The organism is Delftia sp. RIT313 (assembly GCF_000632165.1).
In the GTDB taxonomy this organism is placed as follows: Bacteria; Pseudomonadota; Gammaproteobacteria; order Burkholderiales; family Burkholderiaceae_C; genus Comamonas; species Comamonas acidovorans.
The window spans coordinates 56,197-102,500 of record NZ_JFYT01000033.1 but is presented as its reverse complement, the minus strand read 5'-3'; the positions used below and the strand labels follow the sequence as shown (position 1 = coordinate 102,500).

The following is a 46,304-nucleotide window of genomic DNA, read 5'->3' as shown; positions in this document are numbered from 1 at the left end:
TGCCTGGGTTCACAGGCCACGATGGAGTGGCCGCGCCGCTGTGCCTCCCTCATCATGGCGAAGGTGGTGTCCTTGTAGGTCTGGAACGATTCGAGCGGATCGGCAACGAAGAGGATTTGCATGGCTTGTGTGCGGAAGGCGGCGGCCCGTGCCTCGCCTATATATAGGAAGCAAAAGGGGGTGCCCGGGCCTGGGCCGCATGTCAGCTGGCCCGTGCACGTCGGTAATGTTGCACAAATAGCGCCAGGCTGCCTGCGACCACGCCCCAAAACGCCGAGCCGACTCCGGCTATCACCACGCCGCTGAGCGTGACCAGGAAGGTGATCAGCGCCGCCTCCCGGTGCTCCTCTCCCTGCAGGGCCGTGGCCAGGCCGCTTCCGATGGAGCCCAGCAGGGCCAACCCCGCAATGCAGACCACCAGTTCCCTGGGGAAGGCGGTGAGCAGCCCGGTGACCACGGCGCCGAAGATGCCGATGACTATATAGAAGAGGCCGCAGACGGCCGCCGCCGTATAGCGGCGTGATTTGTCCTCATGGGCCTCCGGCCCCATGCAGATGGCGGCGGTGATGGCGCTGAGGTTGAGCGCATATCCGCCAAAGGGGGCCAGCACCAGGGTGGCGATGCCGGTCATGCTGATGATGCGGGAGATGGGCAGGTTGTAGCCCGTGGCGCGGATGACGGCCACGCCGGGCAGGTTCTGCGAGGCCATGGTGACGACGAACAGGGGCAAGGCCAGGCTCACCAGGGCGGGCACGGAGAACTCGGGCATGGTGAAGACCGGCCAGGCAAGGCCTGCATGCACGGCAGACCATTGCATCTGGCCGGTGAGCGCCACCCAGGCGATGGAGACCGCCAGCGTGGCGATGACCGCATAGCGCGGCGCCAGGCGGCGCGACAGCAGATAGGTCAGCAGCATGACCAGCACCAGGGGCAGCGCGTGCCTGGCGGCGGCAAAGGCCTGCATGCCGAAGTTGGCCAGTACGCCCGCCAGGAGGGCGGCAGCGATTTCCATGGGGATGCGGTTCATGACGCGCTCGAACCAGCCTGTGGCACCCACCAGGATGATCAGCCCCGCGCTGATGATGAAGGCGCCGACGGCCTCGCCCATGGAAAAGCCTCCGGCAAGCCCTGCGGTGGCCAGCACGGCAGCGCCTGGCGTGGACCAGGCGACCATGACGGGCATGCGCAGTATCAGCGAGGGTAGCAAGGAGCACAGGCCCATGCCCAGCCCCAGCGCCCAGACCCAGGAGGTGATCTGCTCGGGCGTGGCATGGAAGGCCTGGGCGGCCTGGAAGACCAGGGCCACCGAGCTGGTGAAGCCCACGAGCACGGCCACGAAGCCGGCCGCAAAGGCGGAGGGACTCAAGTCACGGAGAAAGCGCATCGCGCGATTCTGTCACCACAGTCGCGGATCGTGCGATGCGCGGGCGACGCCTACAGCTCGATCTTGGAGCCCAGTTCCACCACGGAGTTGCTGGGCAGGTGCAGGAAGTCGGAGACACGGCTGGCGTTGCGGTGCATCTGGGCGAACAGCTTTTCGCGCCAGGGCGCCATGCGGTGGCTGATGCGCGGGATGATGACATCGCGCGACAGGAAGTAGCTGGTCTCCATGGCGTCGAGCTGGCAGCCCCGGGGGCGTAGCAGAGACAGCGCCGCCGGCACGTCGGGTTCGTTCTTGAAGCCGTAGTTGATGATGACCTGCCAGCAGTCGCTGCCCAGGGCCTCGATCTCGGTACGCTTGTCCAGGCCCACCCAGGGAATTTCGTGGTTGCGCACCGTGACGAAGATGTTCTGGCTGTGCAGCACCTTGTTGTGCTTGAGGTTGTGCAGCAGGGCGTTGGGCACGGTGCCAGGCTCGCCGGACAGGAAGACGGCCGTGCCCGGCACCCGCGCCGGGGGATGGCGCCAGACCGATTCGAGGAAGCTCTTGAGGTCGATGGCATCGGCCTGCAGCTTTTGGTGCAGCAGCTCGCGGCCCTTGCGCCAGGTCATCATCAGCGAGAACACCGTGCCGCCGATCAGCAGCGGGAACCAGCCGCCATCGAACAGCTTGAGCAGGTTGGACGAGAAGAAGGCCAGGTCCACCAGGAAGAAAAAGCCGGTGGCGGCAATGCACAGGGCCAGCGGGTAGTTCCAGCGGTAGCGGATCACGAAGAAGGTCAGCGTGGTGGTGATCAGCATGTCCAGCGTGACCGCAATGCCGTAGGCGGCCGCCAGGTTGCCGCTGGAGCGGAACAGCACCACGGCCAGCGCGATGGCCACGAACAGGCTCCAGTTGACCAGGGGCATATAGATCTGGCCGGCCTCGCGCACGCTGGTGTGGCGCACTTCCAGGCGCGGCAGATAGCCCAGCTGTATGACCTGGCGCGTGACGCTGAAGGCGCCCGTGATCAGGGCCTGCGAAGCGATGACCGTGGCCATGGTGGCCATCAGCACCAGGGGCAGCAGGGCCCAGGCCGGGGCCATCATGTAGAAGGGATTCTTCACGGCGGCCGGGTTGGCCAGCAGCAGCGCACCCTGGCCGAAGTAATTGAGCGTGAGGGCAGGCATGGCCACGGAGAACCAGGCCAGGCGAATGGGCTTCTTGCCGAAGTGGCCCAGGTCGGCGTAGAGCGCCTCCGCCCCGGTCACGCACAGCACGACGGCGCCCAGGATGATGAAGCTTGTGCCAGGGTTGTCCCAGATGAAGCGCACCGCGAAGTGCGGGCTGATGGCCGCCAGGATTTCCGGATGGCCGGCGATCTGGTGTATGCCCAGCGCGGCGATGGTGGCGAACCAGACCAGGGTGATGGGGCCGAAAAAGCGCCCTATCCCTGCCGTGCCGTGTTTCTGGAACCAGAACAGCAGGAACAGTATGACCAGGGTCAGCGGGATCACCGCCTTGGTGAAGTGCGGGGACACCACCTCCAGGCCCTCGACGGCCGAAAGCACGGAGATGGCTGGCGTGATCACGCCGTCGCCATAGAACAGCGAGGTGCCGAAGATGCCGATGAGCAGCAGCACGCTGCGCAGGCGCGGCTTGTCCTTGACGGTCTGCGAGGCCAGGGCCAGCATGGCGACCAGGCCGCCTTCGCCGTTGTTGTCGGCGCGCAGCACCAGGACCACGTATTTGAGCGAGACGATGACCGTCAGCGTCCAGAACAGCAGCGACAGGACGCCGTAGATGTTCTCCTGGGTGAACGGCACATGGCCGGAGCCGAACACCTCCTTGACCGAATACAGCACGCTGGTGCCGATATCGCCATAGACCACGCCGATGGCGCCCAGGGTGAGCGCGGCCAACGAAGATTTGGTTTTCTGCACAGGTCTATGCGCCATCCCGTGGGGAGATGGCTTCAGTCAATTGAAATGCCGGCATTGTCCGCTGTCCTGATGACGAGCGCATCGGACAGCACCCCGATCAGTCGTAGATTTCCGCGTTGGGGTTGGTCGCCTCCAGCTCATAGCTGGCCGCCAGCATGGCGACCCGGGCCACCACGCCGTACATGTAGAAGCGATTGGGCATGCTGGCACCCGGGCGGGCGCCGATCTGGGGCAGCTGGGTGCTGTGCTGGAAGGCCAGCGGCACGAAGCCGGCACCGGGCGCGTTGAGGTTTTCGTCCACATCGCGCTCGGGGTGCATGCGGTAGAAGCCGCCGACCACGTAACGGTCCATCATGTAGACCACGGGCTCGGCCACGGCGTTGTTCATGCGCTCCTGGGTGAGCACGCCCTCCTGGATGATCACGTCGTGCACGGTCTGGCCGTCCTTGATCATGCCCATCTTGTTGCGGCTCTTGCGCGGCAGCTCAGCCAGTTCCTTGGCGTCGCGCACGGTCATCACGCCCATGCCATAGGTGCCGTTGTCGGCCTTGACGATGGCAAACGGCTTTTCCTTGATGCCGTATTCCTTGTACTTGCGGCGCACCTTGGCCAGCAGCACATCGACCTGCTCGGCCAGGCCTTCCATGCCCACGCCATTGGCGAAGTCGATGCCTTCGCTGCGCCCGAACAGCGGGTTGATCAGCCAGGGATCGATGCCCAGCAGCTTGCCGAAGCGCTTGGCCACTTCCTCGTAGCTCTGGAAATGACGGCTCTTGCGGCGCACGCTCCAGCCTGCATGCAGGGGCGGCAGCAGGTATTGCTCGTACAGCTCCTCGACGATGCCCGGCACGCCGGAGGACAGGTCGTTGTTGAGCAAGATGGTGCAGGGATCGAAATCCTTGAGGCCGATGCGGCGCTTGCTGCGGATCACCGGCTCCAGCGTCACCGTGTCGCCATGCGGCAGGGTGACGGTGGTGGTCTTCTTCACATCGGGGCTGATGGAGCCGATGCGCACATTCAGACCGGCCATGTTGAAGATGCGCTTGAGCTGCACCACGTTGGCCAGGTAATGGGTGTTGCGCGTGTGGTTCTCGGGAATGATGAGCAGGTTGCGCGCTTCGGGGCAGATCTTCTCGATCGCCGCCATGGCCGCCTGCACGGCCAGCGGCAGCATTTCGTCGGTCAGGTTGTTCCAGCCGCCAGGAAACAGGTTGGTATCCACGGGCGCGAGCTTGAAGCCGGCGTTGCGGATGTCCACCGAGCAATAGAAAGGCGGCGTGTGTTCCATCCATTCGAGCCGGAACCAGCGCTCGATCGCCGGCATGGAGTCGAGGATGCGCTGCTCAAGCTCGTTGATCGGGCCTGTCAGGGCCGTGATGAGATGTGGAACCATAAAGACCCTCTGGGTACGGCGGTGGGGGGCAATTGTAGAGATTGGACCATGGTCTAAGTGTTTTCCCTAGTCTCTTCGGCATCATCGGCGCCAGAAAGCCGGGGAAAGCAGCGCCATGAAACTGAGGATTTCCAGGCGCCCCAGCAGCATGGCCAGGGTGCAGATCCAAGTCTGGAAGTCGGTGAGCACAGCATAGTTGGAGCTCGGCCCCAGCGCGCCCAGGCCCGGCCCCATGCAGTGCACGCTGGCCAGCACGGCGGAAAAGGCGGTCACCGGGTCCAGGTCGGTGAGCAGCAGCACCATGCTGAGCGTGATCACGGTGGCGCCATAGACCAGCATGAAGGCCAGCACCGAGAAGATCATGCGGTCGTCCACCACGCCGTTGCCCAGCCGCACGGGCTGCATGGCGCGCGGGTGCACGAGCCGCGTGAGCTCGCGCCGCGCCTGCTTGAGCAGGATGAGCATGCGCACCATCTTGATGCCGCCACCCGTGGAGCCCGCGCTGGTGGCCACGCCCGACAGCAGCAACATGAGCACGGGCGCGAAGACGGGCCAGCTCAGGTAGTCGACGGTGGTGAAGCCCGTGGTCGTGGCCACCGAGACCACGTGGAAGATGCCGTAGCGCAGCGCCTCGACAGGCCCGTACACGCCCTTGGCCCACAGCAGCAGCGCGACGATGAGCCCGCCGCCCAGCAGCACGGCCAGCGTGGCGCGCATTTCGGGGTCGCGCCAGAAGCCGTCCCAGCGGCCCTTGCGCATGGCCACGAAGTACAGCGCGAAGTTGCAGCTGGCCAGCAGCATGAAGACCAGGGCGATCAGCTCGATCAGCGGCGAGTCGAAGTAGGCGAAGCTGGCGTCATGCGAGGACAGGCCGCCCAGGCTCACCGTGGCGAACATGTGCATCAGCGCATCCAGCGGCTCCATGCCCGCGGCCCAGAAGGCCAGCGCACAGGCCAGCGAGAACACGCCGTAGACGCCCCACAGGCCCTTGGCGGTCTCGGTCATGCGCGGCGTCAGCTTGGTGTCCTTGATGGGGCCGGCGGCCTCGGCGCGGAACAGCTGGGCACCGCCCACGCCCAGCAGCGGCAGGATGGCCACGGCCAGGATCAGGATGCCCATGCCGCCCAGCCATTGCAGGAAGGTGCGCCAGACGTTGATGGACACGGGCAATGCGTCCAGCCCCGTGAGCACGGTGGCGCCCGTCGTCGTCAGGCCCGAGACGGCCTCGAAATAGGCGTGGGTGAAGCTGATGCTCAGGCCCACATGGCCCAGACCCAGCACCAGGGGCAGCATGGCGCACAGCGGCAGCACCACCCAGACCAGGGTGACGAGGATGACGCCGTGGCGCGGCTGCAGCTCGCGCCGGAAATGGTCCAGGCCTACCCACAGCGACAGCCCCGCCGCCGCCGTGATGCCGATGGCCCAGGGGTAGATGCGCCAGATGCCGTCGTCGGCAAACCAGGACACGGCAAAGGGCAGCAGCATGGACAGCGCGAACATGACCATGAGCATGCCAAGCACGCGCAGGACGGGGAACAGGTCGCGCATGGGTATGGGCTCAGAAGAAGGTGGCGCTGACGCGGAACAGGTTTTCCACGTCCCGCACCAGCCGCTTGTGGGGCAGGAAGAAGACCACGTGGTCGCCGCTCTCGATCACGGTGTTGCCGCGCGGGATGATGACCTCGGGCTCGGCGCCGGCCGCGATCTCGTCGGCCGGCACGCCTTCAGGAATGCCGCGCACGATGAGGCCGATGTGCGCATCCTCGGGCACGCGCAGGTCCTCGACCTTGCGGCCGACCACGCGCGAGCTCTTGCGGTCGCCACGCGCCACGATCTCCAGCGCCTCGGCCACGCCCCGGCGCAGGCTGTGCACGGCCTGCACGTCGCCGCGGCGCACATAGGCCAGCAGCTCGCCGAGCATGGCCTGGGCCGGCGACAGCGCAATGTCGATCTGCGTGCCGTGCATCAGGTCGGCATAGGCGCGCCGCGTGATCAGCGAGAGCACGCGCCGCGCGCCCATGCGCTTGCCCAGCAGGCTGGCCATGATGTTGTTCTCGTCGTCGTCGGTGAGGGCCAGGAACAGGTCCACGTCCTCCACGCTTTCATCGGCCAGCAGGTCCTCGTCGGTGGCATCGCCGTGCAGCACCAGCACCTCGGCCGGCAGCAGCGAGGCCAGGTCCTGGCAGCGCTGCTCGTCGGGCTCGATGATCTTGATGTGAAAGCGGCCCGGCACGCGCGACAGCTGCAGCGCCAGGCGCAGGCTGACCTGGTCGCCACCGGCGATCATGATGCGGTAGACGGGGCGCGAAGGCCGGCCCGCGGGCTGGTGGATGGCGCGCAGCACCTCGGCCACATGCTCGCGCGCGGCCAGGATGAAGACTTCGTCGCCGGGCTCGATGCGGGTGTTGCCGTCGCAGCGCACGAAGCGGTCGGGCTCCTCCAGGAAACGCCGGTAGATGGCCACGATGCGCATGGCCAGCTCGGGCATGCAGTCGCGCAGCTCGCCGATGTGCTTGCCGACGGCGGGGGCGCCGTCGCGCGCACGCACCGAGGCCAGCGCGGCGCGTCCGCCCGCGAAGGCGCGCACCTGCATGGCTTCGGGGAACTCGATGAGCTTGCTGATGTAGTTGGTCAGCGATTCCTCGGGGCAGATGATGCGGTCCACGCCGAAGCCTTCCTTGCCCAGCAGCGTCTCGTCATCGCCAAAGCCCGAGGAGCGCACGCGCGCGATGCGGGTGGGAATCTCGAACAGCACCTGGGCCAGCTTGCAGCACACCAGGTTGGTTTCGTCGAGCGCGGCGCAGGCGATCAGCAGGTCCGTGTCCTTGGCTCCGGCCTCGGCCAGCACCTGGGGATCGATACCGTTGCCCACGACGCCGCGCAGGTCGAAGCGCGATTCCAGCTCGCGCAGGCGGCGCGCATCGGTGTCGATCACCGTGATGTCGTTGCGTTCGGACACCAGGCTTTCGGCCACGCTGTAGCCCACACGGCCGGCGCCAAGAATGATGATTTTCATGGTTCATTGCGGTGCTGCGGTGCCGGCGCGGGGCATCCCGGCGCGGGGCGTCCCGGCCGGGTGCCTGCCGGCGCGCAGCACGGTCCGGTCAGGTGCGGACTTCGCCTTCACCCAGCACCACGTATTTGAGCGAGGTGAGACCTTCGATGCCCACAGGACCGCGCGCATGGAACTTGTCGGTGCTGATGCCGATTTCCGCGCCCAGGCCGTACTCGAAGCCATCGGCAAAGCGCGTGCTGGCATTGACCATGACGCTGGCCGAGTCCACCTCGCGCAGAAAGCGCTGGGCATGCATGTGGTCGCGCGTGAGGATGGCATCCGTGTGGTGGCTGGAGTAGCGGTTGATGTGGGCGATGGCTTCGTCCACACCCGCGACGATCTTGACGCTGATGATGGGCGCCAGGTATTCCTCGCTCCAGTCCTGCTCGGTGGCCTCGGCCAGTTGGGCACCGGCCACGGACTTCAGGATGGCCAGCGATTCGGGGCAGCCGCGCATCTCGACCCCCTTGGCGGTGTAGATGGCACCGATCTGCGGCAGGAACTCGGCGGCCACGCCGCGCGCCACCAGCAGGCTCTCGCTGGCGTTGCAGGGGCTGTACTTGTTGGTCTTGGCGTTGTCGGCCACCTTGACGGCCATGGCGATGTCGCAGGGATCATCGACATAGGTGTGGCAATTGCCGTCCAGGTGCTTGATGACGGGCACCTTGGCCTCGCGGCTGATGCGCTCGATCAGGCCCTTGCCGCCGCGCGGGATGATGACGTCCACGTAGTCGGGCATGGCGATGAGCTGGCCCACGGCCTCGCGGTCCGTGGTCTGCACCAGCTGCACGCCGTGCTCGGGCAGGCCGGCCTCGGCCAGCGCCCTGGCCACGAGGGCGGCCAGTGCCTTGTTGGAGTCGATGGCCTCGGAGCCGCCGCGCAGGATGCAGGCGTTGCCGCTCTTGATGCTGAGGCTGGCCGCCTCGATGGTCACGTTGGGGCGGCTCTCGTAGATCATGCCGAACACGCCGATCGGCACACGCATCTGGCCCACGCGGATGCCGCTGGGCATTTGCTTCATGCCGATGATCTCGCCGATCACGTCGGCCATGGATGCCAGCTGTTCGCAGCCCTGGGCACAGGTTTCAAGCACCTTGGGCGTCAGGCGCAGGCGGTCCACCATGGGAGCGGACAGGCCGTTGGCCACGGCGCGGTCGAGGTCACGGGCGTTGTCGGTCTGCAACGGCTCCACGTTCTCCCGCAGCAGGCGCGCCAGCGCCAGCAGGGCGCGGCTTTTGACGGCAGCCGAGGCTCGGGCCATCTGGGCGGAGGCCACTTTGGCCTGAACGCCCAGGTTGTGGGTGTATTCGACGATATTGAGCGCGTTCATTCCGAGATTCTCGCCGAGTTGCGCCCATTTGCGCACCGGGACCGGGCATGCCCCGCGCCGACATGCGGCTGCGATGCGTCTGCGCACGGCCGCCAGAGGGCAAACCCCGCGTTGCGGCGGCCGGCAGGATGTCGCGGCCACCCTACACTGCTGCCCAGTACGCAGAGGTTTCCCGCCATGTCCACCAGCCACGACACTCTTCTCGCCGCCCAGCAGCTCGCCCAGCTGCACGCCGGCTTCGCCCAACTGGCACAGCAGCAGCTGTCGGCCGCCGTGCTCGGACAGCAGGCCAGGGCCTCATCGGAGTTGCTGCAGGCCCTGCCGCCGCGCTACGGCGAAGTGCTGCTCAATCTGCTGGACCGACTGGAGTCCAGCGCGCTGTTCAGCGAGGAAAGCTGCTCCTTCAGCCAGAAGGACCTGCTGGACAACCTTGAGACCTGGGCCACCAAGGCCCAGGCGCAGTTGGAAAAGACGCGCTAGGAACGGTACGTCAGCCCTTGGCGCCGGCCTGGGCCAGGTCCACGGCCAGGCGGCGCAGGGCCTGCCAGCCGTCGCGCGGCCAGCCTTCGAAGGCCAAGCCCTTGACGATGCCGTCCACCGCGTGGGCCGATTGCAGCAGGCGCGCGGCCTGGGCGTCGGTGATGCGCGGCAGCAGGCGCTCGAACAAGCGTTCCTTGACGCCCCAGATGCGCTGGGCGCGCAGCGCCATCGGCAGGGGCTGGCCTGCGGCCATGGCGTCCCTCACGCGGCAGATGGCGCGGATGTCCTCGGCCAGGGTCCAGTGCACCAGCACCTCGGCCGTGCCCTCGGCCTGCAGGCCATCGAGCATGCGCGAGACGCGCGCCAGCTGCCCGCCCAGCACGGCCTCCGACAGCTTGAAAACGTCGTAGCGCGCCACATTGAGCACGGCCTGCTCGACCTGGGCCTGGCTCAGTTCACCCTCGGGATGCAACAGCGCCAGCTTCTGGATTTCCTGGTGCGCGGCCAGCAGGTTGCCTTCGACGCGGTCGGCAAAGAACTGCAGCGTGCGCTGCCCTTCCTCGCCGGGTGCGACGCGCTGGCCCTGGGCCGCCAGCCGCTGGGCAATCCAGGCCGGCAACTGGGCGCGCTCAATGGGATCGATCTGCAGCGTCATGCCCTGGGCCTCCAGCGCGCTGAACCAGGCCCCCGTCTTGGTGGCCTTGTCCAGGCGCGGCAGCAGGACCAGGGTGAGCGTGCTGTCGTTGCCCCGCGCGGACTCGGCGATCTGCTGCAGCGCGGCGCCGCCGTCCTTGCCGGGCTTGCCCGAGGGAATGCGGATCTCGACGATCTGCCGGTCGGCGAACAGCGACAGCGAGCCACCGGCCGCCAGCACGGCGCTCCAGTCGAAATGCGCGCCGGCCACGGTATAGCTGCTGCGCTCGGTATAGCCGGCCGCGCGCGCCGCGGCGCGGATGGCGTCGGCCGCCTCCTGCTGCTGCAGCGGCTCGTCGCCGTGCAGCACATAAAGCGGGCGCAGGCCCTTGGCCAGATGGCCGCCAAGCTGGTTCAGGGCAAGCTGCATGGGGCTCAGGTCAGGCTCTTGACGGCCGCCAGACGGCGCAGCAACTGCTGCACGATGTCGGTGCGCATGTCCTTGTAGAGCATGGCTTCCTCGGCTTCCTTGGACAGCGCGTTGGTTTCGTTGTACGTCACATCGCGCTGCTGCAGGATTTCGGTCTCGGGAATCGGCTCGTCGCCATTGGGCGTGCGCAGCTTGAAGCGCACGCGCAGGCGCAGCTGCAACTCGCGCACCTGGCCCAGCGCGTTCATGCCGACGATGACCCGCTCCTGCCGCTCGCTGACGATCTGGAAGATCGCTTCGGCATCGTCGGGCGATGCCGGATCGCGCAGCACGGTCAGCTTGTCGCTGGCACTGGCCAGATTGCGCGACAGCTCCCGCGCTACCGGAGAGCCCCGGCCCGCCTGGATGTAGAGCGAGCGGAACACGAAGGTCGGCACCCCCCGCAGGCGAAAGCCGCAGGCCCCCAGCAGCGGAGCCAGAGCCAGGGCGGTGAGCAGGGTACGTTTTTGCATATCAGTTCTCCAAGGCGCTTGCGCCACTCACAGCCCTTGCAACGGTCGCGCCCAAAGCGAGGGACACCGAGCAAGGGCCGCCCCGCAGCGAGGGTGTCGTCCCCCCCGCGAAGCGAGAGGGGGAAGGCGCGCAGCGCCTCAGGGGGCATGCCATGGCCTAGACCACGACGTTGACCAGGCGGCCAGGCACCACGATCACCTTCTTGGGCACGGCACCGTTGGTGAACTTCTGGCATTCCTCGTTGGCCAGGGCGATGCGCTCGATCTCGGCCTTGTCGGCCGTCGAGGACACCAGGATGGCCCCGCGCAGCTTGCCGTTGACCTGCAGCACCAGAGAGATCTCGTCCTGCACCAGAGCCTGGGGATCGACCTGGGGCCAGGGCGCATCCAGCACGTCGCCCAGGTGGGCGGCGTAGCCCAGCTCGCTCCACAGCGCATGGGCCAGGTGGGGCGTGGCCGGGTAGAGCACGCGCAGCAGGATGCCGAAGCCTTCGATCAGCGCCACCTGGGCGCCCGCGTCGTCGAAGGACTTGAAGTCCTCCAGCGCGTTGATCATCTTCATGGCGCCCGAGACCACGGTGTTGTACTGCATGCGCTGGTAGTCGTATTCCACCTGCTTGAGCACGGTGTGGATCTCCAGGCGCAGGGACTTGGCGGCCTTGCCGAACTCCACGTCGTCCAGCGACTTGGCGGCGGCCACGCTCTGCACGGCACCGGCCATGTCCATCTGCGACAGTTTGGCGCCGAAGTTGTAGACGCGGCGCAGGAAGCGGTAGCTGCCTTCGACGGCGGCATCGTTCCATTCCAGCGTCAGCTCGGGCGGCGCGGTGAACATGGTGTACAGGCGCGCGGTGTCGGCGCCGTACTTCTCGATCAGCTCCTGCGGATCGATGCCGTTGTTCTTGGACTTGGACATGGTGCCCACGCCCTCGTAGTCGATGTCCGTGCCCACGGGCAGCAGGCCATCGGCGCTGTCCACCTCGGCCTTGAGCTTGGCGCCCACGATCTTGCCGGTCTCGTCGAACACATGCTCGACATCCTTGGGCCAGAAGTACTCCTTGGCACCCTTGGCCGTGCGGCGGCTGTAGATGTGGTTGAGCACCATGCCCTGGGTCAGCAGCTTGGTGAAGGGCTCATCGACCTTGACCAGGCCCAGGTCACGCATGACCTTGGTCCAGAAGCGCGCGTACAGCAGGTGCAGGATGGCGTGCTCGATGCCGCCGATGTACTGGTCCATGCCGCTGCCGCCGGTGGCGGCATTCTGGTCCCGCATCCAGTACTCGGCGCCTTCCGCCACCATCTGCTCGCTGTTCCTGGCGTCGCAATAGCGCATGAAGTACCAGGACGAGTCCACGAAGGTGTCCATGGTGTCGGTCTCGCGGCGCGCGCTCTTGCCGCAGCAGGGGCAGACCACGCCGGCGTGGAAGGCTTCGCTCTTGATCAGGGGGTTGCCCGAGCCATCGGGCACCAGGTCCTGGGGCAGGACCACGGGCAGGTCCTTGGCGGGCACGGGCTGGGCGCCGCAGTCCTCGCAGTGGATGATGGGAATCGGCGTGCCCCAGTAGCGCTGGCGGCTCACGCCCCAGTCGCGCAGGCGCCAGGTGGTTTTCTTCTCGCCAAGGCCCTTGGCCGCCAGCAGTTCGGCCACCTTGTCCACGGCCGCCGCATGGGGCAGGCCGTCGAGTTCGCCGGATTCGATGCAGACAGCGCGCTGCTTGTCGCCGTACGAGTCGGCCCATGCCTCGGTGCTGAAGGTCTCGCCTTCGACCGCGATGACCTGGCGGATGGCGATGCCGTACTTCTTCGCAAAGGCGAAGTCGCGCTCGTCATGCGCGGGCACGCCCATGACGGCGCCGTCGCCGTAGCTCATGAGCACGTAGTTGCCGACCCAGACCTCGACCTGGGCGCCCGTCAGCGGATGCGTGACGAACAGGCCCGTGGGCAGGCCTTCCTTTTCCTTGACCGCGAGTTCGGCCTCGGTGGTGCCGCCCTTCTTGCACTCTTCGATGAAGGCGGCCAGCTTGGGGCTCGTGGCGGCGGCGTGCAGGGCCAGCGGATGCTCGGGCGCCACTGCGCAGAACGTCACGCCCATGATGGTGTCGGCACGCGTGGTGAACACGTACAGGCGGCCGTCCTGGATGGGCTGGCCGTCGGCGCCACGGATGTCGTGGGTGAACGCAAAGCGCACGCCGGAGCTCTTGCCGATCCAGTTTTCCTGCATCAGGCGGACTTTTTCAGGCCAGCCGGTCAGCGTGGCCTTGTCGCCGCCCACCTGGACATGGTCCAGCAGCTCCTGGGCGTAGTCGGTGATCTTCAGGTAGTAGCCGGGGATTTCGCGCTTTTCGACCGGCGCGCCCGTGCGCCAGCCGCGGCCGTCGATGACCTGCTCGTTGGCCAGCACGGTCTGGTCCACCGGGTCCCAGTTCACGACCTGGGTCTTGCGGTAGGCAATTCCCTTTTCCAGCATCTTCAGGAACAGCCACTGGTTCCACTTGTAGTAGTCGGGGTCGCAGGTGGCGATCTCGCGGCTCCAGTCGATGGCCAGCCCCATCGCCTGCATCTGCTTTTTCATGTAGGCGATGTTGTCGTAGGTCCACTGCGCGGGCGGCACCTTGTTCTTGAGCGCAGCGTTCTCGGCCGGCAGGCCGAAGGCGTCCCAGCCCATGGGCATGAGGACGTTGTAGCCCTTCATGCGCAGCTGGCGCGTCAGCATGTCGTTGATGGTGTAGTTGCGCACATGGCCCATGTGCAGCTTGCCGCTGGGGTAGGGCAGCATGGAGCAGGCGTAGAACTTGGGCTTGGCCTGGTCTTCGGTCACGCGGTAAGCGTCGCGGGCGGACCAGTGGTCTTGCGCTGCGCGCTCAACGTCGATGTGGTTGTATTTCTCTTGCATGGTGCTGCGGCCCAGGGGCCTGACAAGGTGGATTGCCGGAATCAACCGGCGATTTTAGGCCCCCGGCCCGGCCGTGCCCGAAGCCGCCCACAAGCCCGCAGGCGGTACTGCGTCATCGGCGGCCGCTTGCCCGCCTGTGGCACGGGGAAAAGCCGCACTGCGTATGCTTGCCAACTCTGCGGCGCAATGCCGCAGGCGTTCCTCCATCGCCAGCCCGGGCTTGCGCAGGAACCGATGCGCATCTCCCGGGCATGCCGCCACCGCGCGCGGCCTCATGGTGCCGGCCGCAGGCAGGCCGGCACTGCAATGCCCTGGAGTTTTTCTTGCTGAACTGGTCTTTGATTTCCGGCTGGGATCCCGTCATGCAGGCCCTGGCCGCGCTGTGCGCGCTGGTGCTGCTGGCCCGCTCGGCGGGGTTTGTCGTGCAATGGCTGCTGCTGCGCGTGCTTCCGCGCATGCGCAGCACGCTGGTGGAGATGGAATGGGCACAGGTGTTGCTGCACGACAGCGTGCTGCAGCGGCTGGCCAAGGCCGTGCCTTCGCTGGTCATGCAGTCGGGCGTGCAGGCCATACCGCAGCTGCAGCCGCAGTGGGCCACGCTGATCCTGAACCTGGCCATCGCCTGCACCATCTACCACGTGGCCCGCGTGATCAGCGCCCTGCTCAACGCCATGAACGAGGCGCACGAGCTCAAGGAAGAGCGCAAGGCCACGCAGGCCCATTCGATCAAGAGCTATGTGCAGCTGGGCAAGCTGCTGGTGTTCCTGATCGCCATCGTGCTCATCGTCGCCACCCTGGTGGACCGCTCTCCGTTGCTGCTGCTGTCGGGCCTGGGCGCGGCCTCGGCCGTGCTGATGCTGATCTTCAAGGACACCATCATGTCCTTCGTGGCCGGCGTGCAGCTGGGCTCCAACGACATGCTGCGCGTGGGCGACTGGATAGAGATGCCCCAGGTCGGCGCCGATGGCTTCGTGATCGACATCGCGCTGCACACGGTGAAGGTGCAGAACTGGGACAAGACCATCACCACCATTCCCACCTGGCGGCTGATGAGCGACAGCTACAAGAACTGGCGCGGCATGTTCGAGTCGGGCGGGCGCCGCATCCGCCGCTCGCTGCACATAGACGCCCACACCATCCGCCTGCTGACGCCCGAGCAGCGGCAGAAACTGGCGCTGCTGGAGCCCCTGAAGGACCATTGGACCCGCAGCGGCGACCTGCGCATGGCCGACGCGCCTGCAGGCAGCGAGATGGCCGCGCAGCAACTCAGCAATCTGGCCGTTTTCAAGGCCTATGCATACGCCTACCTGCTGCGCCATCCGCACATCCACAAGACGCCGAACATGTTTTTGCTGGTGCGCACCATGGAGCCTTCGCCCATGGGCGTGCCGCTGGAGCTGTTTTGCTACACCAGCACCACGGTCTGGGTGGAGTACGAGGCCATACAGGGTGCGATCTTCGACCACCTGATCGGCATGCTGCCCCTGTTCGGGCTCAGCCTGTACCAGCGTTCCTCGGACCATGGCCAGCATCTGCGGCTGGCGGGTAGCGAGCGCTGGCCCGAAGGGCAGGAATAGTTTCGCGGGCGCAGGCCCGGCGGCGCTTCAGCGCCCGGCGCCGGAGGGGCCCAGGACGGCGGCGGACCGGCCCTCCTGGCTTCGCGCAGGCTCCGCCACGAAGCCCATGCGCGTCAGGCCCGCCGCGTGGGCCCAGCCCATGAGCTCGGCCACGCGGCCATAGGGCACGGCCTGGTCGGCACGCAATTGCAGCTCGGCCTGGGGATTGCGGGCGCCAAGCCGGGCCAGGCGCTCGCGCAGTGCCTCGGGCGTGGTGGGCTGGCCCTGCACCCAGAGCGCGCCCTGCGCATCGACCTCCAGCAGCAGCGCATCGTCCTCGCCCGCAGCCGCCATGGGCTGGGTGCCCTGGGCCTGGGGCAATTGCACGCGCAGGGAGGCGGCCAGCATGGGTGCCGCAAGAATGAAGATGACCACCAGCACCAGCATCACGTCCACCAGCGGGGTGACATTGATGGCGTGCATGGGCTGGGGGGCGCTCTCCTTGCCGCTCAGTCGTCCGAAGGCCATGTGCGCTCCTGCCTGGCCGCCCGGTCAGGGTGCGTCCATGGGGCCGGCCGGCAGGCCGGCGACGGGCATGCCGTCATCCTGCTGCGCCTGCCCGGGCTGCTCCAGGCCGAACATGGCCTGCAGGTCATGGGCAAAGCCTTCGAGCAGGGCTTCCATCTGGGCGGCGGCGCGGCCCAGCAGGTTATAGGCCAGCACGGCTGGCAGGGCCACGGCCAGGCCGGCTGCCGTCATCACCAGGGCCTCGCCCACAGGGCCGGCCAGTTGCTCGATGCCGATCTGTCCGCTGCCGGCCAATGTGGCCAGCGCGTGGTGAATGCCCCAGACGGTGCCCAGCAGGCCGACGAAGGGCGCCGTGGCGCCCACGGTGGCCAACAGGGTCTGGCCCCATTGAAGCTGGTGGCTGGCCGACTGCAGCGCCTGGCGCAGGCCGCGCGTGAGGCGCACGGAGCGCGCTGCGCGCCCCGAGAGCGCCATGCCGCTGCTGCCCGTGGGCGCGAGGGCCTGGGACACGGCCCCGGCCATGGGCGCCACCAGTTGCTGGCGATCGCCCTCGGCCATGCGTGCCTGGCCCGTGGCCAGGTCCGGCGCACTCCAGAAGGCCGCAATGGCCTGTGGAACGCGGCGGCGGCTGGCGGCCATGAACCAGATCTTCCAGACGATGACCACCCAGCTGGCCACCGACAGCGCCAGCAGCAGCAGCGCCGTGCCGCGCGCCACGGCGTCGCCTTGCTGCCACCAGAGCCAGAGTGGGCCGGTCATGGTCTTTATCTCGCCCGTATGGCCAAAGAGAGGTACGCGGCGCTACGGCCCAGGGTCTGTGCCATCACAGACCCAGGACATCGTTCATGTCGTACTGGCCCGTTGCCTTGCCTGCCAGGAAGCGCGCCGCCCGCAGGCTGCCCTGCGCATAGCCGGCACGGCTGCTGGACTTGTGCGAGATCTCGATGCGCTCGCCCGTGCCCGCGAACAGCACCGTGTGGTCGCCGATGATGTCGCCGCCGCGCACGGTGGCAAAGCCGATGGTGTTGTCCTCGCGCGCGCCGGTGTGGCCGAAGCGCTCGTAGACGGCGCGGTCGGCCAGCTTCGTGCCCTGGGCTTCGGCGATGACCTCGCCCATCTTGAGGGCCGTGCCCGAGGGGGCATCGACCTTGTGGCGGTGGTGGGCCTCGACGATTTCGATGTCATAGCCGCTGGACAGCGCCTTGGCCGCCATCTCCAGCAGCTTGAAGGTCACGTTCACGCCCACGCTCATGTTGGGCGACAGCACCACGGCCGTGCGCTGGGCGTACTCGGCGATGCGGGCCTTTTGCTCGTCGCTGAAGCCCGTGGTGCCGATGACCAGCTTGACGCCCAGCTCGGCGCAGATGGCCAGGTGGTCCATCGTGCCTTCGGGGCGCGTGAAGTCGATCAGGCAATCGGCCTTGGACAGCGCGGCACGCACATCGCTTTCGATGGCGATGCCGCTGGGCTGGCCCAGGAAGGCCGAGGGGTCGGTGCCCAGCGAAGGGCTGTCGGCGCGGTCCAGCGCGGCGGCCAGCACAAGGTCATCGCTTTGCGCGATGGCCTCGATCAGCATGCGGCCCATGCGGCCGGAGGCGCCGGCCACGGCCACACGCAGGCGCTGGTTGTTGCTGGAGGAAGTGGCAGTCGTGGCGTTCATGTCGGGAAAGGGATGCACAAGCTCAATGCATGGACAGCAGGCAACAGGGGCGCCAGACAGGCGCCGCGGCGGCCGCCATCCACGGAAAAACGCCCGCATGCCTTGCGGCGCGCGGGCGGCGATATCAACGGGCGCCGGATTCCAGTGGCGGGTAGCTGGCCGCTGCGGCCGGCGGCTCGGCCACGGGCTCTTCCACAGGCTTGGCGGCCGGGAACTTGGACAGCTGCTCCTCGCTGGCTTCCAGTTGAGGAATCTTGCCCAGCTTCTTCTTGGAGCCCAGGCTGGCGACGAATTCGGCCTCGGTGGGCATCTCATCGCCTTCGGAGCGGGCAAACAGGTCGCCGTTGAAGAAGACGGTCAGCTTGCGCACCTGAGAATCGACGCCGGGGCGCTTGATGGTGAACACATATTCCCAGCGATCGGCGTGGAATACGCTGGTGACCAGCGGCGTGCCGAGAATGTCGCGCACCTGCTGGCGGCTCATGCCGGGCTGCAGGGCCTCGACCTGTTCACGGGAGACGAAGTTGCCTTGGACGACCTCGACCTTGTAGGGAGTGACGACATTGGCGACTCGGTGCGCGGCGCCATCGAGGCTGCTGCAGCCTGCCAGCGCCACCCCGATCGACAGCATCAGGGCCGCACTCGTGCGGCAACGGGCTTGAACATGCATTGGTATCAGCATAGGGATATGATCGTGGATCATTGTAGCGGCTGGTCCCTAGGGCTTGCGATCATGCGACGCCCCTGGCACCAGGGCCATTTTGTTCGCCGCCCCGCGCCTGCCATGGTGGCAGTCCAGCGGGCAGTCTCTGCCAAAGACCCAGACATGAAGAACATCGACGAACTCAAGAGTACCGGCCTGAAGGCCACGCTTCCCCGCCTGAAGATCCTGGAGATCTTCCAGACGGGTGCGCAACGCCACATGACGGCCGAAGACGTGTTCCGCGTGCTGCTGGACGAACGCTCGGACATCGGCCTGGCCACGGTCTACCGCGTGCTCACGCAGTTCGAGCAGGCCGGCATCCTCATCCGCAGCAATTTCGAGAGCGGCAAGGCCGTCTACGAACTCAATGAAGGCCAGCACCACGACCACTTCGTGTGCACCAGCTGCGGCAAGGTCGAAGAGTTCTACGATCCCGATATCGAAAAGCGCCAGAACCTGATCGCCAAGGCCAAGGGCTGGGTGATCCAGGACCATTCGATGGCCCTGTACGGACAGTGCGCGGAATGCGCGAGCCGGCCCAGCAAATAAGGCCGGGTCCCTCAAAAAAAGCGGAGTGCTTCACACTCCGCTTTTTTTTGCCTTTTACTTTTTGCTACCGGCGCTTTACAGGGCGAAGCACATGGGCGGAGGATGCTGGCGTCCAATGGATGCCCCCTACCCACCGAGACACCATGCGCCGCACATCGCCGTTCGCCATCGCTCTCACGTTCTGCGCCATCACCCTGGCCACAGGCTGCGCGCCCCTGCAGGCGCCGCCCTCCTCCGCAACGCCTGCACTCCAGGCCCTGCCCGATGCGCCCCTCACCGCCGCGCAGCGCCAGCAATGGCTGGACCGCGTGACCTGGGGCGCCAACGACAGCGAGGATGCACAGCTGCAGCGCCTGGGCCTCAAGGCCTGGCTGGCCCGGCAGTTGCAGCCCGCCCCCCGGCCGCTGCCGCCGCAGGCACAGCAGCGGATTGACCAGCTGGCCATCAGCCAGCGCCCCATGAACGAGGTGCTGCTGGAACTGGAGACCCAGCGCAAGGCCGTGCAGGAGGCGGCATCAGCCGATGAAAAGGCCGCGCTGCAGCAGACCTACCAGCGCACGCTGAACCAGTTGGGCAACGATGCCCAGAAGCGCTTCGTGATCCGTGCGCTGTACTCGCCAGCGCAGCTGCAGGAGCAGATGACCTGGTTCTGGATGAACCATTTCAGCGTCAGCCTGCGCAAGGCCGATATCCGCGCCTGGGTGGGCGACTACGAGGAGCAGGCCATACGCCCGCATGCGCTGGGCAGTTTTCGCAGCCTGCTGGAAGCCTCGCTGCGCCACCCGGCCATGCTGCGCTACCTGGACAACGCCAGCAATGCGGCAGGCCGTATCAACGAAAACTACGCGCGCGAACTGCTGGAGCTGCACACCATGGGCGTGGGCAGCGGCTACACCCAGGCCGATGTGCAGGAGATGGCGCGCATCCTGACCGGCGTGGGCATCAGCCTGCAGCCGGCCGGCACGCCGCCGCCGCGCATGCGCCCCGAGCGCCAGGGCGACTACCTGCGCTCGGGCTTTTTCGAGTTCAACCCCAACCGGCACGACTACGGCCCCAAGACCTTCCTGGGCCAGCCCCTGCACGCACGCGGCATGGCCGAGGTCCAGGAGGCGCTGGACCGCATCGTCGCCTCGCCGGCCACGGCGCAGTTCATCGCGCGCAAGCTGGCGGTGTTCTTCATTGCCGACGATCCGCCGCCCGCCCTGGTGCAGCGCACGGCCCAGGCCTTCACGCGCAGCCGGGGCGATATCGCGGCCACCGTGGCGGCGCTGCTGGCCGATCCCGAGGCTGCCCGCTTCGGCCGCAAGTTCCGCGATCCGCTGCACTACGTGCTGGCCGCCACGCGGCTGTCGGTGGACCAGCGCGTGGCGGCCGACGTGGCGCCCGTGCTGGGCTGGGTCAACCGGCTGGGGCAGAACCTCTATGCGCATGAGACGCCGGACGGCTATCCGCAGATGCAGTCCGACTGGGCCAGCTCGGGCCAGATGGCGGCGCGCTTCGAGGTGGCGCGCCAGATCGCCACGCGCAGCGCCGTGCTGTTCCGCGCCGACCCCGCAGACGCGCTGGAGAAGCCGCCCTACCCCACGCTGTCGGAATTGGCCAGCGTGCGCCAGCGCCTGCCGCAGTGGAGCCAGGCCACGCAGGCGGCACTGGCCCAGGCCCGCAATCCGGCGGACTGGAATACCTACTTCCTGTCCGCCCCCGAAATGATGTTCCGCTGACCCCCGGGAGACTGTCCATGCAGCGACGCCACTTTCTGTCCCTGGCCTCCACCCTGCCCTTTGCCGCCCACCTGGGCCGGCTGCAGGCCGCCACGCCCCGGCCAGCCACGCCGCGCCTACTGCTGGTGTTCCTGCGCGGCGCCTATGACAGCAGCAACCTGCTCGTGCCCACGCACAGCGACTTCTACTACGAGGCCCGCCCCAGCATCGCCATTGCCCGGCCCGGTGAGGCCCGGGGCGCCCTGGCGCTGGACGACCGCTGGGGCCTGCACCCGGTGCTGCAGGACAGCATCCACCCGCTGTTCCAGGCAGGCCAGGCCTGCTTTGTGCCCTTTGCGGGCACGCACGACCTGTCGCGCAGCCATTTCGAGACGCAGGACTCCATCGAGCTGGGCCAGGGCCTGGACGGGCGCCGCAGCTACCAGTCGGGCTTTCTGAACCGGCTGGCCCAGGTGCTGGGGCAGGATGGCCGCACGGCGGTATCGCCCATGGCCTTCACGCCCCAGCTTCCGCTGCTGCTGCGCGGCAGCCTGCCGGCCGCCAACATGGCGCTGGCATCCGTGGGCAAGGGCGGCCTGGACGATCGCCGCAGCCAGGCCATTGCCGCCATGTACGCGGGCACTGCCCTGGGCCCGGCCGTGCAGGAGGGCTTTGAGGTGCGTGATGCCGTGCAGCGCAGCGTGCAGGAGGAAATGGACCAAGCCGGGCGCAATGCCATCAGCGCACGCGGCTTTGCCCTGGTGGCGCAGCGCATGGCGGCCCTGATGCGCGATCGCTTCGACCTGGGCTTCGTCGATGTGGGCGGCTGGGACACGCACGTGGCCCAGGGCGGCGCCACGGGCGCGCTGGCCGGGCGGCTGGACGAGCTGGGCCGGGGCCTGGCCGGCTTTGCCCAGGAGATCGGCCCCGAGGCCTGGCGGCATACGGTGGTGGTGGTGATCAGCGAGTTCGGCCGCACCTTCCGCGAGAACGGCAACAAGGGCACGGACCACGGCCACGGCACGACCTACTGGCTGCTGGGCGGCGGGCTGTCCTCGCATGCTGGCGGTCGCATCGTGGGCGAGCAGGTCGAGGTCAACCAGAAAAACCTGTTCCAGAACCGCGACCATCCCGTGCTCAACGAGTACCGCGCCGTGCTGGGCGGCCTGTTCCAGCGCATGTATGGATTGAGCCCGGCCCAGCTGCAGCGCGTGTTCGAGGGCGTCACGCCCCGCGATCTTCAGTTCATCTGACCCTCTGACTACGCTGCAGGGCCTGCCGGGCCTACAGGGAACGGCAATGGCGCCGGCACGGCCACGCCGGTCAGCTTGTCGGGGTTGCGCAGCGTGTAGATGCAGCGGATCAGGCCGTCCTCGACCAGCAGCGTCTGCACGGACTCCAGCTCGCCGTCGATGCAGCGCAGCAGGCCCGGCAGGCCGTTGACGCGCGCCAGGTGCAGGGTCTGGCGCTGGCCGTTGCGCCGCATGCGGCGCGTGGTGGCGAAGTACAGCAGGGCCAGGCGCCGGCCCGTCTCCAGCACGCGGCCGAACGAGGGCACCTTGCCGCCGCCGTCGCTGATGAGCTCGGCATCGGGCGCGAACAGCGCCTGGATCTGCGCGAAGTTCCCGCCCTGCACGGCCTGCGCAAAGCGCTGCAGCAGCGCGGCATGGGCCTCGGGCGGCGCCGCAAAGCGCGGGCGGCCGGCCTGCACATGGCTGCGGGCGCGGTGCACGAGCTGGCGGCAGGCGGCCTCGCTGCGGCCCAGGGCCTGGGCCACCTCGGCATAGTCGGCATCGAAGATCTCGCGCAGCAGGAAGGCCGCACGTTCGTCGGGGGTGAGCTGCTCCAGCACGAACATCAGAGCCGTGGACACGTCGTGGGCACGCTCCAGCAGGTCTTCGGCCGAGGAGGCGGCCTCCTCGGCCCAGGGCTGGACCAGGGGCTCGGGCAGCCAGAAGCCCTGGTAGTGCTCGCGCTCGGCGCGCAGGCGGCGCAGCCGGTCTATGGCCAGGCGCGTGGTCACGGAGACCAGCCAGGCCTCGGGCTGCTCTATGCCGGCGCGCTCGGCGCCATGCCAGCGCAGCCAGGCTTCCTGGACCAGGTCTTCGGCATCGGCGCGCTGGCCCAGCATGCGGTAGGCCAGGCCGAACAGGCGCGGGCGGTGGCGCTCGAACAGCGCCAGGGGATCGTCAGGGGCGGAGGAGGTCTGCATGCCATCAAGACGCGGGAGCGTGGCGTTTTGTGACAGACAGGGCCGGCATGGTGCTCGGTGCCTTGGTGACTCAGTGGGGCTGCGGAGCCTGCATCACGCTGGGATCGGTATGGATCAGCTCCAGCGGGTAGCGGCGGCCGGCCAGGTAGTCCTCGATGCTTTGCATCACCAGCGGGCTGCGGTGCTGGGCTGCGCAGGCCTTGAGTTCGTCCAGCGTCATCCAGACCGTGCGCAGGATGCCGTCGTCCAGCGGCTGGCCGGGCCGGAAGTCGCCCAGCTCGCCCGTGAATGCAAAGCGCAAATAGGTGATGTCCGAACCCGTGCGCGTGCGCACGAAGCGGTTCAGGTAAATGCCGACCAGGGCCGTGGGCACGAAGTCGTGCGCAGTTTCCTCATCGACCTCGCGCACGCAGGCGGCGATGGGCGACTCGGCCGGGTCGAGATGGCCTGCGGGCGTGTTGTAGCGCACGCCATCGGCCGTGTCTTCTTCCACCAGCAGAAAACGGCCATCGCGCTCAATGATGGCCGCCACAGTGACATTGGGTTTCCAGCGATCGGGCATGGCGCGCATTATGACCAGAGGCGGCCACCACGTCCCCGGCCAAAACCCCATCAACACGCCCTCAACACGCCCTGCCGGCCACTCACGCGACACCGCGCCCTACAGCGGCCGGACCATGTACAGCGCATCATCGCCATAGCTGTCCAGGCGCTGCTGCTGCAGCGGGTTCACCAGCGCCTGCACGGCATAGCCATGGCGCTCCCAGTAGCCGCGTGAGCCCTGCACCGAGACCAGGGCCGTGTGGCGCAGGCCCTCGGCACGCGCCCTGTCCCACAGCGGCGCCAGCAGCGCGCGCGCCAGGCCCTGGCCTGCAGCGTCGGGGTGCACGGCCATGTCGTGCAGGTAGAGGGTGTCGGCCTGTTCCACGGCTTCGAAGTCACCGTGCAGCGGGGTGATCTTGGCCACCCGGCTGCGGTAGGCCGCAAGGTAGGCGCGCACCCGGCCGCCCTGCTCCAGCGCCAGCGAGCAGTTCGCCGCGCTGGCCAGGCGCCGCGCAAAGACCTCGCCGCTCTCGGCATAGTCCGCGCCATAGCAGGCCAGCTGGATGTGCAGCAGATCGGACAGGTCGGCAGCGGTCAGTGCGCGGACATGGAAGCGGCCAGCGAGGGACGGGGGAGAAGACATGGACAGGTCATTTGAGCGCCGATGGCAGGCCCGCCAGGGTAAGCGATGGCCCATGCCCCAGCATGCCCTGCCGGAATCGGTGCTGCCGGTGCGGTCAATCCTTCCAGCGCTCGCGTATGTCTTCGAGCTGCGGGCGCAGGCCGATGAACAGCGGCACCAGGCGCGGGTCGAAGTGGGCGCCGGCCTGCTGCTCTATGTGCTCCATGGCGTCGTCCACGGTCCAGGCGTGCTTGTAGGGGCGCTCCGTGGTGAGGGCATCGAACACGTCGGCCACGGCCACGATGCGCGAGGCCAGCGGAATGCCCTCGCCCGCCAGGCCCTGCGGGTAGCCCGTGCCGTCCCATTTCTCGTGATGGGTCAGCGCAATGCTGTAGGCCATCTGCAGCACCTGGGAGTCGTGCTCGCCGATGATCTCGGCGCCGATCTGCGGATGGCGGCGCATGACCGTCCATTCCTCGGCCGTCAGCGGTCCGTTCTTGAGCAGGATGGCGTCGGGGATGCCGATCTTGCCCACGTCGTGCATGGGCGCGGCGTTGAGCAGGTCGTCGGCCCACTCGTCGGTGCAGCCGGCCGCCAGCGCCAACGTCTTTGCGTAGTGGCTCATGCGGATCACGTGCATGCCGGTTTCGTTGTCGCGGTACTCGGCCGCGCGGCCCAGGCGCTGCACGATCTGCAGGCGCGTGCTGCGCAGCTCGTCGAGCTTGACCAGCGACAGGTGGTTGCGCACCCGCGCGCGCACCACGGGCGCACGCACGGGCTTGACGATGTAGTCCACCGCGCCGGAGGCAAAGCCCAGCGCCTCGTCCTGCCCGTCCGACAGAGCCGTGATGAAGATCACCGGGATGCGGGCGGTGTCGGCCTGTGCCTTGAGCTGGCGGCACACGGCGTAGCCATCGAGCTCGGGCATCATGATGTCCAGCAGGATCAGGTCCGGCTGGTGCTGTGCCAGCTGCAGTGCCTTGCGCCCGTCCGTGGCGAACGAGAGCCGGTAGTCCTCGCCCAGGATCTGGCGCAGCACATGCAGGTTGGTCGGGTCGTCATCGACCAGCAGCAGGCGCGGGCGCTTGTCCGTTGCCAGTAGATTGGGCGCATTCATGCTCTGTCTCCATCGATCGAGGGCAGTTGCTGCTGCAGCTGCTGGGCGCATTCCTGCGCACGCTCGAAGTCGAAATTATCCAGTGCCTGCTGCAGTGGTTGCAGCTGTTCGGCCGTCAGTATGCGCACCAGGGCCTGCATGGCCTGCCCGTCCAGCTCCCCGCTTTGCAATGCGGCAACGATGCGCTCCAGCCAGGGCCGGGCATCGGCCGGCAGGCAGGACGCGCCGCCCTGCGGCCCGGCATCGGCCACGGGCGGCGCCGGTGCCGTGCCGCCGGGCAGCGCCTGGCCCGCGACCTCGGCCACCGGCATGGCGGCCGGATGGCGCTGGCGCAGCTCCTGCGTCACGGCATCCAGCGCCTGCTGCAACTGGTCGATGAGGGCAAGCAGCTGGGGCTGCGGGGCGCCATCCTGCGCATGGCCTTCCAGGCGCGATGCCAGGCGGTATACGGCCTGCAGCCCCAGGTTGCCTGCCGCGCCGCGCACGCGGTGGGCCAGGCCCACCAGGGCTTCGGTCCCCGGGCGCTGCAGGGCGCGGCGCAGGCGATCGGCCAGGTCGAGCTGCTCGTTCAGAAAGCGCCGAATGGCGGCCACCAGCGGATCGACCCGGCCCCACAGCGCAATGCCCGAGGCCCAGTCCACCGTGACATCGGGCAGCCCCGCCTGGGCGCTGGCGGGCGCGGGCGGCCTGGCCTCCTTGAGCGCCACCTGCAGCGACAGCAGCCGCGCGATCTCGGCCTGCAGCCGCGCCATGTCCAGCGGCTTGGAGGCAAAGCCGTCCATGCCGGCGGCGCTGGCGTCGCTGCGGTCCTTCTCCAGCACGCTGGCCGACAGCGCGACGATGGGCACGGGCCGGCGCTGCAGCTGCCGCTCCCAGACGCGGATGGCGCGCGCCGCCGCCAGGCCGTCCATGCCCGGCATCTGCAGGTCCATCAGCACCACGTCGAAGGGCGGCTCCTGCGCCTGCACGCAGCGCAGCGCCTCGGCGCCGTCATGCGCCAGCGCCATCTGGTGGTTCTGGCTGGAGAAGTTGATCTGCAGCAGCTCCAGGTTCTCGGGCACATCGTCCACGGCCAGGATGTGCAGCGGCGGCAGGCCGCGGCTGGCCGCACCGCGCTCGGACAGCGGGCTCTCGCCGACCGGCAGGGGCAGGCGCACCTCGAACACCGTGCCCACGCCCACGGTGCTGTGCAGCTGGATGCTGCCGCCCATGAGCTCGGCCAGCTGGCGCGAGATGGTCGTGCCCAGGCCCGTGCCGCCAAAGCGCCGCGTGGTCGAGGCATCGGCCTGGGCGAAGGGGTCGAAGATGCGGTGGATCTTCTCGGGCGCGATGCCGATGCCCGTGTCATGCACATCGAGCTGCAGCACGCCCTGCTCGTAGCGCACGCGCAGCAGCACATGGCCACGCTCGGTGAACTTCACGGCATTGCCCAGCAGGTTCACCAGGATCTGCTGCACGCGCATGCCGTCGCCGCGCAGCGCGGCCGGCGTGTGCGGGTCGTAGTCCAGGCGTAGGTCCAGGCCCTTGCGGTCGGCCGTGATGCGCAGCGACGCCAGGATCTGCTGGCACAGCTCGCGCACCGAGAAATCCTCGATCTCCAGCTCCACCGCGCCCTTGTCGAGCTTGGCCGTGTCCAGGATGTCATTGAGCAGGCGCAGCATGGAGCGCGCCGCGTAGTGCACCGTGTCCAGGTAGCGCGCCTGCGTAGGCTGCAGGGCGGTTTCGCGCAGCGCCTCGGTGAAGCCGATGATGGCGTTCATGGGCGTGCGGATTTCGTGGCTCATGTTGGCCAGGAAGGTGCTGCGCGCGGCGGCGGCGGCCTCGGCATGCTCCTTGGCCAGCACCAGCTCCTGGGCCAGCTTGCGCTGGGCACTGATGTCGGTGAGCAGCTTGACGATCTTGTAGGGCCGGCCGTCGGCGTCGCGTATGGGGTTGTAGGTGGCCTGCACCCAGATGCGCCGCCCCTCGCGCCCGCAGCGCAGGAATTCGCCGGCCTGGAACTCGCCCTCGGCCAGGCGGCGCCAGAACTGCACATGCTCGGGCGTGTGGGCATAGCCGGGCTCGCAGAACATGCCGTGGTGGCGGCCCGCGACCTCGTCGAGCCGGTAGCCGAACAGGTCCAGGAAATTGCGGTTGGCGCGCAGCACTTGGCCCAGCAGGTCGTACTCGATGGTGGCCAGCGACAGGTCGATGGCGCGCACCGTACCCTCGAACTCGGCATTGCGCGCGCGCGCCGCCGTCTGGTCCATGATCACGCCGTCGATCCAGGTCAGCTCGTCGTGCTCGTTGAAGACGCCGCGCCCGGTCTCGGACACCCAGCGGGTGCTGCCGTCGCGGTGCAGCAGGCGGTAGTCGGCGTTGTAGGTCTGGCGCCGTGACAGCGAATGCGAGACCGCAGCCTCCAGCCGGTCGCGGTCCTCGGCATGGATGAGCCGGTCCCAGCCCGTGAGTCCGTCCGTGAAGTCCTGCTCGGTCCAGCCGGTCAGCTCCTTGATGGAGCGGCTGAGCAGCAGCGGCGTCCACTTGCCGTCGTACAGGCAGCGGAAGGTGGTGCCGGGCACGTTGTTGATCAGGGTGCGGTACTGCTCCTCGCTGCGGCGCAGCGACTGCAGCATCTGGCGGCGCTCGCGGATGTCGGTCACAAAGCCCACGAACAGCGGATCGCCCGCAATCGCCACCCGGCCCACGGCCAGGCGCACGGCGATCTGCGTGCCGTCCTTGTGCAGGGCATGGACATCGCGGCTGGAGCCGAGCAGGCCTGCAAAGCCCGCGGCCAGCTGCTTTTCCAGCGAGCCGCCCTCACCATCGCAGCCCGACGCAGGCATGAGCAGGCTGGCGCTGCGGCCCAGCACCTCCTGCGCCGTCCAGCCCAGCAGCCGCTCGGCCGCGCCGTTGAACGAGACGATGCTGCCGCGCCCGTCGATCATCACGATGCCGTCCACCGCCGTATCCACCACGGCGCGCAGGCGCGACTCGCTGCGCTGGACCTGCCGGTAGATCTGGCGGTAGCGCAGCGTCATGTTGACCGCGAGCACCAGGCCGAAGATCAGCACCACCACGCCCACGATGGAGAACACCAGCAGCGCATGCGTGGGCGCCTCCTGCTGCGCCAGCGCATCGATACCGGGCTTGAGGCGCAGTGCGTACAGGCCCGCATAGTGCATGCAGGAAATGGCCAGGCCCATGACTATGCCGGCCACCAGGGTGGGCCACAGGCGGCCCGTGTTGCCCAGCCGAAAGCGCACCCACAGCGACAGCATGGCCATGGTGGCGGCCACGATCACCGACAGCAGCACGCCCCAGGGGTCGTAGAGCATCAGGCTCCAGGTCTGGGCCGCCGCCATGCCGATGTAGTGCATGGAGCCAATGCCCAGCCCCATGAGCACGCCGCCGCCGACCAGCGCCTGGGCGGACAGCCGGGGCCGCACCATCAGCGTCAGCGCCAGCCAGGACGCCAGCATGCTGGGCAACATGGACAGCGCGGTGATCCAGGGGTCGTAGTCGCCGAAGGTGCAGGGCACAAAGGCGAGCATGCCGATGAAATGCATGGCCCAGATGCCGGCGCCCAGACAGAAGGCGCCGGTCAGCACGCCGGTGCGGCGTATCCGGGGCGAGGCGGCATTGCGCGCCAGCCCCGCGATCTGCATGGCCATCATCGACGTGGCCACGGCCACCACCACCGACAGCGTCACCAGGCCCGGATGCAGCCACTGGAACCACTGCGGATGGGGTGCCCATCCGAGCACGAAGATCTCGTCCCAATTCATGGCGCCCCCCCTGAATGGCATAGGGCCACGGCACCTGCCTGCCCGCCATCGATAGTCTTCATGTCTTTGATAATCATTTTCGATTGGCCGCAGCTATTGATCACACCTAGCATGGAGTCTCATCACGAGAGAAGCCCCGAGGAAAGCCCCATGACCCGCATCCGCCAGACCCTGCACCACCACCGCCACACGCTGATGAAAACCGCCAGCTACTACGTCATCCACGTCACGGTGGCGGCGGCCGTGGCCTATGCCGTGACCCGCAACCTCTGGGCCGCGCTGACGCTCAGCCTGCTGGAGCCCACCGTCCAGGCCGTGGCCTTCTTCTTCCATGAAAAGCTCTGGGAACGGGGCCTGCGCCGCCGTGCCGATGCCGCCGCCGCGATGGCGCCGCCCACGGCTGCAGCCTGAGCCTGCCGGGAGCACGGAGATGAACATGCCCATGCCGATACCCATGCAGCCCCTTGGCGCAGACTCATTCGGGAAATGGCTGGCCGAGACCCTGGCCAGGATGGTCGATGGCGGCACGGGCTGAAACCCGGCCCTGCCGTGGCGGCAAGAGAGGTGGACATGGCGGCGCATGGTGGCAAGAACCCGGGAAATGCGAAATCGTTGGTATCAAGGCGCTGCTCGTACGGCCCAGGGCCGACACGGAATCCATGCATGCATGTCGGCGCAATCGGGGCGGACTGAAGCCCTGGCACCGGCCACAATGCCAAACATTGTCAAGCGCATACGCTGCAAAAACCTGAGCACAAGCTGTGCAAAAACCTGTGCACATCCTGATATCAAACCTGTGAATTTCCTCTTTCCAAGGCTGTGATGAACCCGTTCATCCATGGTGCACGGACAGCAGGGCTTCAATGAACACCCGGGCCGCACGCCCAGGGGCCACGGCATTGCGCCAGACCGCGAAGAAATCGCACAGATAGAAAAAGCGGTGCGGTGCCACGGCCTGCAGCAGGCCCTGGTCCTGCATGGCCTGTGCATAGTGATCGGGCAGAAAGCCCAGGTAGCGGCCCGATCGCACCAGCATGGCAATGGCCTCCTGGTCAAAACCCGTGGCCTGGCGCTGCAGGCCGGCCTGGTGGCTGAGCGCCATGTTGGGCGACTGGTAGCCCAGACCTGCAAAGGCATGTGCGCCCAGGCTGCCCCAGTCCAGCGCGCCATGGTCGGCGCCATGCAGCGGATGGCCGGGAGCGCAGTACAGCTGCATGCGCTCGCCAAACAGCCGGGCGCTGTCCAGCGCGCCCGAACTGGGTGCCGATGGCAGCACGCCCACCTGCCAGCGCCCCTCCATCAGCCCGCGCTCGATGGCCTGGATGGAGGCCACATGCAGGCGCAGATGCAGCTGCGGCGCCTGGTCGTGCAAAACGCCGATCGCCTCGGGAATGCGCGACTGCGGATTGCCCACGGTCTTGTCGAACAGCGCCACGTCCAGCGTGCCGGCCAGCCGGCCATGGATGTCGTCCACCTGGCCCAGGAAGCCTTCCACGCCACCGAGCAGTTGCAGGGTGGCCTCGTAGATGCGATGGCCTTCGGGCGTGAGCGCGAAGCCCGCGCGCCCGCGCCGGCACAGCGTCAGGCCCAGGCGCTCCTCCAGGTCCTTCATATGGCGGCTCAGCGTGGAGCTGCCGATGTTCAGCTCCAGCTCGGCAGCCGACATGCCGCCGCACTCGACCACGGCCTTGAACACGCGCAGCAGGCGCAGGTCCATGTCGCCCAGCTGGCCCAGCGCGGCGCGCGCGCGCCCGTCCCGCGCCGGGCGGCCTGGGGTGCTGTCCATCGAAAAATCCGCCATCGCCCTTCGCCTCCCGGTGCCCGCCTGAACCGGCCACCACTACAGGGGAGCCACTATAGGCGAGCACCAGGGCGGCATCGGCCATGGATTCCCACAATGCGCGCTCTCCGGGCCCGGACCGGCAAGCCCCTGCTCACTTGCAGGAATCCGCAAGTGAACCTCGATATCACGCACTTCGAGAAATCAAAAGGCACGATCACAATGGGCCGGTTCCTTTATTTCTTTCCCGGCCCGAGGAGATCACCATGACCCTGGTTCCCACCGAACAAGGCGCTGCAGCCGCCACGCGCACCGATGCCGCCTGGCTTGACGCCCACTGGATGCCCTTCACCGGCAACCGCGAGTTCAAGGCGCGCCCGCGCATGATCACCAGCGCCCAGGGCGCCTACTACACCGATGCCGACGGCCGCAAGATCTTCGACGGCCTGTCGGGCCTGTGGTGCTCGGGCCTGGGCCATGGCCGCCGCGAGATCGCCGAAGCCATCGGCCGCGCGGCCCAGCAGCTGGACTATGCGCCGGCCTTCCAGTTCGGCCACCCGGCCTCGTTCGCGCTGGCCAACAAGATCAAGGAGCTGACGCCTGCAGGCCTGGACCATGTGTTCTTCACGGGCTCGGGCTCGGAGGCGGCCGACACGGCGCTGAAGATGGCACGCGCCTACTGGCGCGCCAAGGGCCAGGGCGGCAAGACCCGGCTGATCGGGCGCGAGAAGGGCTACCACGGCGTGAACTTCGGCGGCATCTCCGTCGGCGGCATGGTGGGCAACCGCAAGACCTTCGGCCAGGGCGTGGAGGCCGACCACCTGCCGCACACGCAGCCGGCGCTGGGGTCCTTCCACAAAGGCATGCCCGCCACCGATGGCCGCGCGCTGGCCGACCGGCTGCTGGACCTGATCGCCCTGCATGACGCCAGCAACATCGCGGCCGTCATCGTCGAGCCCTTCTCGGGCTCGGCCGGCGTGGTGATTCCGCCGGCCGGCTACCTGCAGCGCCTGCGCGAGATCTGCACGCAGAACAACATCCTGCTGATCTTCGACGAGGTCATCACGGGCTTTGGCCGCTGCGGCGCCATGACGGGGGCCGAGGCCTTCGGCGTCACGCCCGACATCATGAACATCGCCAAGCAGGTGACCAATGGCGCCCAGCCCCTGGGCGCCGTGGTGGCCAGCAAGGAGATCTACGACACCTTCATGGCAGCGGGCGGCCCCGAGTACATGCTGGAGTTCCCGCACGGCTACACCTACTCGGCCCATCCCATTGCCTGCGCAGCAGGCGTGGCCGCGCTGGACCTGCTGCAGCGCGAGGACGGCCCGGGCCGCGTGCGCGCGCTGGCCCCGTTCTTCGAGCAGGCCGTGCACAGCCTCAAGGGAGCAAAGCATGTGGCCGACATCCGCAACTTCGGCCTGGCTGCGGGCTTCACCATCGAGTCGCTGCCCGGCGAGCCGGCCCGCCGTCCCTACGAGATCGCCATGAAGTGCTGGGACAAGGGCTTTTACGTGCGCTACGGCGGCGACACCATCCAGATCGCGCCGCCCTTCATCAGCGAGAAGGCCGAGATCGAGCGGCTGGTCAGCGCCCTGGGCGATGCCCTGACGGAAACGAACTGAGCATCTCCGGCACATGAGAAAAGCCCCTGGGCCGTGAGGCCGCAGGGGCTTTTTACATGGCAACGGCAAGGCTGCGAAATCAGTCCAGCGTGATGCCCGCGTTCTTGATCACATCGCGCCACTTGTCCACTTCCACGCGCAGGAACTGGGCCGAGGCATCGGGCTTGAGGCCCGAGGGCAGCACGCCCATGGCGTCCAGCTTTTCCTTGACCTCGGGCGCGGGCAGGGCCTTGGCGATCTCGGCGTAGAGCCTGTCCACGATGGGCTTGGGCGTGCCTGCGGGCACGGCCGCGAGGAACCAGGCATCGGCCGTGAAGTCCTTGAGGCCGGCCTCGGACATGGTGGGCACGTCGGGCATGGACTGCAGGCGTTCGTTGTGGGCCACGGCCAGGGCGCGCACCTTGCCGGCCTTGAGCTGCGCGGCAATCGTCACGGCCGTGAGAAAGCCGAAGTCGGTCTCACCGGCTGCCAGCGACACCACGGAAGGCGCGCTGCCCTTGTAGGGCACGTGGCCGATCTTGACCTTGGCCTGCATGGCATACAGCTCGGCGCCCAGATGGTTGGGGCCGCCCGTGCCCGACGAGGGGTAGTTGAGCTTGCCGGGCTGGGCCTGGGCCGCCGCCGTCAGCTCCTTGAGCGAGTGGAACGGGCTTTGCGCGCCCACGGTGAGCACCAGCGGGCTGCGTGCCACCAGGCTGATGGGCGCGAAGTCGCGCAGCGGGTCATAGGGCAGCTTGGTGTACAGGCCCTTGGCCATGGCCATGCAGCCCACATCGCCCAGCACCACGGTGTAGCCGTCGGCCGGCGCCTTGGCCACCAGGTCGCAGCCGATGGTGCCGTTGGCGCCGGGCTTGTTGTCCACCACCACCGTGGTGTGCATGCTCTCGCCCATCTTTTGCGCCAGCAGGCGGCCCAGGATGTCGGTGGAGCCGCCAGGCGCAAAGGGCACGACCAGGCGAATGGTCTTGGACGGATAGCTGCCTGCGCCCTGGGCATGGGCGAAGGGCGCCGCCAGCGTGGCCGCCAGCGCCAGGCCGCCGGCCAGGGCGCGCCACAGGGCAGGGGTACGGGAAGATGCGAAAGGGGTTTGTCTCATGCTGTTGTCTCGTGAGGGGGTGGAATGCGTGAAGGCCGAGCGCGCGGCAGCATACCAGCAGCGGGCGGCGCGAAACGCGTGGCGCGGGGCGGCAATGACCGGCGCGGGACAGTTCAGGAGGCCGCGCGCTTGCGTGCGGCGGCGGCACGCACGGAGGGTGGCTTGGGCAGCGCCTTTGGAGGTGCCTTCGGAGCCGCCTTTGCAGTGGGCTTTGCATTGGTCTTCGCGACGGCTTTTGCGGCGGTCTTTGCGGCCGGCCTTGCCGTTGTTGTTGGCGCTGCTTTTGCTGCCGGTTTCGGTGCCTTTTTTGGTGCAGTCCTCGGCACTGCCATCGCCGGCTTTTCCACCGGCTGCACGGCGCGTTGCGGACGCGGGCTGCGCAGGCTGTCGGCATCCAGGATGAGCCGCCCCTGGATGCGGCCCTTCATGCGCTTGACGCTGCTGGCTGCATCCCGCATGTGCTGCTGCATCAGCGCATGCACCGTCACGGCATCGCGTTCGCGTGCGGCCTGCACGATGTCGCGGTGGATCCGGGCATTGGCCTCGCCAAAGCGCCGGTGCTCGGACTGGGGCGTGCGGTTGGCGAAGACGATGAGCTGGCGAATCATCTCGTTGATGAGCTCGCAGGTGAAGCGCAGGAAGGGGTTGGGATTGGCCGCTGCAAGGATGTCGTGGAAGTTCACGTCCTCGCGCCGCTGGCTCACCAGGTCCTCGCTGCTTTGCGTGGGGTCGCAGCAGGCGATGCTGTGCTCCAGCGCGTCGAAATCCGCCTCGGTCAGATGGGGCACGGCGCCTGCCGCCAGCTCGGGCTCCAGCATCTGGCGCACCGTGTAGATGTCGTCGATGGTCACCTCCTGGAAGAACAGGTAGTTCTGCATGAACTGCAGCGTGCGGTCCAGCGGCACCTCGACGACCGTGCCACCGCCCGAAGGGCCGGTGGAGATGGTGATCAGCCCCTGCACTTCCAGCGATTTGAGGGCCTCGCGGATCGTGCCCTTGCTGACCTGGAACTGTGCCTGCAGCTCGCTTTCGCGCGGCAGGCGGTCGCCAGGGCTGAGGTTCTTTTCGGTGATCAGGCGCTTGATCTCCTGGGCCACGAGATCCGGGCGCTTGAGCTGCCGGATTGCCAGGGAGGGCGACTTGGGTGTATCCATTGTTGTGTTCTCCGGAAGGGCACCGGATCGTGTCCGCGCCCAGTCTGCATGCGGGTTTGGTGCAGTATGCACCGCCATGGCGCGTGGCCGTGCCCGCCTAGGGTTAGCACGCGCCCTATTTCTTCTATTTATCACTATAAATATGAATCAAGGAGCCTGCACGCACCCATTTCGACTGGCATGCAACTTGCTCTGAAAAGCGTACCCGGGCCGCCGCGCCTTCAGTTCCCATCACGGAGATCCCATGCAACGTCGTCACCTCCTGCAACTCTCGGCACTGGGCGCATTGCCCGCATCGCTGGGCCTGGGCCGCAGCGTCTGGGCGCAGTCCAAGGACAGCATCCAGTTCGCCTGCCCCGTGCCCATGTCGGGCGCCTTCGCGGCCAACGGAAAGTATGCGGACCTGGGCATGAAGCTGGCCATCGAGCAATACGGCAAGGCGCTGGGCCGGCCGCTGGCCTACACCGTGCTGGACACCGAGGGCAAGCCCGCCACGGCCGTGCGCAAGCTGCAGGAGTCTTCGCAGCAGCAGGGCACGCGCTTCTTCGCAGGCGGCATCCTGTCGTCGGAGGCGCTGGCCATGGGCAAGGAGGCCGAGAAGGCCGGCGGCATCTTCATCACCACCGCAGGCGCCGACGAGATCACGGGCAAGGACTGCAACAGCGCCACCTTCCGCTGGTCGGCACCCACCTTCGGCGCCATCGAGCAGACCGTGCGCCCGCTGGTCGAATCCCTGCCCAAGGCCAAGCGCTGGTACACCATCACGCCGCAGTACGTGTTCGGCGACGGCCTGCTGACGGCGGCCAAGAACATCTTCAAGGAAAAGGGCATCGAGCATGTGGGCAACAGCTACCACTCGCTGACCGAAAAGGAGTTCAGCGGCTACCTGACCAATGCCGTGGCCGCCAAGCCCGACGTGCTGCTGCTGCTGAACTTCGGCGCCCAGTCCTCGGACACGCTGCGCCAGGCCATCAGCTTCGGCATGAACAAGAACATGACCATCCTGATCGCCTGGGCCTCGGGGCTGGAGCAGTTCGAATCGCTGGGCGCCGACCTGTGCGACGGCGTGTACTTCGGCGCCCAGTACTGGCACACGGTGGACACGCCGCTCAACCGCGATCTGGTGCAGCGCTGCAACGACAAGTTCAAGGCCAATCCCAACTACAGCCTGGCCGGCCACTACATCTGCACCAAGCTGATGATCGACGCCATCATCAAGGCCGGCACGGCCGACCCCAAGGCCGTGGTCGCCGCGCTGGAAGGCATGAAGTACCAGGGCCTGACGGGCGAGGAAGAAGTGCGCAAGGCCGACCACCAGGTGCTCAAGAGCTACTACCTGCTCAAGGGCAAGGCCAAGTCCAAGATGAAGAACAAGGACGACTACGTGGATGTGGTCAGCTCCGGCAAGTCCTTCCTGCCCATCGATCAGACCGGCTGCAAATTGGCTTGAAAGCCCCCTGAGCGGCTACGCCGCTTCCCCCTCTCGCGTCGCGGGGGGGACGGCACCCTCGCGGCGGGGCGGCCCTTGCTCGGTGCCCCTCGCCTGGGCCTCGCCAGTTTCATGGCGAACCGCGCATCAAGGCCGCCACGGCGCCTCCTTCGTCCATCGTTTCGGACCCTGTATGAGCATCTATCTGCTTCAGACCATCAACGGGATCGGCATAGGCATGCTGTATTTCCTGTTGGCCGTGGGCCTGTCCATCGTTTTCGGCCTGCTGCGTTTCGTGAATTTCGCGCACGGTGCCTTCTACCTGCTGGGCGCCTATTTCTGCTACCAGATGACGCGCTGGGGCATGAGTTTCTGGCTGTCCCTGGTCGTGGTGCCGCTGGCCGTGGGCGCGCTGGGCTGGCTGGTGGAAAAGCTCATGCTGCGCCATGTGTATGCCAAGGCGCATGAGTTCCACATCATCGTCACCGTGGGCCTGGCCCTGGTGGTGCAGGAGCTGGTGATCGTGCAATGGGGCCCGCTGGGCGACAGCGTGGCCGTGCCCGATCTGCTGCAGGGCGTGGTGATGTGGGGCAGCTTCGTCTATCCCAAGTACCGGCTGTTCGTGATCGGCTTCACGGCCGTGCTGGCCGTGCTGCTGTGGTGGCTGCTGGAGGGCACGCGGCTGGGCAGTGCGGTGCGCGCGGGCAGCGAATCGACCGAGATGGTGTCCCTGCTGGGCGTGAACGTGCTGCGCATCTTCAGCCTGGTGTTCGCGCTGGGCGCGGCCACGGCGGCGCTGGCCGGCGTGCTGGCTGCGCCCATACGCGGCGCCGAGCCCTTCATGGGTGTGGAGGCGCTGGGCGTGGCCTTCGTGATCGTGGTCGTGGGCGGGCTGGGCAGCTTCGGCGGCGCCCTGGTCGGCGGCCTGCTGATCGGCATCGTGCAAAGCGTGATGAGCACGCTGTGGCCCGAGGGCGCGCGCCTGATGATCTACGTGGCCATGGCCGCGGTGCTGCTGCTGCGACCCCATGGCCTTCTGGGCCGCAAAGGATGAAGACCATGACCAGGCATTCCCATCTCCTTCTCGCGCTGGCCATCGTGGTGGCCATGCCGCTGTGCATGCAGTCGGGCTCGCTGGCCAGCGAAGTGCTGATCTTCGGCCTTGCGGCCATGGGCTGCAATCTGCTGCTGGGCTACACGGGGCTGCTGTCCTTCGGGCAGGGCATTTTCTTCGGCCTGGGCAGCTACACCATCGCCCTGCTGCTGACGCGCTGGCCCCTGCCCATGCCGCTGGCCCTGCTGGCCGCCACGGCCATGGGCGCCGTGGGCGCGGCCATCGTCGGCTGGGTGGCCATACGCCAGCGCGGCACCTACTTCGTGATGCTCACCCTGGCGTTTGCGCAGATGTTCTATTTTCTGGCCTACTCGGCCACGGACATCACCGGCGGCGACAACGGCCTGCTCGATGTGCCCCGCCCCGCCCTCGCGGTGGCCGGCCAGACGCTGTGGCCGCTGGCCACGCCCTGGCAGTACTACGGCTTTGTGGCCGTGCTCTTTCTGGTGGTGTTCTGGCTGCTGCGCCGCGTCTGCGACTCCATGTTCGGCCGCACCCTGCTGGCCGTGCGTGACAACGAGGAACGCGCCGCCGCCGTGGGCTACGACCTGAGGCTGCTGAAGCTGCAGGCCTTCGTGATCTCGGGCGCGGTCACGGGCCTGGCCGGCGCGCTGCACGCCATGATGACGGGCATCGCCCCGCTGTCCAACGCCGAGTACCACACCAGCGAAATGATCCTGGTGATGACCGTGATCGGCGGCACGGGCAACCTGCTGGCCTCGGTGCTGGGCGCGGCCTTCTATGTGCTGCTGGGCGACTGGCTGTCCACCCTGTGGCCGCGCTGGCTGCTGCTGCTGGGCGTGGTGCTGATGATCGTGAGCCTGGGCCTGCAGCGCGGCCTGTGGGGCCTGGGCGAGAGCCTGTGGGCCCTGGTGCGACGCAAAGGGCCGGCGGATGCCGAGGCGGCCGCTGCAGAAACCAAAGGAGGCCAGGCATGAGCGCCGCAGCATCTCCCATCCTGCTCGAGGCCGTGGGCGTCGAGAAGCGCTATGACAAGTTCGTCGCCCTGGGCGGCGTGGACCTCAAGGTCCGCGCCCACACCGTGCACTCGGTGATCGGCCCCAACGGCGCGGGCAAGACCACGCTGTTCCACATGCTCACGGGCACCAAGAGCGTGAGCGGCGGGCGCATCGTCTTCGACGGCCACGACGTGACGCGCGAGCCCGACCACCGCCGCGTGCGCCGTGGCATGGCACGGTCCTTTCAGGTCACCAGCCTGTTCCTGACCCTGCCCGTGCGCGAGAACCTGCGCCTGGCCGCGCAGGGCGTGGCCCCCGCCAGGGCCCTGGACTGCTGGAACGCGCCCGTGGGCGCGCGCTCCATGGCCGACACCGTGGCCAGCGTGCTGTCGCGCCTGGGCCTGGAGCGCCACGCGGACACGCCGGCCGGCAACCTCTCGCACGGCCAGCAGCGGCGGCTGGAGGTGGGCATGGCCCTGGCCGCACGGCCCAAGGCCATCTTCCTGGACGAGCCGACCTCGGGCATGGGCATCGACGACCTGGACGAGATGAAGCGCCTGATCCAGGGCCTCAGGGACGAGCACACCGTGGTGCTCATCGAGCACAACATGAACATCGTCATGGACATCTCCGACACCATCACCGTCATGCAGCAAGGCCGCGTGCTGGCCGAAGGACTGCCCCACGAGATCCGCGCCGACGAGCGCGTGCGCAGCGCCTATCTGGGCAACATGATCACGGGAGGAAAGGCATGAGCGGTCCCCTGCTTTCGGTCGAGGGCATACACGCCCACTACGGCAAGAGCCATGTGCTGCAGGGCGTGTCGCTGCAGGTGCAGGACGGCGAGCTGGTCACGCTGCTGGGCCGCAACGGCGCGGGCAAGACCACCACGCTCAAGTCCATCGCGGGGGTGATGCAGCCCTCGCAGGGGCAGATCCGCTTCGGCGGTGAACCCGTGCACCGGCTGGCCACACACCAGGTGGCCCAGCGCGGCATCTGCCTGGTGCCAGAGCACCGCGGCATCTTCAAGCTGCTCACGGTGGAGGAGAACCTGCTGCTGGGCCAGCGCAAACGCTCGCCCTGGCAACTGGCCGACATCTACCGCATCTTCCCGCGCCTCAAGGAGCGGCGCGGCAACGGCGGCGGCCAGCTGTCGGGCGGCGAGCAGCAGATGCTGGCCATAGGCCGCGCCCTGATGAACGCGCCGCGCCTGCTCATGCTGGACGAGCCCGTCGAGGGCCTGGCGCCCGTGATCGTGGAGGAGATCGTGGCCCAGCTCAAGACCATCAAGGCCGCTGGCGTGGCGATCTTGCTGGTGGAGCAGAACCTGGAGGTCTGCACCCAGCTGGCCGACCGCCACTACATCATCGAACAGGGTGCGATTGCGCACGAGGCAGGCAATGCCGCTTTCCTGGCCGATGACGCCATCAAGGACCGGTATCTCGGTGTAGGGATCGCCTGATCCACCGCTTTTCGCATTCCCAGGAGTCATTCATGGATCTCAGTACCCCTCTTGCAGCCACCGCCGTTGCGGCCGGGCTGCGCACCGACGGCGCCCGCCTGTGGCAATCGCTGATGGACCTGGCGCGCATAGGCGCCACACCCAAGGGCGGCGTGTGCCGCCTGGCGCTGACGGACCTGGACCGCCAGGGGCGCGATCTCTTCGTGCAGTGGGCGCGCGAGGCCGGCTGCAGCATCCGCGTCGATGCCATCGGCAACATCTTCGCGCGGCGCGCGGGCCTGGATGATGCGCTGCCGCCCGTGATGACGGGCAGCCACATCGACACCCAGCCCACGGGCGGCAAGTTCGACGGCAACTACGGCGTGCTGGCCGGGCTGGAGGTGCTGCGCACGCTCAACGACGGCGGCGTGCGCACGCGTGCCCCGATGGAGGTGGCCGTGTGGACCAACGAGGAAGGCTCGCGCTTCGTGCCCGTGATGATGGGCTCGGGCGTGTTCGTCAATGCCTTCACGCTGGAGCATGCGCTGGCCCAGCGCGATGCCCAGGGCGTGAGCGTGGACGAGGCGCTGCGCGCCATCGGCTATGCCGGGCCGGCCGGCCCGGCGCCTGCGGTGGGCGCGTATTTCGAAGCCCATATCGAGCAGGGCCCGGTGCTGGAAAACCATGAACGCGTGATCGGCGTGGTCAGCGCCGCGCTGGGCCAGCGCTGGTACGACGTCAGCGTGCAGGGCATGGAGGCCCATGCCGGCCCCACACCCATGGAGCTGCGCCACGACGCACTGCTGGCCGCCAGCTGCATCGTGGCCGAGGTCAACCGCATCGCCCTGGACCGCCTGCCGCATGCGCGCGGCACCGTGGGATCGCTGGAGGTGTTTCCCAACTCGCGCAACGTGATCCCGGGCGGCGTCAAGCTCAGCGTGGACCTGCGCGCGCCGGACGACGGCCAGTTGCTGGACATGGATGCCGCACTGCGCGCGGCCTGCGAGCGCATTGCCGCCGCGCGTGGCGTGACCATTGGCGTGGAGCAGGTCGTCTACTTCCCGCCCCAGCCCTTCACGCCGCACCTGGTGGAGGCCGTGCGCACCAATGCCGCCGACCTGGGCTACAGCGCCATGGACGTGGTCAGCGGCGCGGGCCACGATGCCGTCTACCTGGCCCGCGTGGCGCCTGCCGCCATGATCTTCGTGCCCTGCGCCGACGGCATCAGCCACAACGAGATCGAGGACGCCGAGCCCGCCCACCTGGAGGCCGGCTGCAACGTGCTGCTGCGCGCCATGCTGGCGGCCGCGGGCGTGGTGCAGGCAGCGGACGGCGGGGTGCCGGCATGAAGATCCTGATTGCCCGGCTCAACCACGAGACCAATACCTTCTCACCCGTGCCCACGCCCATCGAGGCGTTTGCGCCCACCTATGGCGAGGCCGCCTATTCGGCCAACAAGGGCATGCGCACGGCCATGGCCGCCTTCATCGACCTGGCCGAGGCGGCGGGCGCCACCCTGGTCACGCCCGTGTCGGCCACCTCCAATCCCAGCGGCCCCGTGCATGCGGCCGCCTACGACGAACTCACGCGCCGCATCGTGGCGGCCGCGCCGGGCTGCGATGCCATCTTGCTGGACCTGCACGGCGCCATGGTGGCCGAGAACAGCGCCGACGGCGAAGGCGACCTGCTCGAACGCGTGCGCGCCGCCGCGCCCGGCGTGCCCGTTGGCGTGGCGCTGGACCTGCACGGCAACATCACCGAAAAAATGGTGGGCAATGCCGATGTGATGGTCGGCTTCAAGACCTATCCGCACATCGACATGTACGAGACCGGCGAGCACGCGGGCCGCCTGCTGCTGGACATGCTGGCCGGCCGCGCGCGCTACGCCGTGTGCTGGCACCGCCTGCCCCTGATGAGCCACACGCTGCGCAGCACCACGCTGGACGGTCCCATGCTGGACGCCGTGAACGCAGCGCGCGCCCTGGAAGCGGAGGGCCTGCCCGCGGTCTCGGTGTTCGGCGGCTTCTCGCTGGCCGACATCGCCGCGCCCTGCGTGAGCGTGGTCGCCACCTGTCGCACCGAGGAGCGCGCGGCCACCCAGGCGAGCGTGGACGCGCTGGCCGCCCGGATCTGGCAGCGGCGCGCCGACTTCATCTACCGCAGCGAGCCGCTGGCCGATTCGCTGCGCCGCGCCCAAACCCTGGCCGAAGGCGCCGACCGCCCCGTGCTGCTGCTCGACCACGGCGACAACTGCATGTCCGGCGGCACCTGCGACACCATGGACGTGCTGCAGACCGCGCTGGAGCTGGGCCTGTCAGGCATTGCCGTAGGCCCGCTGTGCGACCCCGAAGCGGTTGCCTCGCTCACGGCGGCGGGCGAAGGCGCCGAGGTGGAGATCGCGCTGGGCAACAAGGTATCGCTCGAAGGCATAGGCCTGCACAAGCAGCCGCTGCGGCTGCGCGGCACGGTGCGCGCCGTCAGCGACGGCGCCTACACGGTCAGCGGCCCCATCTACACGGGCCAGCGCTGCCACATGGGCCGCACGGTCTGCCTGGACACGGGCGCAGCGCAGATCGTGATCACCGAGCAGACGCACGAGCCCTGGGACCTGGGCGTGTTCCACTGCGTGGGCATGGACCCGACGCGCTTTCGCTTCGTGCTGCTCAAGTCGCGCATGTACTGCCGACCCGTCTTCGTGCCGCTGTCCGCCGGCCTGGTCGAGTGCGACAGCCCTGGCGTGACCACCTCGGACTATTCGCGCTTTCCGTTCGCCCGGGTCAGCCGCCCGGTGTTTCCGCTGGACGCCATCTGATGGACGCCATCTGATTGCCCGGCTTTGCGGCGGCGCGCAAGCAAAGACCGCCGCCGCCGCAGGGCATTGGGCAACCAGGCATCACAACAGTTTCACAGCAGGGCCCGGCTATTGCCTGTCGGCCTACAATCGGTTCCCCCCTACCTCGGCCGACGGCACGCGGGCTGATCCGCGCGTGCGTTGGCCATGCCTTCGCTGGAGACGCTTGATGTCCGACAACACGGCCCCGACCCCTTCCGATAAACGTGCCCAGCTGCGCCGTGCCGCACTCGAATACCACGAGTTTCCCAAGCCCGGCAAGCTGACCATCGTGCCGACCAAGCCCATGGCCAACCAGCATGACCTGGCCCTGGCCTACTCGCCCGGCGTGGCAGCGCCCTGCGAAGAGATCGTCAAGGACCCGGCCGCCGCCTTCAAGTACACGGCGCGCGGCAACCTGGTGGCCGTGATCTCCAACGGCACCGCCGTGCTGGGCCTGGGCGACATCGGCGCCCTGGCCTCCAAGCCGGTGATGGAAGGCAAGGCCGTCCTGTTCAAGAAGTTCGCGGGCGTGGACGTCTTCGACATCGAGATCAACGAGAAGGATCCGCAAAAGCTGGTCGATGTGATCGCCGCGCTGGAGCCCACCTTCGGCGCCATCAACCTGGAAGACATCAAGGCACCCGAGTGCTTCTTCGTGGAGCGCGAACTGCGCCGCCGCCTGAAGATCCCCGTCTTCCACGATGACCAGCACGGCACGGCCATCACCGTGGCAGCGGCCATGGTCAACGCGCTCAAGGTGGCCGGCAAGAAGATCGAGGAGGTCCGTCTCGTGGCCTCGGGCGCGGGCGCCGCTGCCCTGGCCTGCCTGAACCTGCTGCTCAAAGTCGGCCTGCGCCGCGAGAACGTGTTCGTCACCGACCTGGCCGGCGTGGTCTACGAGGGCCGCACCGAGCTGATGGACGAGGACAAGGCCCAGTTCGCGCGCGCCACCGAGCTGCGCACGCTGGGCCAGGTCATCGAAGGCGCCGACGTCTTCCTGGGCCTGTCCGCTGGCGGCGTGCTCAAGCAGGACATGGTGGTCAAGATGGCCGCGCGTCCGGTGATCTTCGCGCTGGCCAACCCCAACCCCGAGATCATTCCCGAAGACGTGAAGGCCGTGCGCAGCGACGCCATCATCGCCACGGGCCGCTCGGACTACCCCAACCAGGTCAACAACGTCCTGTGCTTCCCGTACATCTTCCGCGGTGCCCTGGACTGCGGTGCGACCACCATCACCACCGAGATGGAAATCGCCACCGTCCACGCCATCGCCGAGCTGGCCCAGGCCGAGCAGAGCGAGGAAGTGGCGGCCGCCTACGTGGGCGAGCAACTGACTTTCGGCCCTGAGTACCTGATCCCCAAGCCCTTCGATCCGCGCCTGATGATGAAGATCGCATCGGCCGTGGCACAGGCTGCCGCCGAGTGCGGCGTGGCCCAGCGTCCGATCCAGGACATGGATGCCTACCGCGCCCACCTGCAGACCTTCGTCTACGCCTCGGGCACCATGATGAAGCCGCTGTTCGCCGCGGCCAAGAAGGCCGCCAAGAAGCGCGTGGCCTACGCCGAGGGCGAGGAAGAGCGCATCCTGCGCGCCACGCAGATCGTGGTGGACGAGCGCATTGCGCGCCCCACGCTGATCGGCCGCCCGGCCATCATTGCCCAGCGCATCGAGAAATTCGGCCTGCGCCTGAAGGAAGGCACGGACTACGACGTGGTCAACGTCGAGCACGACGAGCGCTACCGCGACTTCTGGCAGACCTACCACCGCATGACCGAGCGCAAGGGCATCACCGTGCCCATCGCCCGGATCGAGATGCGCCGCCGCCTGACCCTGATCGGCTCCATGCTGCTGCACAAGGGCGAAGTCGATGGCCTGATCACCGGCACCTGGGGCCAGACATCGCACCACCTGCAGTATGTGGACCAGGTGATCGGCCGCCGCGCCGGCGTGCAGACCTATGCCTGCATGAACGGCCTGCTGCTGCCCGACCGCCAGGTCTTCCTGGTGGACACCCACGTCAACTACGACCCCACGGCCGAGCAGCTGGCCGAGATCACCATCATGGCCGCCGAGGAAATGATGCGTTTCGGCGTCAAGCCCAAGGCCGCCCTGCTGTCGCACTCCAACTACGGCTCCAGCAACCAGCCCAGCGCCGTCAAGATGCGCCAGACCCTGGAGCTGCTGCGCGAGCAGGCCCCGTGGCTGGAAGTGGACGGCGAGATGCACGGCGACGTGGCCCTGGACGGCAAGGCCCGCGCCCAGCTCATGCCCAACAGCACGCTGCTGGGCAACGCCAACCTGCTGGTCATGCCCAACATCGACGCGGCCAACATCAGCTACAACCTGCTCAAGCAGGCCGCTGGCGGCGGCATTGCCATCGGCCCAGTGCTGCTGGGCGCCGCCCGTCCCGTGCACATCCTCACGCCGAGCACGACGGTGCGCCGCATCGTCAACATGACGGCGCTGACGGTGGCGGACGCTAACGCTAACCGGTAAGCACCCCCTGAGCGGCTTCGCCGCTTCCCCCTCTCTCGCTTCGCGGGAGGGGGACGACACCCTCGCTGCGGGGCGGCCCTTGCTCGGTGTCCCTCGTTTTGGCCGCGCGCGCTTTTTTTGACAACGGGCGGCATCTGCATTGAATAGCAGGCAACTCAGGCGCAGAGTTGCCTTCTCACTGTTCAATCCCCAGACATTTCCTTGGTCAAGCTGCCTGTTTTTTGGGCAGAACTTGCATTTTGAGGGGTGTTCCGTCACACTAGCGGGTCGAGATTTCAGGGCTTCCCTGGATTTCTGAAAGGTGTAGTTGATGCTGAAGGCAGCCGCCGCCAAGGCGTACCAGTCCGGTCTAGCGCTCATCGTCGGGGCCGCCTTTGTGCTGTCGCCCTCGCTCGCTGATGCGCGCCGCTCGGCGCCCGAGAGCGTGGAGACGACAGCGGCCGTGGCCACCGTCGCCCTGTCCGAGTTGCCGCGCGAAGGCCGTTCCACGTATACGCTGATCCTGCGCGGCGGGCCTTTTGCCCACGACAAGGACGGCACGGTGTTCGGCAACCGCGAGCGCATCCTGCCGCGCCAGTCGCGCGGCTATTACCGTGAGTACACGGTGCGCACGCCCGGTTCGCGTGACCGTGGAGCCCGCCGCATCGTCTGCGGCGGAGAGCCCCAGCAGCCCGATGCCTGCTACTACACCAGCGACCACTACAGCAGCTTTCGCAAGATCATCGAATGACCTCGACCCAGTCTCTACAGCCAGTTCGACCCTCCGTGTCCGACGCAGTGCGCTGGCAGGGGTCTGCATTTCATCCACAGCCCAGGGATGCCGAAGGCCATGAGCCCGTCCCCGCAGGCCACATCCACGTTAGAGAAAGAGCCACGGAGATGGATGCACCACTTCGTAAGATCCCCGACACCCCTTTGCGGAACGTGCGCGCCAACATCGTGCAGTCGATCCGCGCCTACAGGGTGGAGGATCTGCAACAGGCGGCCGAGACGCTGGGGTGCCATTTTCTGTATGCCAACCTGGCCCATGCGCAGACCAAGGCCGATATCCTGGAACTGCTGGCCACGCAGTTCTTCTTCCCTGCGCATTTCGGCAAGAACTTCGACGCGCTCTACGACTGCCTGACCGACCCCATCCACAAGGCCGGCCCGCAGCCGGGCTTTGTGCTCGTGCTCGACCAGATCCCGACCACGCCCAAGTTCGACAAGGAAGTGCGCGAGCAGCTGCTGGACAGCTTCCGCGACGCGGCCGAGTACTGGGCCGAGCGCAAGATTCCGTTCCGCTGCTTCTACTCGTTCCTGTAAGCGCAGGACATTGATTGCCCAGAGCCCACAGCGCCCAATCGGGCGCTGTAGGCTCTGTCGGCGCTGCAGTCGCTGGGTGCCGCCT

The 46,304-nt window shown here is 67.7% G+C and carries 39 protein-coding genes (1 of these 39 running past the window's edge); 17 read left to right on the top strand and 22 right to left on the bottom strand.

Going from position 1 to position 46,304, the window contains the following annotated elements; genetic code table 11:
* From gshB to BW39_RS07060, 7 genes are all read right to left on the bottom strand, one after another.
* Positions 1–122 carry the start of a glutathione synthase gene (gshB, locus tag BW39_RS07090; protein WP_012207791.1) on the bottom strand. The gene continues 829 nt to the left of window position 1, outside the view, so 122 of the gene's 951 nt are visible here — the first part of the coding sequence; it begins with the start codon at positions 120–122; its stop codon lies off the left edge, out of view.
* 80 nt (positions 123–202) lie between these two features.
* Entirely contained in the window at positions 203–1,384 is a 1,182-nt protein-coding gene (locus BW39_RS07085; protein WP_013804763.1) for a benzoate/H(+) symporter BenE family transporter, read from the bottom strand.
* A 50-nt stretch (positions 1,385–1,434) separates the two neighbouring features.
* Complete coding sequence (locus BW39_RS07080) at positions 1,435–3,303, bottom strand: potassium transporter Kup (RefSeq protein ID WP_034397428.1); 1,869 nt, start codon at positions 3,301–3,303, stop codon at positions 1,435–1,437.
* Between the two features lie 97 nt (positions 3,304–3,400).
* Positions 3,401–4,696: a glutamate--cysteine ligase gene (gene gshA, locus BW39_RS07075; RefSeq protein ID WP_012207794.1), complete on the bottom strand. Its 1,296-nt coding sequence runs from the start codon at positions 4,694–4,696 to the stop codon at positions 3,401–3,403.
* A gap of 81 nt (positions 4,697–4,777) precedes the next feature.
* Positions 4,778–6,244 carry a TrkH family potassium uptake protein gene (locus tag BW39_RS07070; RefSeq protein WP_013804766.1) on the bottom strand — a complete coding sequence of 489 codons (1,467 nt, stop codon included), beginning with the start codon at positions 6,242–6,244 and terminating at the stop codon, positions 4,778–4,780.
* Between the two features lie 10 nt (positions 6,245–6,254).
* Positions 6,255–7,712 (bottom strand): Trk system potassium transporter TrkA, encoded by a 1,458-nt coding sequence (gene trkA, locus BW39_RS07065; RefSeq protein WP_012207796.1) that lies wholly within the window; start codon positions 7,710–7,712, stop codon positions 6,255–6,257.
* A gap of 88 nt (positions 7,713–7,800) precedes the next feature.
* Positions 7,801–9,081 carry a glutamate-5-semialdehyde dehydrogenase gene (locus tag BW39_RS07060; RefSeq protein ID WP_043820721.1) on the bottom strand — a complete coding sequence of 427 codons (1,281 nt, stop codon included), beginning with the start codon at positions 9,079–9,081 and terminating at the stop codon, positions 7,801–7,803.
* A 177-nt stretch (positions 9,082–9,258) separates the two neighbouring features.
* Here BW39_RS07060 and BW39_RS07055 point away from each other — a divergent pair, with 177 nt between their 5' ends.
* Positions 9,259–9,561, top strand: a complete 303-nt coding sequence (locus BW39_RS07055) for a hypothetical protein (RefSeq protein ID WP_013804767.1) — start codon at positions 9,259–9,261, stop codon at positions 9,559–9,561.
* Between the two features lie 10 nt (positions 9,562–9,571).
* On the opposite strand, the gene holA is transcribed toward BW39_RS07055, so the two are convergent.
* The 3 genes from holA to leuS form a co-directional block, all read right to left on the bottom strand.
* Positions 9,572–10,624, bottom strand: a complete 1,053-nt coding sequence (holA, locus tag BW39_RS07050; protein WP_012207798.1) for a DNA polymerase III subunit delta — start codon at positions 10,622–10,624, stop codon at positions 9,572–9,574.
* 5 nt (positions 10,625–10,629) lie between these two features.
* On the bottom strand, positions 10,630–11,136 hold the full coding sequence (locus BW39_RS07045; RefSeq protein ID WP_012207799.1) for an LPS-assembly lipoprotein LptE: 507 nt from the start codon (positions 11,134–11,136) through the stop codon (positions 10,630–10,632).
* Between the two features lie 157 nt (positions 11,137–11,293).
* Entirely contained in the window at positions 11,294–14,029 is a 2,736-nt protein-coding gene (leuS, locus tag BW39_RS07040; RefSeq protein ID WP_043820729.1) for a leucine--tRNA ligase, read from the bottom strand.
* 362 nt (positions 14,030–14,391) lie between these two features.
* Between leuS and BW39_RS07035 the strand changes: the two genes are divergently transcribed.
* Positions 14,392–15,606: a mechanosensitive ion channel family protein gene (locus tag BW39_RS07035; protein WP_043783749.1), complete on the top strand. Its 1,215-nt coding sequence runs from the start codon at positions 14,392–14,394 to the stop codon at positions 15,604–15,606.
* Between the two features lie 27 nt (positions 15,607–15,633).
* On the opposite strand, the gene BW39_RS07030 is transcribed toward BW39_RS07035, so the two are convergent.
* The 4 genes from BW39_RS07030 to BW39_RS07015 all read right to left on the bottom strand — a co-directional run bounded on the left by BW39_RS07030 (position 15,634) and on the right by BW39_RS07015 (position 18,443).
* Complete coding sequence (locus BW39_RS07030; RefSeq protein WP_012207802.1) at positions 15,634–16,113, bottom strand: ExbD/TolR family protein; 480 nt, start codon at positions 16,111–16,113, stop codon at positions 15,634–15,636.
* Between the two features lie 24 nt (positions 16,114–16,137).
* Positions 16,138–16,872, bottom strand: a complete 735-nt coding sequence (locus BW39_RS07025; protein ID WP_043820719.1) for a MotA/TolQ/ExbB proton channel family protein — start codon at positions 16,870–16,872, stop codon at positions 16,138–16,140.
* 64 nt (positions 16,873–16,936) lie between these two features.
* Positions 16,937–17,773, bottom strand: a complete 837-nt coding sequence (dapB, locus tag BW39_RS07020) for a 4-hydroxy-tetrahydrodipicolinate reductase (protein WP_043820718.1) — start codon at positions 17,771–17,773, stop codon at positions 16,937–16,939.
* Positions 17,774–17,897: 124 nt separating this feature from the next.
* Positions 17,898–18,443, bottom strand: coding sequence for an outer membrane protein assembly factor BamE (locus BW39_RS07015; protein ID WP_043820717.1), 546 nt, complete (start codon positions 18,441–18,443; stop codon positions 17,898–17,900).
* Between the two features lie 156 nt (positions 18,444–18,599).
* Here BW39_RS07015 and fur point away from each other — a divergent pair, with 156 nt between their 5' ends.
* The 3 genes from fur to BW39_RS07000 all read left to right on the top strand — a co-directional run bounded on the left by fur (position 18,600) and on the right by BW39_RS07000 (position 21,978).
* Positions 18,600–19,025 carry a ferric iron uptake transcriptional regulator gene (gene fur / locus BW39_RS07010; RefSeq protein WP_013804774.1) on the top strand — a complete coding sequence of 142 codons (426 nt, stop codon included), beginning with the start codon at positions 18,600–18,602 and terminating at the stop codon, positions 19,023–19,025.
* Positions 19,026–19,168: 143 nt separating this feature from the next.
* On the top strand, positions 19,169–20,746 hold the full coding sequence (locus BW39_RS07005; RefSeq protein ID WP_043820716.1) for a DUF1800 domain-containing protein: 1,578 nt from the start codon (positions 19,169–19,171) through the stop codon (positions 20,744–20,746).
* A 17-nt stretch (positions 20,747–20,763) separates the two neighbouring features.
* Positions 20,764–21,978, top strand: a complete 1,215-nt coding sequence (locus tag BW39_RS07000; protein WP_043820715.1) for a DUF1501 domain-containing protein — start codon at positions 20,764–20,766, stop codon at positions 21,976–21,978.
* 8 nt (positions 21,979–21,986) lie between these two features.
* On the opposite strand, the gene sigJ is transcribed toward BW39_RS07000, so the two are convergent.
* The 5 genes from sigJ to BW39_RS06975 all read right to left on the bottom strand — a co-directional run bounded on the left by sigJ (position 21,987) and on the right by BW39_RS06975 (position 28,986).
* Positions 21,987–22,937: an RNA polymerase sigma factor SigJ gene (gene sigJ, locus BW39_RS06995; protein ID WP_043820713.1), complete on the bottom strand. Its 951-nt coding sequence runs from the start codon at positions 22,935–22,937 to the stop codon at positions 21,987–21,989.
* Positions 22,938–23,007: 70 nt separating this feature from the next.
* Positions 23,008–23,508: an NUDIX hydrolase gene (locus BW39_RS06990; RefSeq protein ID WP_012207810.1), complete on the bottom strand. Its 501-nt coding sequence runs from the start codon at positions 23,506–23,508 to the stop codon at positions 23,008–23,010.
* Between the two features lie 90 nt (positions 23,509–23,598).
* The gene (locus BW39_RS06985) at positions 23,599–24,123 is read right to left on the bottom strand and encodes a GNAT family N-acetyltransferase (RefSeq protein WP_043820707.1); all 525 of its coding nucleotides are present in this window, start codon (positions 24,121–24,123) and stop codon (positions 23,599–23,601) included.
* 94 nt (positions 24,124–24,217) lie between these two features.
* Positions 24,218–25,219, bottom strand: a complete 1,002-nt coding sequence (locus BW39_RS06980) for a response regulator (RefSeq protein ID WP_043820705.1) — start codon at positions 25,217–25,219, stop codon at positions 24,218–24,220.
* A complete protein-coding gene (locus tag BW39_RS06975; RefSeq protein WP_043820703.1) occupies positions 25,216–28,986 on the bottom strand; it encodes a PAS domain S-box protein in 3,771 nt (1,256 codons plus the stop codon). Before BW39_RS06975 ends, BW39_RS06980 begins: the two co-directional genes overlap by 4 nt.
* Positions 28,987–29,136: 150 nt before the next feature.
* Between BW39_RS06975 and BW39_RS06970 the strand changes: the two genes are divergently transcribed.
* On the top strand, positions 29,137–29,397 hold the full coding sequence (locus tag BW39_RS06970; protein ID WP_013804781.1) for a DUF2061 domain-containing protein: 261 nt from the start codon (positions 29,137–29,139) through the stop codon (positions 29,395–29,397).
* Positions 29,398–29,818: 421 nt separating this feature from the next.
* On the opposite strand, the gene BW39_RS06965 is transcribed toward BW39_RS06970, so the two are convergent.
* Positions 29,819–30,787 (bottom strand): LysR family transcriptional regulator, encoded by a 969-nt coding sequence (locus BW39_RS06965; protein WP_043820702.1) that lies wholly within the window; start codon positions 30,785–30,787, stop codon positions 29,819–29,821.
* Positions 30,788–31,032: 245 nt separating this feature from the next.
* Between BW39_RS06965 and BW39_RS06960 the strand changes: the two genes are divergently transcribed.
* Complete coding sequence (locus tag BW39_RS06960) at positions 31,033–32,391, top strand: aspartate aminotransferase family protein (protein WP_043820699.1); 1,359 nt, start codon at positions 31,033–31,035, stop codon at positions 32,389–32,391.
* A 79-nt stretch (positions 32,392–32,470) separates the two neighbouring features.
* Here BW39_RS06960 and BW39_RS06955 read toward each other — a convergent pair whose 3' ends face one another.
* Positions 32,471–33,487, bottom strand: coding sequence for a Bug family tripartite tricarboxylate transporter substrate binding protein (locus BW39_RS06955; protein WP_012207818.1), 1,017 nt, complete (start codon positions 33,485–33,487; stop codon positions 32,471–32,473).
* Positions 33,488–33,600: 113 nt separating this feature from the next.
* On the bottom strand, positions 33,601–34,641 hold the full coding sequence (locus BW39_RS06950; RefSeq protein ID WP_043820697.1) for a FadR/GntR family transcriptional regulator: 1,041 nt from the start codon (positions 34,639–34,641) through the stop codon (positions 33,601–33,603).
* 244 nt (positions 34,642–34,885) lie between these two features.
* On the opposite strand from BW39_RS06950, the gene BW39_RS06945 reads away from it, so the two are divergent.
* The 10 genes from BW39_RS06945 (at position 34,886) to BW39_RS06900 (ending at position 46,219) form a co-directional block, all read left to right on the top strand.
* A complete protein-coding gene (locus BW39_RS06945) occupies positions 34,886–36,091 on the top strand; it encodes an ABC transporter substrate-binding protein (protein ID WP_043820695.1) in 1,206 nt (401 codons plus the stop codon).
* 172 nt (positions 36,092–36,263) lie between these two features.
* Entirely contained in the window at positions 36,264–37,124 is an 861-nt protein-coding gene (locus BW39_RS06940; RefSeq protein WP_012207821.1) for a branched-chain amino acid ABC transporter permease, read from the top strand.
* Positions 37,125–37,129: 5 nt separating this feature from the next.
* On the top strand, positions 37,130–38,122 hold the full coding sequence (locus tag BW39_RS06935; RefSeq protein WP_170962116.1) for a branched-chain amino acid ABC transporter permease: 993 nt from the start codon (positions 37,130–37,132) through the stop codon (positions 38,120–38,122).
* On the top strand, positions 38,119–38,898 hold the full coding sequence (locus BW39_RS06930; protein ID WP_043820693.1) for an ABC transporter ATP-binding protein: 780 nt from the start codon (positions 38,119–38,121) through the stop codon (positions 38,896–38,898). The genes BW39_RS06935 and BW39_RS06930 overlap by 4 nt, the downstream gene beginning before the upstream one ends.
* Entirely contained in the window at positions 38,895–39,605 is a 711-nt protein-coding gene (locus BW39_RS06925) for an ABC transporter ATP-binding protein (RefSeq protein ID WP_013804788.1), read from the top strand. The genes BW39_RS06930 and BW39_RS06925 overlap by 4 nt, the downstream gene beginning before the upstream one ends.
* 32 nt (positions 39,606–39,637) lie before the next feature.
* Positions 39,638–40,933: a Zn-dependent hydrolase gene (locus BW39_RS06920; RefSeq protein WP_043820692.1), complete on the top strand. Its 1,296-nt coding sequence runs from the start codon at positions 39,638–39,640 to the stop codon at positions 40,931–40,933.
* A complete protein-coding gene (locus BW39_RS06915) occupies positions 40,930–42,396 on the top strand; it encodes a M81 family metallopeptidase (protein WP_043820690.1) in 1,467 nt (488 codons plus the stop codon). The genes BW39_RS06920 and BW39_RS06915 overlap by 4 nt, the downstream gene beginning before the upstream one ends.
* Positions 42,397–42,604: 208 nt before the next feature.
* A complete protein-coding gene (locus BW39_RS06910) occupies positions 42,605–44,914 on the top strand; it encodes an NADP-dependent malic enzyme (protein WP_012207827.1) in 2,310 nt (769 codons plus the stop codon).
* A gap of 310 nt (positions 44,915–45,224) precedes the next feature.
* Positions 45,225–45,644, top strand: coding sequence for a ribonuclease domain-containing protein (locus BW39_RS06905; RefSeq protein WP_013804791.1), 420 nt, complete (start codon positions 45,225–45,227; stop codon positions 45,642–45,644).
* A 149-nt stretch (positions 45,645–45,793) separates the two neighbouring features.
* A complete protein-coding gene (locus BW39_RS06900) occupies positions 45,794–46,219 on the top strand; it encodes a barstar family protein (RefSeq protein ID WP_013804792.1) in 426 nt (141 codons plus the stop codon).
* Positions 46,220–46,304: the final 85 nt, after the last annotated feature.

Coding starts and splice junctions, on each gene's coding strand:
- BW39_RS06910 (WP_012207827.1), top strand. CDS start 42,605: ATGTCCGACAACACGGCCCCGACCCCTTCCGATAAACGTGCCCAGCTG.
- BW39_RS07085 (WP_013804763.1), bottom strand. CDS start 1,384: ATGCGCTTTCTCCGTGACTTGAGTCCCTCCGCCTTTGCGGCCGGCTTC.
- BW39_RS06925 (WP_013804788.1), top strand. CDS start 38,895: ATGAGCGGTCCCCTGCTTTCGGTCGAGGGCATACACGCCCACTACGGC.
- BW39_RS07035 (WP_043783749.1), top strand. CDS start 14,392: ATGCAGGCCCTGGCCGCGCTGTGCGCGCTGGTGCTGCTGGCCCGCTCG.
- BW39_RS07030 (WP_012207802.1), bottom strand. CDS start 16,113: ATGGCCTTCGGACGACTGAGCGGCAAGGAGAGCGCCCCCCAGCCCATG.
- BW39_RS06960 (WP_043820699.1), top strand. CDS start 31,033: ATGACCCTGGTTCCCACCGAACAAGGCGCTGCAGCCGCCACGCGCACC.
- BW39_RS07060 (WP_043820721.1), bottom strand. CDS start 9,081: ATGAACGCGCTCAATATCGTCGAATACACCCACAACCTGGGCGTTCAG.
- sigJ (WP_043820713.1), bottom strand. CDS start 22,937: ATGCAGACCTCCTCCGCCCCTGACGATCCCCTGGCGCTGTTCGAGCGC.
- BW39_RS07045 (WP_012207799.1), bottom strand. CDS start 11,136: ATGCAAAAACGTACCCTGCTCACCGCCCTGGCTCTGGCTCCGCTGCTG.
- BW39_RS06935 (WP_170962116.1), top strand. CDS start 37,130: ATGACCAGGCATTCCCATCTCCTTCTCGCGCTGGCCATCGTGGTGGCC.
- BW39_RS07055 (WP_013804767.1), top strand. CDS start 9,259: ATGTCCACCAGCCACGACACTCTTCTCGCCGCCCAGCAGCTCGCCCAG.
- BW39_RS06985 (WP_043820707.1), bottom strand. CDS start 24,123: ATGTCTTCTCCCCCGTCCCTCGCTGGCCGCTTCCATGTCCGCGCACTG.
- BW39_RS06915 (WP_043820690.1), top strand. CDS start 40,930: ATGAAGATCCTGATTGCCCGGCTCAACCACGAGACCAATACCTTCTCA.
- BW39_RS06950 (WP_043820697.1), bottom strand. CDS start 34,641: ATGGATACACCCAAGTCGCCCTCCCTGGCAATCCGGCAGCTCAAGCGC.
- trkA (WP_012207796.1), bottom strand. CDS start 7,712: ATGAAAATCATCATTCTTGGCGCCGGCCGTGTGGGCTACAGCGTGGCC.
- holA (WP_012207798.1), bottom strand. CDS start 10,624: ATGCAGCTTGCCCTGAACCAGCTTGGCGGCCATCTGGCCAAGGGCCTG.
- BW39_RS06900 (WP_013804792.1), top strand. CDS start 45,794: ATGGATGCACCACTTCGTAAGATCCCCGACACCCCTTTGCGGAACGTG.
- gshA (WP_012207794.1), bottom strand. CDS start 4,696: ATGGTTCCACATCTCATCACGGCCCTGACAGGCCCGATCAACGAGCTT.
- leuS (WP_043820729.1), bottom strand. CDS start 14,029: ATGCAAGAGAAATACAACCACATCGACGTTGAGCGCGCAGCGCAAGAC.
- BW39_RS07015 (WP_043820717.1), bottom strand. CDS start 18,443: ATGCATGTTCAAGCCCGTTGCCGCACGAGTGCGGCCCTGATGCTGTCG.
- BW39_RS06940 (WP_012207821.1), top strand. CDS start 36,264: ATGAGCATCTATCTGCTTCAGACCATCAACGGGATCGGCATAGGCATG.
- BW39_RS06965 (WP_043820702.1), bottom strand. CDS start 30,787: ATGGCGGATTTTTCGATGGACAGCACCCCAGGCCGCCCGGCGCGGGAC.
- BW39_RS06930 (WP_043820693.1), top strand. CDS start 38,119: ATGAGCGCCGCAGCATCTCCCATCCTGCTCGAGGCCGTGGGCGTCGAG.
- BW39_RS07070 (WP_013804766.1), bottom strand. CDS start 6,244: ATGCGCGACCTGTTCCCCGTCCTGCGCGTGCTTGGCATGCTCATGGTC.
- fur (WP_013804774.1), top strand. CDS start 18,600: ATGAAGAACATCGACGAACTCAAGAGTACCGGCCTGAAGGCCACGCTT.
- dapB (WP_043820718.1), bottom strand. CDS start 17,773: ATGAACGCCACGACTGCCACTTCCTCCAGCAACAACCAGCGCCTGCGT.
- BW39_RS07005 (WP_043820716.1), top strand. CDS start 19,169: ATGCGCCGCACATCGCCGTTCGCCATCGCTCTCACGTTCTGCGCCATC.
- BW39_RS06990 (WP_012207810.1), bottom strand. CDS start 23,508: ATGCGCGCCATGCCCGATCGCTGGAAACCCAATGTCACTGTGGCGGCC.
- BW39_RS06970 (WP_013804781.1), top strand. CDS start 29,137: ATGACCCGCATCCGCCAGACCCTGCACCACCACCGCCACACGCTGATG.
- BW39_RS06905 (WP_013804791.1), top strand. CDS start 45,225: ATGCTGAAGGCAGCCGCCGCCAAGGCGTACCAGTCCGGTCTAGCGCTC.
- BW39_RS06975 (WP_043820703.1), bottom strand. CDS start 28,986: ATGAATTGGGACGAGATCTTCGTGCTCGGATGGGCACCCCATCCGCAG.
- BW39_RS06955 (WP_012207818.1), bottom strand. CDS start 33,487: ATGAGACAAACCCCTTTCGCATCTTCCCGTACCCCTGCCCTGTGGCGC.
- BW39_RS06920 (WP_043820692.1), top strand. CDS start 39,638: ATGGATCTCAGTACCCCTCTTGCAGCCACCGCCGTTGCGGCCGGGCTG.
- BW39_RS07025 (WP_043820719.1), bottom strand. CDS start 16,872: ATGACCGGCCCACTCTGGCTCTGGTGGCAGCAAGGCGACGCCGTGGCG.
- BW39_RS06980 (WP_043820705.1), bottom strand. CDS start 25,219: ATGAATGCGCCCAATCTACTGGCAACGGACAAGCGCCCGCGCCTGCTG.
- BW39_RS06945 (WP_043820695.1), top strand. CDS start 34,886: ATGCAACGTCGTCACCTCCTGCAACTCTCGGCACTGGGCGCATTGCCC.
- BW39_RS07000 (WP_043820715.1), top strand. CDS start 20,764: ATGCAGCGACGCCACTTTCTGTCCCTGGCCTCCACCCTGCCCTTTGCC.